Genomic DNA, 57,671 nt, shown 5'->3' on the forward strand with positions numbered 1-57,671 from the left:
GGGCGCATCCGAGATGCGGAAGGAGGTGCCGGGTGCGATCGCCACGCCTTGCAGGCGAGCCTGGGCGACAAAGCTCTCCTCGGCGCGGTCGGCCGGCAGTTGCAGCCAGACATGCAGCCCGTCGCGCTTGGCGCGATAGTCGACCCCCGCCAGCACTTGCGCCGCAATATCCTGCCGGCGCCGCAATGCCGCGCGCTGCCAATGGACAAGCTCCATCGCCGTGCCGTCGGTCACCCATTTGGTGGCGATCTCCGCCACCAGCGGCGTCGCCATCCAGTTCGAGACCAGATGCCGGTTGGCGACGGCGGCGACATAACGGTCAGGCGCGGCGAGATAGCCGATGCGCAGTCCGGGCACGGTGATCTTGGTGAAGGAGGTGACGTAGAGCGTGCGCTCTGGCGCGAAGGCAGCAACCGGCGGCGGCCGGTCTTCGACCAGGGGACCCAGCACATCGTTCTCGATGATGGCGATGTCGTGCTTGCGCGCCACAGCCGCGATTTGCTCGCGCCGCGCCGCATCCATCAGCGTCGCCGTCGGGTTGATCACCGAGGGCTGCACGAACACGGCGCGGATGTCGGAAAGCCGGCACGCCTCGTCCAGCGCCTCCGGGATCAGGCCGTTGTCGTCGATCGGCAGCCCCTCCAGGTTGAAGCCGAGATAGCGGGCCAGCGGCACCAGCGTGTGATGGCCGATCGCCTCGGTGGCGACCGTCGAGCTAGGCGGCGCCACACTCATCAGCGCCACGGTCATGCCGGCGGTGGCGCCGTTGGTCAGGCTGATGTTCTGCGCGGAGGTGTCGAGCCCGCACAGTTTCAGCCATTCGACCGCCACCGCGCGGTGGCGCGGAAACACCATGTTGGGTCGGAACGAAAGGGCTGAACTCGACGGCAGGTTCTCGGCCAGCCAGCCCAGCGCCTGCTTCAGCCGCTCCAGATGCATCGGCTCGCAGACCGGTTTCAGGATCGAGAGATCGATAACTTCGCCCAGCCGCTCCGGCAGGTATGGCGGTTCCGGCTCGCGGCGCTGCGTCTGGACGAAGCTGCCGCGGCCGATCTCGCCCGAAATCAGGCCGCGCCGGATCAGTTCCTCATAGGCGCGGCTGACCGTCTGCACCGAAAGCTTGAGGTCGTCAGCCAGCCGGCGATGGGTCGGCAGTCGTGCGCCATTGGCAAGGCGCCCGTCATGGATGGCGCGCGCGAACTGGTCGGCCAGCGATTGATAGGCTGGCCGCCGGATGAGCGCGGGATCAGGTTGCCACAATGTCATGACTTATTAGAGATCGAAATCAGTGCAATTGACAATCGAAATAATGCGCCGTCATGGTGCGGTGGACGAAAAAGTGGACGCCGATGAACGCTGCGAAACTCGACCCGATCGACCTGAAAATCCTCGACGCCATCCAGCGCGACGGACGCATCACCAAGCTGGCGCTGGCCGAGCAGGTCGGCCTGTCGCCGACGCCGTGCTGGATGCGGCTGCGCAAACTGGAAAAAGCCGGGATCGTGTCTGGCTACCACGCCAGGATCGCCATGCGCGTCGTCGCACCCGTCGCCACCGTGCTGATGGAGGTGACGCTGGCCAACCACCGCCAGGCCGATTTCGATCGCTTCGAGCGCGTCATCCGCGACATTCCCGAGATCGTCGCCTGCTGGTCGGTGGGCGGCGGCGTCGACTATGTGCTGAAGGTGATGGCGCGCGACATCGACGCCTACCAACGGCTGGTCGATGGCTTGCTCGACCGCGAAATCGGCATCGATCGCTACTTCACCTACATCGTCATCAAGACAGTGAAGGACGAGATCGCGCTGCCGATAGCCGACCTGCTGCCGGCGTCGCCGTAGGATTGGAGAGATCCTCTCGCCGGACGGCACAATAGAGAGAGTCTCTCTACTTCAAGGCATCCAAACAGCCTCTCTGTCTGCATCGGGCGGATAGTCTTCCCGCATCAGTCCGAACCGGGAGGCATCGACCATGTCCGCGCATTTCGCCCGCTCGCATCGCCATGAAGCGCTCGACGGCCTCGCCGACCGCCGGCTGTTGCGCGAACTCGCCTATGTCGACGGCCACTGGACGGCGAGCGAGGCTGCCGAAAGTTTCGAGGTCACCGATCCGGCCACCGGCATCACTGTCGCTTTCGTCGCCGCGCTCGATGGCCGGCAGACGACAAACGCGATCGATGCCGCGGCGCGCGCCTTTCCGGCCTGGCGGGCGCTATTGCCGCAGGAGCGCTCGAAAATCCTGCGAAAATGGTTCGAGCTGATCATCGCTGCAAAGCAAGACCTCGCTCTGCTGATGACGCTGGAACAGGGCAAGCCGCTGCAGGAGTCGCTGGGCGAGATCGACTATGCCGCTTCCTTCGTCGAATGGTATGCGGAAGAAGCAAAACGCCTGAATGCCGAGAGCGTCACCAGCCATCTGCCGAACGCGGAAATGATGGTGCGGCGCGAGCCGCTCGGTGTCGTCGGTGTCGTCACGCCGTGGAATTTTCCATTGGCGATGCTGACCCGCAAGGCGGCAGCCGCCCTTGCCGCCGGCTGCACCATTGTTGCGCATCCCTCCTCGGAGACGCCGCTGTCGGCGCTGGCGCTGGCCGAACTCGGCGAACGCGCCGGCCTGCCCGCCGGCGTCTTCAACATCATCACCGGCAAGGCTTCGACCATCGTCGGCCGGATGTGCGAAGATCCGCGCGTCCGCGCCATGAGTTTTACCGGCTCGACCGAGATCGGCCGGCTGATCGCCGCGCAAAGTGCGCCGACGATGAAGCGGCTGGTGATGGAGCTTGGCGGCCATGCGCCGCTGATCGTCTTTGCCGATGCCGATCTCGACAAAGCGGTGAGCATCGCCATCGACGCCAAATTCGCCACCTCGGGCCAGGACTGCCTCGCCGCCAACCGTATCTATGTCCAGCGTCCGATCTACGAGCGCTTCTGCGCCGCCTTCGCCAAGCGCATCGAGGCGCTGCGGACCGGCAACGGCCTTGCTCAGGAAATCGACATCGGGCCGCTGATGCATGAGCGCGCCGTCAAGAAGGTCGAGGAACAGGTAGCCGACGCTATCGCCAATGGCGCGCGTTGCCTCACCGGCGGCAAGCGGCACCAGGCCGGGCCGCTGTTCTACCAGCCGACGCTGCTGGCCGATGTCACCGACGAGGCGCTGATCATGCGCGAGGAGACCTTCGGTCCGGTCGCCGCCGTGACGCCATTCGACAGCGAGGACGAGGTGATCGCCCGCGCCAACGCCACCGAATATGGCCTCGTCGCCTATGTCGTGACCGAGAACGGCGCCCGCCAGCAGCGCATGGGCCGCGCGCTCGACTACGGCATGGTCGCCATCAACCGCGTCAAGATCACCGGTGCGCCGATCCCGTTTGGTGGCGTCAAGCAATCCGGCATTGGCCGCGAAGGCTCGCGCCACGGGCTCGAAGCCTTCACCGATCTAAAATATCTCTGCCTGGACGTAGCCTAAGATGTGTCGATATTCAGGTGATGCCGGCCTGCAAATGCCAGGCTTCTGCGCTTCCGGTGCTACGTACTCAAGTACGCTCCGCTCCGGTTCTCGAAACCCGCCATTTTCGGCTCGGCCTGACCTGAATTTCAACACACCTTAAGTCGCGCCAGTTTTCTCAAGGAGTCAAAAAATGCTCGACCAATCCAACGAACTCGCCGCCTGGGATCGCGACCACTTCTTCCATCCCTCGACCCATATGGGCACGCACGCACGCGGCGAAAGCCCGACGCGCATCATGGCCGGCGGTGAAGGCGTCACCGTCTGGGATAACAATGGCAGGAAGAGCCTGGATGCCTTTGCCGGCCTCTATTGCGTCAATGTCGGCTACGGCCGCCAGAAGATCGCTGACGCCATCGCCGCCCAGGCGAAAAACCTCGCTTACTACCACGCCTATGTCGGCCACGGCACCGAGGCCTCGATAACGCTGGCCAAGATGATCATCGACCGCGCGCCAAAGGGCATGTCGAGGGTCTATTTCGGCCTGTCGGGCTCGGATGCCAACGAAACCAACATCAAGCTGATCTGGTACTACAACAATGTGCTGGGACGGCCGGAAAAGAAGAAGATCATCTCGCGCTGGCGCGGCTATCACGGCTCGGGCGTGATGACCGGTTCACTGACCGGGCTCGACCTGTTCCACAACGCCTTCGACCTGCCGCGCGCGCCGATCCTGCATACCGAGGCGCCCTACTATTTCCGCCGCGCCGACCGCTCGATGAGCGAAGAGCAGTTCTCGCAGTATTGCGCCGACAAGCTTGAGGAGATGATCCTGGCCGAGGGCCCGGAAACGGTCGCTGCCTTCATCGGCGAGCCGATTCTCGGCACTGGCGGTATCGTGCCGCCGCCGGCTGGCTACTGGGAGAAAATCCAGGCGGTGCTGAAGAAGTACGACGTGCTGCTGGTCGCCGACGAGGTGGTGACGGGCTTCGGCCGGCTGGGCACCATGTTCGGCTCCGACCACTATGGTATCAAGCCGGACCTGATCACCATCGCCAAGGGCCTGACCTCGGCCTATGCGCCACTGTCGGGCGTCATCGTCGCCGACAAGATGTGGCAGGTGCTGGTCGAGGGCTCCGACAAGCTCGGCTCGCTCGGCCATGGCTGGACCTATTCGGCGCATCCGATCTGCGTTGCCGCCGGGGTAGCCAATCTCGAACTGATCGACGAGATGGATCTGGTGACGAATGCCCGCGAGACCGGCGCCTATTTCCGCGCAGAGCTGGCCAAAGCGGTCGGCGGCCACAAACATGTCGGCGACGTGCGCGGCGACGGCATGCTGGCGGCGGTCGAGTTCGTCGCCGACAAGGACGACCGGGTGTTCTTCGACGCGTCGCAGAAGATCGGGCCGCAAGTGGCGACGGCGCTTGCCGCAAGCGGCGTCATCGGCCGCGCCATGCCGCAGGGTGACATCCTCGGCTTCGCCCCGCCGCTCTGCCTGACCCGCGAAGAAGCCGACATCGTCGTTTCGAAGACGGCTGATGCGGTGAAGAGCGTGTTTGCCAATCTCTGAGATCGACCGATGAATGCCATGACCAGAACCCTCCCCGCCACTATGGCCGCCGTGCTGCTCACCGGGCACGGCGGACCGGAAAAACTCGTCTACCGCAGCGATGTGAAAGTGCCCGCGCCTGCTCCCGGTGAAGTGCTGGTCAAGGTCAGCGCCTGCGGCATGAACAACACCGATGTCTGGGTGCGCCAGGGCGCCTATGGCACGGAAGAGGATGCTGCCGCCGTGTCGACATGGCGCCGCCAGGGCAACACGCTGACGTTCCCGCGCATCCAGGGCACCGACACGGTCGGCACCGTCGCCGCTGTCGGCGAAGGTGTGTCGCCGGACCATATCGGCGAACGGGTGATGGTCGATTTCTCGATCTACAACCGCGACGACGATTCACTCGCCGACGTCGACTATATGGGCCATGGCCGCGACGGCGGCTACGCCGAATACCAGGCCGTGCCGGCCGAGAATGCCCATGTCGTCGATACCGAGCTGACCGACGTCGAACTCGCCACCTTCTGCTGCGCTTATCTCACCGGCGAACAGATGTTGGAACGGGCCGCGCTCAAGGCCGGTGAACGCGTGCTGGTCACCGGCGCCTCGGGTGGTGTCGGTTCCGGCATCGTGCAACTGGCGCGGGCGCGCGGCGCCATTCCCTATGCCGTCGTCGGCAAGGGCAAGGAACAGGCGGTGCTCGACATCGGCGCCGAGGCTGTCATCACCCGTGGCGTTGCCGACCTTCCTCATGCCGTGAACGAGGCGACCGGCGGCCAGCCGATCGACGTGGTGGCCGACCTCGTCGGCGGCGCCATCTTCAACGACCTGTTACGCATCCTGCGACCCGAAGGCCGCTACACCACGGCCGGGGCAATCGCCGGCCCGGTCGTGCAGCTCGATCTCAGGACCATGTATCTCAAGCAGTTGCAGCTACATGGCTCGAGCCAGGGCACGCGCGCCGATTTTCGCCGCATTGTTGGATACATCGAAGCGAAGAAAATCCGACCGCTGGTCGGCGGCGTCTACAAGCTCTCCGATTTCCACCATGCGCAGGCGGATTTCATCGCCAAGGATTTCGTTGGCAAACTGGTGGTGGTGCCGGATGCCATGTGGGATTCGGCTGACTGACTATGCCTCAACCTGTTGGGCCGCTCTCAGCAGCATGCCGAACAGGTCGCGTGGCTCGTCGGGGTCGGCCAGCATGTCGAGTTCCTGGTAGAGGCCGGTCGAGCGCAGCTGATCCCTGACATAGCGCAGCGCCGAGAAATCCTCGATGGCGAAGCCAACCGAATCGAATAGCGTGATCTGGCCGAGGTCGCGCCGGCCTTGCACCGCGCCTGACATCACCTGCCACAGCTCGGTCACCTCATGATCCGGTGCAAGCTGCTGGATCTCGCCCTCGATGCGCGTCTGCGGCGGATATTCGACGAAGATGTCGGAGCGCAGCAGGATGTCGCGGTGGAGTTCGGTTTTCCCCGGGCAGTCGCCGCCGACCGCGTTGATGTGCACGCCGGAGCCGACCATGTTGTCGGTGAGGATGGTGGCGTACTGCTTGTCGGCGGTGACGGTGGTGATGATGTCGGCTCCCTCGACCGCTTCTTGCGCGGTGCCGCAGGCGACCATGTCGAAGCCGAGACCGGCGAGATTACGGATGCATTTTTCGGTGGCCGTGCGGTCAATGTCGTAAAGCCTCAGCCCGTCGACGCCGAGCAGCGCCTTGAAGGCCACCGCCTGGAATTCGGCCTGTGCGCCATTGCCGATCAGCGCCATGCAGTTCGAGCCGGTCGGCGCCAGGTACTTGGCGGCCAGAGCCGACATCGCCGCTGTGCGCAGCGCGGTCAGGATGGTCATTTCCGACAGCAATACCGGATAGCCATTGTGGACATCGGCGAGCATGCCGAAGGCGGTCACGGTCTGGCGGCCCTCGCGCATGTTCTTGGGGTGACCGTTGACATATTTGAAGCCGTAGACTTCGCCGTCGCTGGTCGGCATCAGTTCGATGACGCCTTCGGCGCTGTGCGAGGCGACGCGCGGCGTCTTGTCGAACAGCTCCCAGCGGCGGAAATCGTCCTCGATGTAGCCAGCGAGTTCGACGAGAAAACGCTCGACGCCGATCTTCAGCACCAGCTTCATCATGTGGTCGACGCTGACGAAGGGTACGATGTTGAGATTGGGAATCATTTTTTTCTTATCCTTGCCGCTTGCCGGCGGTCAGTCCTGGCGATGCGCGTTGTGCGCCTTCATCATCGTTGCCAGCGCCGGATCGTTTTGCTCCAGCGCCTTGATGGCTCCGCCCGTGTCGTAGAGGCGCTCATCCTGTCCCATCTTGAACTTGGCTTCGAGCCGCCCGATCGGCAGGTCAAACCCTATGATACCAGGTATGCGTCGCTCCATGCCGCCGGGTCCCAGTTCGCGCATCCGCCAGCGATCGTCGCGATCTCTCTCCAGCATGTCGACAAGCTGAAGCAGATGTCTTGCGGTGCCGTGATCGTCGAGCGGAATCGGCAGGCCATGGCAATGCACGACGGCGAAATTCCAGGTCGGCGCGCTGTCGCGCACCGGGTTGCGCGGATACCAGGACGGCGAGATGTAGCCATGCGGGCCGTGAAAGATGGCGACCGTCTCCCTGCCCTCGGCAATCAGCGCGCTGTGCGGATTGGCCCTGGCGAGATGCGAGACCAACGTTCCGTTTTCATCGCGCACGCGATCAAGCACGAAGGGCAGATGCGATACGGCGAGGCCCTGCGATCCTGACGTCACCACCGTGGCGAAGGCCGCGGCTTCGATCAAGCCGAACACCTCGTCGCGCGACAGCGGCGCGAATTCAGGCTTGCTATACATCAGGTCAGCTTCGCTGGGCGCGAACCGCCGGGATCAGGCCTTGCGGGCGAACCAGCAGCACGGCGATGACACCCGACAACACGATGGCGTCGCGGTAGGGCGCGATCGCTCCCGGCAATGTCGCCTGCAACAGCACCTCGATGACGCCGAGCAGGAAGCCGCCGGCGACAGCACCGGGAAGGCTGCCCAGCCCGCCGACGACGGCGGCGATGAACGCCTTCAGCACCGGCGTAAAACCCATCAGCGGATCGACCGAGGCGCGCTGCGCCACCCACAGCATGGCCGCCAGCCCGGCCAGCAGGCCGGAGAGCAGGAAGGCTGTAGCGATGATGCGGCTGGCCGGAATGCCCATCAAGCGCACGACGTCGAAATCTTCCGCCGCGGCGCGCATTGCCGTACCGGTCACCGAGCGGCGCAGGAAGACTTCCAGCGCAATCAGCGCCAGCGCCGAGACGACGATCGAGATGCTGGGACCGACGCCGATGGTGAAGTCGCCGAAGGAGAAGGCGCCGGTCATCCAGCCGGGCATGGCGACGGCCTGCGGCCGCGCCGAGATGCCGTTCTGGAAGACGACTTTCAACAGGCTGGAAACGGCGAAGCTGGTCAGCAGCAGGCTGGTGACGCTGGCGCCGCGCATCGGCCTAAACGCGATGCGCTCCATGGCGACGGCGGCAAGCGCGCCGCAGGAGACGGCGACAAGCACCGCCACCGGGAACGGAAAGCCAAGCACCAGCGAGGCCAGCAGCGCATAGCCCGACAGCGTCATCAGCTCGCCATGGGCGAAGTTGATGAGGCCGACGATGGAAAAGACGATCGCCAGCCCGAGCGCCAGCAGCGCATAGACGCCGCCGAGGCTCACTGCATTGATGATCTGCTGCGCGATCATGCTTCTTAAGCTCCCAAATAGGCTTGGCGGACGAGGTCCGAGGAGGCGAGTTCTTTTGCCGTGCCCGACAGCACCACCTCGCCATTGGCGAGCACGACGGCACGGTCGGCGATTTCGAGCGCCAGCGCCACATTCTGTTCGACCAGAAGGATGGTCAGGCCCTTGCGGCGCAGTTCGGCGATCAGGTCGAAGACGGTGTCGATCAGTTGCGGGGCAAGGCCGAGCGAGGGCTCGTCGAGCAGGATCATGCGCGGCTTGCCCATCAGCGCGCGGGCGATGGCCAGCATCTGCTGTTCGCCGCCGGACAGATTGCCGCCCTTGACGCGGTAATAGCGACGCAGGATCGGGAACAGCTCCAGCATCTCCTCCTCGCGCAGCCGCGCCTCAGCCACCGGCTGATGCACTGCGCCGCCGAGCCGCAGATTGTCGGCCACTGTCAGACTGGCGAAGATGCGGCGGCCTTCGGGAACCAGCGCGACGCCCTTGCGGGCAATCGCCTCCGGCGTCAGGCCGGTGATGTCGACACCGTCGAAGATCACCTTGCCGGATGCAACCGGCACCAGCCCGGCGACGGCGCCGAGCGTCGAGCTCTTGCCAGCGCCATTGGCGCCGACCAGCGCGATGATCTCGCCGCTGTCGACGGTAAGGTCGACGCGGCGCACCGCCTCGACTTCGCCGTACCGGATTTTCAGGGCTTCGACGCTCAGCATGACATCACGGCGCGGGAACGTCGGCGGCGTCGGGGATCAGGGTCTGGACATGCTTGCCCTCGCCGCCCTCATAGCGCATCAGCGCCACTGGCCGCAGCGGCATGCGATCTGTGCCGGCATAGGTGATCTTGCCGGTGATGCCTTCGAAATCCTTGAGGCCGGCGATGGCGTCGCGAACCGCCTTCGGGTCGTCGGAGCCGGCCGTCTTGACCGCCTGGTCGAGGATCAGGCCGATCTCGTAGCCATTGACCTCATAGGTCGATTCCGGCGCGTGGCCGGCATATTTGGTGAAGGCGGCGTTGAAGGCCTCGAGCTTGCTGCCCGGCTCGGCATAGCCGGCCGCGGTGTAGACGACGCCGTCGACCAGCTTACCAAGCGCCTTGATGGTCGGCGTGCCGATGGCATCGGCGCCATAGACCGGGATCGTGACGCCGGCGCCGCGCAATTGCTGGATGAAGGCCGGGAAATCGGGCTCGTAGGCCGCCGTCATGATCAGGTCCGGCTTGTCGGCCAGCCCCTTGATGTTGGTGATCTCGGCGGAAAAATCGGGCTGACCCATGCTGAAGGTACCGCGGCCGACAACGGCGCCGCCCTTCTTCTCGAACACCTTGCCGAAATATTCCGGCAAATTGGCGGTGTAGGTGGAGTCCGGCGAGGTCAGCAGGAACACCTTCTTCCTGCCTTCGGAGACGGCGAAGTCGGCAACCGCCGTCGCCTGCACATTGTCGGCCGGATAGGTGCCAAACATGACGTCGCCGACCGCGCCGGTGAGCACCGGGGCAGAGCCACACAGCGTCAGGGTCGGAATGCCCAGCGGTTGGGTGAGCTGGCCGGCGGAAATCGAGGGATCGGCGTCGCACGGCGTGATCATGATCTTGGCGCCGGCGTCGATCAGTTCCTGCGCGACTGTGGCGGTCTGCGCGGTGTCGGAACGTGTGTCCTTGATCAGTAGTTTGACGGTGTATTTGCCGCCGAGCCCACCCTTGGCGTTGAGCTCGTCGAGCGACATGCGCAAGCCGGCAAGTGCCGGCTGGTCGTAGGGGGCAAGGCCACCGGTCTGCGCGGTCGCGGCACCGATGATGATCTCCTCGGCGCTGGCCGTCGAAATGGCGGCGATGCCGAACACGGCAGCGCACAGGGCGGCGCGATGGAGGCGATAGAGGCTTGGCATGTCGGTTCTCCTTCTGGATTTCTTATGGCTGGCTGTCGTTGCGGGTCATGCGGTCTGGTTTTCAGCTGTTGCGGTCTTGGCGCGCGCCGTGCGGCTGCCGAGATAGGCGGCGATGACGGCAGGGTTCTTCTGGATATCGGTGGGCGTGCCGTCGGCGATGACGCGGCCATGATCGATGACGACGATGCGCTCGCACAGGTTCATCACCAGCCGCATGTCGTGTTCGATCAGCACCACGCCGATGCGACGCTCGGCGCGAACCGTCGACAGGATGGAGACCAGTTCAGCGGTCTCGACAGCGTTCATGCCGGCGGCCGGTTCGTCGAGGAGCAGGAAGCGCGGCTTCAACGCCAGAGCGCGCGCCACTTCGAGCCGGCGGCGCTGGCCATAGGCAAGCCTGGCGGCCGGCTGATCGGCAAATCTCTCCAGCCCCATGCGCGCGAGCTCGCCCATTGCCGCCGCCTCGGCATGGCCAAGATCCGGCTCCACCTGGCGTGCGGCGACGACGACATTTTCGAGCACGGTCATGTGCGGGAAGACGCGGATGTTCTGGAAGGTGCGGGCAACGCCGGAGCGGGCAAAGCGGAAGGCCGAAGCCTGCCGCACCGCGCCACCCACCGATACGGTGCCGACACTTGGCTGGACATCGCCGGCCAGCATATTGAGCAGCGTCGTCTTGCCGGCGCCGTTGGGGCCGATGATGCCGGTGATGCTGTCGGTACCGAAGCTCAGACTGACGTCATCGACAGCAACGACGCCGGCATAGCGGCGCGACAGATGATCGGCGGTGAGCCGGTCACTCTCGACATGTTGCGGAGGTGCCGCCGAAGCCATCACGGCCTGACGTCCAGGCCGGCGCAGGAGGTTCAGCTCACGCTCGCCGAACAGGCCGGTCGGGCGTCGCCAGATGACCAGGATCATGGCAATGGCCAGCACACCCTGGGTCAGGCCGAACAGGACAGGCAGATGCAGGCCGAGCACTTCGCCGCCGCCTTCGAAGCGGCGCACCACTTCGATCAAAACGATGGTGACGATGACGCCGGCGAAAGCGCCGAGCGACGAGGTCATTCCGCCGACGATCAGCATGGCGAGCATGGTGAAGCCGAGGTCGAAATAGAAATCGCGCGGCGAAAACGCACCAAGGAATTGCGCCATCAAGGCACCGGCGGCCATGGCGGCAACGACACCCGCCACCCAGGCGGCCAGACGCGCCGTGCGCTGGTCGACGCCGACGGCGGCCGCACCGCGCTCGTCATTGGCGGCGGCGCGTGTGGCAAGGCCGAAGGAGGTTTCGCGAAACAACCTCGCCGCCACCAGCGCCACCGAAGCGACGGCTGCGGCCGTCCACAGCCCGACCTCGCGCGGCACGCCATAGAAGGGCTGGCTGCCGCGGGTGATCTCGCGCCCGGCGACCAGCAGCGTGTAGACGATGATCAGCATGGCCAGCGTGGCGATCGAGGCACTCGACCCGGAAAGCCTGAGCAGCGGCGTGCCAGTCAACAGGCCGATGATGACAGCCAGAACCAGGACCACGGCCAGCGCCGCGAAGAAGGAGAGTTGGTGCCCGGCGAGGAACTGCGGCAGGTCGCGCAGTGCCGTTCGCTGCAGTGCAGTCGGCATGGTGAGAATGCCGGTGGCATAGGCGCCGAGGCCGACAAAGGCTGCCTGGCCGAACGAGACGATGCCGCTGTTGCCGGAGAATATCTGCAGGCCAAGCACCGCTGTCAGCATGATCGCGGCATAGGTGACGACGCGTTGCATGGCGGCGCCGCCGAAGATGAAGGCGGCAAGCGCCACCAGCAGCAGCACCGCCACCATGCACAAGGCGTCGGCCGTGGCGTTGCGGAACGCGGCCGGCATGAAGCCGCTGGGATTGCTCTCGCTTATCGTCACCGACGCCATCACGCGGCCTTGAAACGGTTGGGTGAGAACGGCGCCAGGATCGGCTGCACGCCCTCGGTGACCAGCCTGGCGACCGCCTCGCCGACGGCCGGACCGGTCTTGAAGCCGTGGCCGGAGGACCCCGCAGAAACAATCAGCCCTTCAACCCCAGGCATGGGTCCGATAACAGGCAGATCGTCGGGGCTCATGTCGTAGAGCCCGGCGTAGCCGGGCCGGATGCCAAGTTCGGCCATGGCCGGCACACGGGTGGCGAAGGTCTCCAGGATCTCGACCGATTCCTGCTCCTCGACACCTTCCATGTAGTCATCGGGATTTTCGACAAAGCGCGGGCGGCCCGCATGTTCGTGGCGCAGGCCGGTGCCGCCGCCGGCCCAGGTGCCGGCCAGGATGACGCCGTCATTGTCGGGCCGCGCATAGTTGCAGGAAATGTCGTCGCACCAGGCGAAAGGCATGACCTGCCTTGCCTTGCCGGCGGCGTCGAGCACGGCCATCGGATGGCGCTCGACATGCAGCGGCAAATCGAGGCCGACCGTCGCCAGCAGGCGGCGCGTCCATGGCCCGGCGGCCAGGATGACCTTATCGGCTTCCAGCACCGTTCCATCGGCCAAGGTGACGCCGGTGATGCGGTCGCCCTGCCGCTGGAGGCTCTCGACCAAAGTGTTCTGCATGATCTTCGCACCGTTGGCGCGGGCGGCTCGGGCGATGGCGTTGGTGGCGCCGAAGGCATCGGCATAACCAAATTCCGGCTCCCACAATGCCAGCGCGACATTGTCCAGCGCAAAGCCGGGTGCCGCATCGGCAAAGGCCTGCGGCGACAATGTCTCGATGCGCGCACCCTCACCGCGGATGCGTTCTGCTGCCGCCGTCCAGCTTGCCTTGTTGTCGTTGCCACAGACCCACATCATGCCGACTTCGGTGACGAAAGAGCCTTCGCCTGATATCTCCGGCAGCGACACGAGGATCTCGCGGCCACGGATGGAAAGCTGCGACAGTTCCGGCATCAGGTAGAAGGCGTGCAGCAGCGCCGACGATTTACCCGACGGGCCGCCTGCGGGATGGGTCTGCTCGACCAGCGTGACCTTCGCACCAGCCTTGGCCAGATGATAGGCGGTGCACGATCCGACAATACCCGCACCGACGACGATGACGTCGCTTCCGTTTCGCATGGCTGTTCCCCACAGTCTCTTGGCTGCTTTCCGACAAGGTAGGGCCAGCGATCGCGCGATGTCAACATCTCTTCATTGTTGACCGATATTTAAATCTCTGTAATAAACTCGACAAAACAAGAGAACACGGATTTCGGGGAGGTCCATGGCGATACGCGATGTTCTGATGCGCGGGGATCTCACGCTGACGCCGTCGGAGGAGAAGATAGTCCGGCTGCTGTTGACGGACTATCCGACCTCCGGCCTCGGCACCGCTTCGTCGCTGGCGCGGCGCGCCGGCGTCAGCGATCCGACCGTGGTGCGACTGGTGATGAAGCTCGGCTACGAAGGGTTTCCGGATTTCCAGGCAAAGCTTCTGGCCGAAGTCGAGGCAAGGCTGCATTCGCCGCTGCTGATGATGGAGGCCAAGCGGCAGAGCGGCTCGAACGACAGCGCCGTGCTGGCCTATCTCGATAGCGTCACCACGGCCCTGCAGAAAGCCACCGCCGCGACACCCGTCCAGACATACGAGCGAGCGGCCCGCTTGCTGATGGAGGCCAAGGGCGAGGTCGTGCTGGTCGGCGGCCGGTTCAGCCGCCACATCGCCGGCATGCTTGCCGGATATCTCGTGCAGTTTCGCCCCAAGGTTCGCGATCTTGGTGTGCTCTCGCCACAGACCTTCGACACGCTGGCCGACCTCGACCGGCGCGACGTGCTCGTCGTCTTCGACTACCGCCGCTACCAGCTCGATGTGATGGCCTATGCAAAACAGGCGGCGGCGCTCGACGTGCGCATTGTCCTGTTCACCGACCAGTGGCTGTCGCCGATATCAGATCTCGCCGAAGTCACGATCGTCAGCCCGCTCGAAGTGGCTTCGCCCTACGATACGCTGGCGCCGGCGATCGCCCAGATGGAAGCCCTCACCGCTCATATTGTTTCGACGCTGGACGACGACGCTCGTGCTCGCATCGAGCGGCTTGAGAAGGTGCGGCATGCCAATGCCGTAACGCTCGACAGCGACCCGCAAGAGAACGGCGCGGGCCATACACACGGACCACGCAAGATACCCGGACCCAAATCAGCAAAGCAGGACGACAAAGCATGACCCAGGCCCTACCCAAGCGAAACGAAGCCTTCCGTGCCGGCGAAACGGCGCTGCTGCTTGTCGACATGCAGCGCATCTGGCTGGAGCCGGGCGCCGATCCCTCGCATCCGGAGCGTGGCCCGGATCACTATTTCTACCGGCAGACATCGTCGCAGACGATCCCCAACCAGGAGCGTCTGCTGGCGGCGGCGCGGGCCAACGGCGTCGAGGTTCTGCACACCATCATCCAGAGCCTGACCGAAGACGGCCGCGACCGCTCGCTCGACCACAAGCTGACACCGATCCATGTTGCGCCCAGCCTCCCCGAGGGCCTGCCGGTGGCGTCACTGGCGCCGGTCGGCGACGAGATCATGCTGCCGAAGACGTCGTCGGGCATCTTCAACTCGACCAATGTCGACTATCTCCTGAAGAACCTTGGCATTCGCTATCTCGTCGTGGTCGGCGTGCTGACCGATCAATGCGTCGACATGACGGTGCGCGACGGCGCCGACCGTGGCTACCTCGTCACCTGCGTAGCGGACGCCTGCGCCACCATCACCCAGGAACGCCACGACATCGCGCTCAAGGCCTTCGGCGGCTACTGCTGGGTCACCGACACCGACACGGTCGTCGCCCGCTTCAACGCTTTGGAAAAAACGGCATGACATCGACCGTCGAGCCTTTGGTTGCCGTCGTCACCACGGATCTCTCCGCCGTTACGCGGGGCCGCTTCGTTGCCGAAAGCAAGTTGCAGAAAACCGCCACGACCGGCGTCGGCTGGCTGCAGGCCAATCTGTCGCTGACGCCGTTCAACTCGATCGTCGATCCCAACCCCTGGGGCTCGTCGGGCGACCTGCGGCTGATCCCCGATCTCAAGGCGCGTTTTCGCACGACACGCACCGGATCGGCGACGCCGTTCGATATGGTCGCCGGCGACATCGTCGAACTCGACGGCAGCCCGTGGCTCGGCTGCACGCGCACGATGCTGAAAAACGCGCTGGCCGAGCTGAAGGCCGCGACCGGCCTCTCGGTCATCGCCGCCTTCGAGCATGAATTCCATGTCGCCGATGGCGGCTTCGCGCCGGCGCATTCGATGTCTTTCGCCGCACTGCGCCGCGCCGACCCGTTTGCGCCCAATCTGATGGCGGCGCTGGAGGAGGCAGGTGTCGCGCCCGAAGTGGTCATCGCCGAATTTGGCGACGAGCAGTTCGAAGTGACGCACGAGCCGGCGGACGCGCTGACGGCGGCCGACCGCGCCGTCGCCATCCGCGAAATCACGCGCGAATTGGCGCGCAATGCCGGCTGGCGTGCAAGCTTCGCGCCCAAGACAGCGCCGAACGCCGTCGGCAACGGCGTCCACATCCATTTCAGCTTCGTCGACGAGGCCGGCAAGCCGGTGACCTACGATGCGGCGCTGCCCGGCGGCCTTTCCGCCAAAGCCGGCGCCTTCTGCGCCGGTGTGCTGCGTCATCTGCCTGGCATCACCGCCATGACGGCGTCGAGCGTGTCGTCCTACTACCGGCTGAAGCCGCACAGCTGGAGCTCGTCCTACACCTGGCTTGCCGACCGCGACCGCGAGGCATCCTTGCGCATCTGTCCGACGGTGACGATCGGCGGGCGCGATCCGGCGCGGCAGTACAACATCGAGTACCGGGCCGCCGACGCCACCGGCAATCCCTATCTGTCGCTGGCGGCGATCATCCGCGCCGGGCTGGAGGGGCTGAAGGCGAACCTGCCATCGCCGCCGCTGGTCACCGGCGACCCGACATTGATGAGCGAGGCGGAGCGGGCAAAGCTCGGTCTCGTGCGCCTGCCCGAAACCCTGCCGGCGGCGCTGGACGCGCTTGTGGCTGACAGCACCGTGACGGGATGGTTCGCGCCTGTCTTCATCGAAACCTTCGTCGGCCTCAAGCAACACGAGGCAGAGCGCCTTGCCGGTCTCGATCCGGCTTCCATCTGCGATCTTTACCGGACGCTCTATTGATGACTGCACAGACTGAAAAAGGCCTGCTCCCTCAAAAAGATTGGCCCGAGGCCGTCGAGGTCCTCAACGAGCACGGCCATTCCGATATCGTGCTGTTGTGCGAGCATGCGTCCAACCACATGCCGGCCGAGTATCGGCAGCTCGGCCTCGATGCCAGCCATCTGCAGCGCCACATCGCCTGGGATATCGGCGCCGCCGAGGTGACCCGTCTGCTGTCGTCGAAGCTCGATGCTCCGGCCTTCCTCAGCGGTTATTCACGGCTGCTGATCGACCTCAACCGGCCGCTTCGTAGCCAAGGCAGCATTCCGGTTCTGTCGGAAGACACCGATATTCCCGGCAATGTCGGCATCGATGCGACGGAGCGGACCCGGCGTGCCGAAATCATCTTTTCGCCGTTTCATGACCGGGTGGCCGCGTATCTCGACCGCCGGGCACAAGCAGGCCGGCAGACGCGGATCGTGACGATCCATTCGTTCACGCCGGTCTTCCTCGGTGTCAGCAGGCCTTGGCATGCCGGCGTGCTGCATGACCATGCAAGCGGTCTCGCCGAAGCGATCCTTTCGGGCCTGCGCACTGATGCGGCGCTCAATGTCGCGGCCAACGTGCCCTATGTGATCAGCCGCGACGCCGACTACGCCGTGCCCATCCATGGCGACGATCGCGGTATCCCCGCCGTCCTCGTCGAGATCCGGCAGGATTTGTTGTCGACACGGTCCGGCGTCGAGGAATGGGCGAACCGCCTGGCGGCGGCACTGCCCGCTCAGCAGGCGGAGTCAATCCCGTGAGCAATCTCAGCCTGCGCGAGCGTGACGCGGCGACGATCGCCCAGATCGGCAAGCTGCGGTTCTCGCCGCTCAGCGTCATCGGCGGCCAGGGCAACAGGCTGATCGAGGAAGGTGGCCGTTCGCTGCTTGACCTGTCGGGATCGGCCGGTCCGGCGGTGCTCGGCTACGGCCATCCGGCTGTCGTCGAGGCGGTCGAGACGTCGATCCGCAACATGGCCGGCGCCAGCTTGCTGCTCTATCCGAACGAGCCGGCTGTATCGCTGGCTGAGCGGCTGCTGGCGATCACGCCCGGAGAAGGCGAACGACGCGTCTGGTTCGGCCATTCCGGGTCCGACGCCAATGACTGCGCGGTGCGCGTGCTGCAGGCGGCGACCGGCCGCTCGCGCTTCATCTCGTTTATCGGTTCCTATCACGGCAATCTCTCGGGCTCGATGGGCATCAGCGGCCATACCGCCATGACCCACACGCTGCCGCGGCCGGGTGTGCTTCTGCTGCCCTACCCCGATCCGTACCGGCCGAACTTCAGCGCCGAGGATGTGCTGGCCCTGCTCGACTACCAGTTCGAGACCACCTGCCCGCCGCATCAGGTCGCTGCTGTCTTCATCGAGCCGCTGATGTCGGATGGCGGATTGATCGTGCCGCCACCCGGCTTCCTCAAGGCGTTGCAGGAGCGTTGCCGCAGGCACGGCATCAAGATTGTCGTCGATGAGGTCAAGGTCGGGCTCGCCCGCAGCGGCCTGATGCACTGCTTCCAGCACGAAGGATTGACGCCGGACCTCGTCGTCTTCGGCAAGGGCATCGGCGGCGGCTTGCCGCTGTCGGCCGTGATCGGCCCGAAGGAAATCATGGACCATGCGCCGGCCTTCGTTCTGCAGACGACCGCCGGCAACCCGGTGGCGACATCGGCCGGCAATGCGGTGCTGAAGACCATCGAGACGGAAGGCCTGGTCGAGCGCTCGGCGCGGATCGGCACGCTGTTTTCCGATGCGCTGCGGGCACTCGGCGCCAAGCACGAGATCATCGGTGACGTGCGTGGGCGCGGCCTTGCCATCGGCGTCGACCTGGTCAAGGACCGCACGACACGTGAACCCGTTGCGGCGACGACGACGGCCAAGATCATCTATCGCGGCTACGAACTGGGTGCGGCCTTCACCTATGTCGGGCTGAAGGCGAATGTGCTGGAGTTCATACCACCGCTGACGCTGACGCAAGACGAGGTGGCGGAGGGCGTGGCGATCGTCGACCAGGCAATCGCCGACGTGAATGCCGGCAAGGTCTCGGATGCGGACGTCGCCTCCTTCATGATGTGGTGAACAAAAGGCGCGTCCATGGCTGTGGCAGAAATTGTCTCGGCAGCCTCCGCCTCATCGTTGTGCAACAACTATTCCGCGATGCGCACGATCAGCTTGCCGAAATTCCTTCCTTCGAGAAGGCCGAGAAAGGCCTGTGGCGCCTTCTCGATGCCATCCACGACATCTTCCCTGTAGCGGACGCGGCCGGACGCTATCCAGTCGACCATCTCACGATAGAAGGCCGGGCGCTGATCGACAAATTCGCGCTGGATGAAACCCCTGATCGTCAGGCTGCGGTGCAATACTTGCTGCATCAATGTCGGCAGCCGGTCGACGCCGGCATCCGCGATGGCATTGTATTGCGCGATCAACCCGCAGACCGGCACACGCGCAAACTCGTTGAGCAGCGGAAACACAACATCCCAGACATGACCGCCGACATTCTCGAAATAGATATCGATGCCGTCAGGGCAGGCTGTCTTCAACTGCTCGGCAAAATCATCGGGACGGTGATCGACGACGGCGTCAAAGCCGAGTTCGTTTCGCACGAAGGCGCATTTGTTGGTGCCGCCGGCGATGCCGACGGCACGCGCGCCCTTGATGCGTGCGATCTGGCCAACGGCCGACCCGACCGCACCCCTGGCAGCCGCCACGACAACCGTCTCGCCAGGCTTCGGCTGTCCGATGGTGAGCAGGCCGGCATAGGCCGTGAAGCCCGGCATGCCGAGCACGCCAAGCGCCGTTGTGACGGATGCGGCCGCGGGGTCCAGCTTGCGCAACCCGACACCGTCGGAAAGAGCAAAACTCTGCCATCCCGAGTGGGACAGGACGATGTCACCCTCGACGAAGCCAGCGTGGCGGGACCTGACGACGCGCGCAACGGTGCCGCCTTCCATCACGCCGTCGACATCGACCGGCTTGGCATAGGATTTCGTGGCGTTCATGCGCCCGCGCATATAGGGATCGAGCGACAGATAAAGAATCTGCAGCAGCAATTCACCCTCCCCCGGCTGGACGACATCAACCGTCTCGATGCGGAAGTCGCCTGGCTTCGGCCGGCCTTGCGGTCGCGCCGCGAGCACGATGCGGGTGTTGGTCTGGGTCGACATTGGAGACCTCTCTGCGAAGGAAGTGCTACTCGAAAAACCGGTTGGGCGGACGCTTCAGGCCGAGATTCTCGCGTAGCGTCGATCCCTCATATTGCCGCCTGAAGATCCCTCGCCGCTGCAGTTCAGGCACGACCTTCTCGGCAAAATCATCGAGCCCGGCAGGGAGGTAGGGAAACATGATGTTGAACCCGTCGGAACCCTCGCCCACCAGCCATTCCTCCATCTCGTCGGCGATTGTTTCAGGTGTGCCGACAAAGGCAAGGCCGGAATAGCCGCCCAGCCTTTGCGCGAGCTGCCTGACGGTCAGGTTTTCCTGGCGCGCCAGTTCGATGACGCGCTCGCGGCCACTCTTCGAGGCATTGGTCTCGGGGATTTCCGGCAAGGGCGCGTCCGGGTCAAAACCGGACGCATCGTGTCCGATGGCGATCGACAGCGAGGCAATGCCGCTCTCGTAATAGACGAGGCTGTCAAGCTTCGCCCGTTTGGCCTGCGCGTCCTCGATGCTGTCGCCGACAACGACAAAGGCGCCGGGCAGGATCTTGATGTCGTCGCGCGACCGGCCGAGCTTCTCCGCACGGCCTTTGACGTCGGCAAAGAAACGCTGCCCCGCTGCGAGATCGGCATGCGCAGCGAAAATGACCTCCGCCGTCTCTGCCGCCAATTGCCGCCCTGCCTCCGACGCACCGGCCTGGACGATGACCGGCCAGCCCTGCACCGGCCGTGCGATGTTGAGCGGACCGCGTACCGAGAGATGCTCGCCCTTGTGGTCGAGCACATGCAGCCTGGCGGGGTCGAAATAGAGCCCGCTTTCGGCGTCGCGGATGAAGGCATCGTCGGCAAAGCTGTCCCACAAGCCGGTGACGACATCGTAGAATTCTCGCGCCCTTTGGTAACGCTCGTCATGCTCGACATGCTCGTCGAGGCCGAAGTTGAGCGCCGCATCCGGATTGGACGTGGTGACGATGTTCCAGCCGGCGCGGCCGCCGCTGATATGGTCGAGCGAGGCGAAGCGGCGGGCAACATGATAGGGCGCATCGAACGTCGTCGATGCGGTTGCGATCAGACCGATGTGGTCGGTGACTGCGGCCAGCGCCGACAGCAGCGTGAACGGCTCGAACGACGTGACCGTATGGCTGCGCCGCAGCGCCTCGATCGGCATGTTGAGAACGGCCAGATGGTCGGCCATGAAGAAGGCGTCGAACTTCGCCGCCTCCAGGGTCTGGGCGAAGCGCTTCAGATGCGCGAAGTTGAAATTGGCATCGGGATAAGCACCCGGGTAGCGCCAGGCGCCGGTGTGCAGGCTGACGGGACGCATGAAGGCGCCGAGGCGCAATTGTTTCCGTGTCATGAAAGTCGTTCCGACCGATCGATACAGTCGAGCACCAGCGCTCGAATCCTTACCTCAGAATCGGACGGTCCGCCCAACTCGGGAAGGTATTCTGTTCCGCCGCGCCGGGCTTCTGCGGAATTTCAGTTTTTCGCCCGAGACCCCGGGACAAAAAATGGCCGGGCTCGAATGCGGCCCGGCCAAAAGAAGGTCAAAACCTTCAGAGGGGAACACCGTCCCGCGGAATGGGAGGAAACCGCCGAACGATTTTACCTGTTTGAGCTTATTTCGAAGCCTTGGCGACGAATGACATTCCAAAAAACAGGCAAAATGGCAAAAATTCGTGCGCAGTACTGTGGAACCCTCACGAGCCCGCTGCTCCGGTCTCGAGAAGATCGGCATAGTGGCGGCGTGCCACGTCGGGATGTGAACGTAGCCGGCTTTTGAGCACATTGATGCCGACATCGCGGAACAACGGGTTGTCGGGATCGCTTGCCGGCCCACGTGCCTGCGCCGCCAACTCCTCGGAAAGGCCGAGAAGCGGGATGGTCGCATCGAGTCGCGCGCTGAAGAAGAAGGGAACGGAAATCCGCTCGACGCCGGTAGGCGGCGTCACGACGCGGTGGACAGTCGCGCGCAGATATCCATTCGATGCCAGTTCGAGCAGTTCGCCGATGTTGACGACCAGTGTTCCGGGGAGCGGGTCCACATTCACCCAGCTTCCATCATATTCGACCTGCAGCCCCTTGTTGTCGTCCTGCAGCAGCAGGGTCAGGAAGCCGCCATCCTTGTGCGCGCCGACGCCCTGGTTGCCTGCGGTCGCGTCACGGCCGGGATAACGAACGATCTTCATGCGATGGTTGGGCGAGTCCCGGTAGATCGCGTCGAAGGCATCCTCCGGCTGGTCAAGCGACAGCGCGAAGGCTTTCAGCAGCCGGATCGCCACCGCCGTCGCCGTGGCCTGCCAAGCAAGCAGCGCCGGCTTGAGCTCAGGCAGTGCCGACGGCCACTGGTTCGGCCCTTGCAGCCGTGTCCACGGTGCAATTCCAGGCCCCTGCGCTATGGGCTGGCGCTCGACGCCAATGTCGAGTTGCTCACGCCAGTCGGCCGCGCCCTTGGTCAGTTCGCCGCCGGCGCGGGTGTAGCCGCGAAACTGCTGGGATTTGACCATTTCGATCGCCAGCTTGTCGGCCTGCGGCAGCGCGAAGAACCGGCGCGAGGCATCGAGCACGTCGTCGATCTCCGAGGCCGAAATTCCGTGGCCGCTGAGGTAGAAGAAGCCGACGTCCCGGGCCGCAGTGCGCAGGTCCAGGAGAAAGGTACGATATTCGGATGCACCTTGTTCGAGACGGCTCAGATCGAGCACCGGCACAATTCTGGGCATGGTCAGGTTCCTTCTTTTCCTGCCTTGCCCAAGAGAAAGTAGAAGCGATCACCGGCAAGAGCTTCGAGCATGAATGGCGTCTCCAAAGTGACACGCAAGACGTGCCGATCAAAGCAACAGACAGTCCAATCTGGGTCGAATGGAAGAACGTCAGCGCTGCACATTATGGCCTGTCGGCAAATAATGTTCCCAACGGGCAACTTACCGGCAATGCATCTCGTGGGCCGCCTTTCGAGCGCGGGGGGCGCTAGCGGAACAGATATTTCGATACTTCCGGGTTGCCGCGGCGCCACATCACGTTGTCCAGGAAGTAGTGGTGCACGTTGATGAATATCCACGCTATGAAGAGGAAAAGCGACGAGCCGAGCACCTGTTTGTCGTAAGGAACCAAAGCCGTCAGCGCCATCGGCACGAGCCAGAAGCCAAGAGCGCCGAGAATTGTGCCGGCGATGATGAATGTCAGCACCCGCAGCCTGTATCGCGGTCCGAGAATGGACAGAACCTTGAATTCCGGATCCTTGACGGCGTCCGCACGGTCGCGTTCGACATTGGTCTGATAACGCCAGACCACCGCCAGATACTGCAGCGAATGAAGCGCCGGCACCACGAGCAGCCAGAGCGGATTTATCGTCACGAACAGGATCCAGGCATAAAGGGTGACGACGTAGGCGACGACGCCGTTATAAGGCAACGTGCCGCCATGCTTGCGCCAGCGATTGACAAACATCACGACGGTGGCCGCCGAGGAGGCAGCTGCGATCGCGAGCGCGATGTTGAGCACCCATGGCGGGACAGCGAATGTGTAGTAGTCCAGGCCCCAGAACTGCCTTTCGGTGATCACTGCGTTTGTCTGGAGCCATGCGAACAGCCACACGGCATAGCCGTTGATCAGCAACACTTTCTTGTCTTGATCCTTGAAGAACTTGCGCTTTAACACGGCGTCCACCATCAGCATGCCGTAGCCTTGCTTGACGTAGTGCCAGCCCACGAAAAAGCCCATCGCATTGGTTGCATATCCCAGCAGGCGAGCGTTGCCGGTTAGGGAGCCATAGGCAAAGAAAGCGCCCATGATCAGCGGAACCACAATGCCCGCGAAAATGTAGCGGATCTGGAGATTCCTGTCGTATCCGTCTCCCCGCACCTTGCGCGCGAAATTGCGATAGAAAATCTGATAGGAATGGGCAAAATGTGGATGGTTTATCAGATTGGCGAGCAAGAGCGTTACCCCCGCCACAAGACCTTCGTGTTTAAGAGGCACGAGGAAAAGGATTGGCAGCAGCAGGAACGCGCTCCCACCAAGCATGAAAAAATCGATGAACGGACCGAAGAGATATTTCTGCGGGGCGACTGAAACCGGGGCATCCGCCGAAAGGTGAAGTGTCATATTGTCTTCCCCTGTGGTTGTTTATCTCTGGACAAGATCTTTACACTTCTACTGAGATAGAATGAAACATCGATTGGCATCGAGCGCCGTGACCAAGGTTTCGCTATGCGTCCGGCAACGGCCCATATAATCGGGTAGCCAGTATCGAAGCATATCCGTCAATCCCGCAATGCCAAGCCAGGTTGACGGCAGTCAATCTTCTGATGGGGATCATGCCGACGCAGGAATTTGCGCAGAGGCAACTCGAACCGAATGTACATCCGCCAAGCGAAAAGAACTGACGTAGCTGTGCCGATCACGATGATAAGGTCTGGAGAAATCGGAAAAACCGTCCACACCATCAGAAGCAGCGTTATCGGCAGAGTGTGGATCAGATACAGCATATAGGAGGCATCACCGAGAACCGTCCAGACGCTCCGCTGCGCGTCGATCTGCATCGTGCCGAAGACGATCATCGCCGCCGGCAGACCATAGACCAGCACACGCTGGAAGCCGTTATCGCCCGCGAGGAACTCCATCGTGCCCCCTTGCGGCGCTAAACCAATGAACCCGACAGCGATCATCGCCGCAGCGCCGACCGGCAGGCACCACACCGCCGATTTCCACCTAGGTGCATAGGCGAGAACGACGCCAAAGCCGAACTCGATGATCAGCGGGTTGCCAAGGAACTGCAGCACTGGACCCGCCGAGCGAAATATCATTGCGAGGCCGAAGATGCCAACGAGTCCCGGCAGCAGTCGCCGGTCGATGAGAACGATGGTCGCGGCGGCGTAAAACAGCATTTCGAAGCACAGCGTCCAGGCGGCTGGCAGTGCGGGCGCGGTCATTTGATCGGTAGCTGGCCACAGCAGGAGCGTCGCCAGCGCGTCCCGCCAGCCGAAGCCGGTTTTGTAGGCGACGATCGCATACGGGATGCTGGTCAGTAGATAGAGCGGAACAATGCGCCGGAACCGTCTCCAAGCAAAAGATCGCCAAGTCAGACCAGGTGCCGTCTTAGCAATAATCACCCCCGATATGACAAAGAAGATGTCTACGCCTGCGTAGCCGACCACCTGGAAATCATGGGGCAACAGACCATTGGATCCAGTGGCCTTAACGGCAGTCTGGGCCGCATGGACGTATACAACCATCAGCGCGGCAACGAAACGAAGTATTTGCAAAGACCAGATCAACAGGGCGGGCCCCGATGCTGACTATTAACCGCTTGGATTGATACCTGTCCTACCAAGAAACCGAGGCAAGAGCATGGGAACACGCCGCGCATAGTCGTTATACTCGGGGAAAGTTTGCCGCAGGATGGCTTCTTCATTTTTAGCGCGTCGATACTGTAAAAGAAACTGGAGCGAAGCTATGACCATCATCAACATCGAAAAATGCGAGACGACCGTTCCAATAATGAATATTGCCTCGCAGATGTACAAAGGATGGCGGACAATCGAGTATGGGCCTGTGGTAACCAGACGCCGAGCCGTAGCCATGAGAGAGAATGATCGGCCTAGCCAATAAAGGCAAACGAACGAACTGGTCGTCCCAATGAAAATGAGGCCAAGAGCCGTCACTTGTGCTGCCTCGCTATCCAACGCTGGCGTCAGAAGCATTGCTACCAACATCAGAAACGTCCCCGCTACTGAGGTTATCCTGGGTTCAATCCCTCGAGCTGTTCCCTTCGGTGGAAGGCGACTGACCGTCATGAGAACCTGCAATAGCAAAAACACCGTCGCCGCCGCCTGGGTAGCGACGGCCAGCGAACTTGCCGATGTGTCCTGGCGGAAATAGACGAGTAGTGGAATCGCGCTGAATACAGCTAGGATCGTCATAACAAAGACGATGGCGATACGCCCTAGAAAATCCTCGGTTAACATTCCTCCCCCCTGCCAAGCCGCATTTAAGCACTACTTCCATGTTGCAGCAAGAAGATGATTTCCGAAGGGTAAACGCATGCGCCTCTTTCATTTTTAATTAATCTTGCCTGCCTATCATCACCGGATGCCGAAACTTCTTTCCCTGCTTCGCGTCCTGGCACCTACCTCACTTGCCCTTTCGGCCATCCTGATCATCGCGCTCAGCCCTCACAGCGCGACGTTCGCTTTCTGGTCGATGTTGCCCATGAGTCCCGCCTGGGGGCCAATGCTCCCGTTCGGCGCGCGGGCTGCCGCCGTTCAGTTAAGCTGATCCAGTATCCCAGAACTGCTCGCCAGCACCACACTTTTGTAGATCACGAACGTTACCGTACAGATCGCCGCGACCGAGATTGGCACGCCGAACGGCACAACGCCTTTCCGGTCGAGATGCTGAACATAGACGCGGAAGGCGCCTGCGGGCAGCAGGAACGGATTTTTCATGGCCATTGCAGTGACAAGGGCGAAAACGAGCAGCAGCATGGAAAACACGACGAGATCGGTTCCGCCGGTCAGGAAAGGGACGACCGCCATCAGCTTGACGTCGCCGGCGCCGATCTTGCGTAATATCCAGAACGGGAACAAGGCAAGAAACAGCACGAGGCCAGCAACCGCGCTCAAGCCCATGTCCCACCAGGACCCGGATCTGAGCAGCAGCAACAACAGCGATCCCATGCCCAGGCACAGCAGCAGCAGCACATCGCGATTGGCAATCTTCTGCGTCGTGAAGTCGAGCCATGCGATCCTGGCAAGCAGAGGGATGGCGAGAGCCTTCAGCAGCAGCGCTTCGACAATCAGCATGCTAGCGCTCGATGTTCTGCACGCTCGACGACAGAAGCTTCAGATTGTTGGCTACTGTCGGATCGTTGGGCGCCAGTTCATAAGCCTTGAGGAAATTCGAGCGTGCATCCTGCAGCTTGCCACGCAGCAAATAGGAATAGCCGACATTGTTGTAATATTCGGGCGATGCGCCAACCAGCTTGAAGGCCCTGGCATAGGCGCGGTCGGAAAGGTCGAAGCGGTGAATCCGGTCGGTGCAAGCGGCCAATCCCATCCAGGCGCCACCATCATTGGGCGCCAGTTGCGTGGCCTTGAAGAACAGCGCGCCGGCATTGCCGTAATTCTCGGCACGGAACTGGTTCTTGGCTTCGGCAACGGCCTGGTCCGAGGCATAATATTCAACATCGCTGACCGTCTTCAGCCCGTCGAAAGCATCGCCAAAAGACGTCACATCGCCTTTTGACGGCTCGTTGGTGCGAACGACACCATCGGTGGGGTCCGCCGTCTGGCAGCCGGCAAGCACTGCCAACAACAGACAGGCCGCCGCCGCGATAGCCCTCTTCATACAGATTCCCCCAAGGGTCTCGGACCTCATATTAGAATCAGATCATACACGCAACTAAAAGAAAATGCCCTTCATTCGGATAATGACAGGCAGCATGATCACCATCATCACCACCGGGAAGATGCATAAGCCCAACGGAATCATCATCTTCACCGGCAGAGAGTTAGCGCGCTCCTCGGCGTGAAGTATTCTCTGTCCGCGCATCTCTTCGCTGTAAACACGCAAAGCGTCGGTCAGGCTGGTACCGAGCTCTTCCGACTGCCGAAACAGCACGGCCAAAGCCCGCGCTTCGTCAAGCCCGATTCGGTCGGCGAGGTCGCGCAACGCCTCGCGCAACGGCTTGCCGGCACGCAACTGCAGATTCATGATCGCGAGTTGGATGCCGAGCCATTTATGAGTGCCTGCCAGTTCGCTGCTGACACGCTCCACCGCTGCCTCCAGGCTCATGCCCGCGTCCGCACAGGTGATCATCATATCCATGAAATCGGGAAAGGCGCGGCGATAGATCTCCTTCTGCGCATTCTCGAAGCGATCGAGCAGGATGGCGGGAACCACGATGCACGCGAGCCCGAACAGAGCGGAGCCGGCAAAACCCACGAAACCGGGCAATTGAGGTGGGAGCACTCGCGACAAGAGCGCATAGGCAGCCAGAAAGCCTACACAGACGCCACCAAGCCGCGACAAGGTGTAAATGAGCGGAGCGCTGGCCTGATAGAAGCCGGCTCGAAACAGCTTCGCCTCAAGCGCATTTGGTTCGTCCCGCTCCTTCTCCATCGACCGGAAATAGGCGTCGACCGGCCGCTGCGCGGCAATTTTTGCAAGCAATTCCTGTCCGGCGAGCGAACGGCGATCGGCAATCCCTTCCGCCATCAGGCTCTGCGCGACCAGCGTCCGCGTCTGCAACGCCGGCAAGAAGACAAGCGCGCCGAACAAGAACAACGCAACCGCCGCCACAAAGACGGCAACAGAGATCAAAACGCTCAGATCCTGGATGTTCGAAAACAAGTTTTTGCTTCGCTCCCGTCAGAAATCGAAATTGACCATGCGGTACATGATAAAGTCGCCCAATAGCGCCCACAGCCCGAAAATCGTGAACACTGGCAAGATAATCGGACTGCCCCAGACGGAGCCGTAGTAGGACGGGGCGAGCAGCAGAAGGATCAGGAACATAACCACCGGAAACAGTGAGATGATCCATGCCGACACACGACCCTCCCCCGAAAGCGCGCGAATCTTCATCCTGAGTTTCTGCCTATCGCGCAGCACCACGGAGAGATTGGCCAGGATCCCGGTAAGATTGCCGCCCGTCTTGGACTGGATCGACAGCGCCACCGACAACAGATGAAGGCCCTCGAAGCCGACACGCTGCGAAAGCTTTCGCACGGCCTGCTCTATGCTCAGACCAAAGGTGATTTCATCGGAGACAATGCCGAACTCGGTGCCGAGCGGATCCGGCATTTCCCGCGCTACGAGCCCGACCGCCACCGAAGCCGGATGGCCGGCTCGCAACGAACGGACGATCATGTCCAGCGCATCCGGGAGCTGTCTTGCAAATTTCAGAATTCGTTTGTTGCGGGCGCGGCGGAGAACCAAAAGCGGCAGGCCGAATCCGACTACCAGAAAAACGATGAGCGACGCCAAGGCAGAGAAGTGCAACAAGATCGACATCAGCAACGCAAGTGCCAGTCCAGCGCTGAGAAACGTCGCAGCGAAAAATATCGGGTTTCCAGTAATACCGGACTGAGTATAGAGCCTGTTCAGCCAGATCATGCCAAATAGAAAATCACCCGACTCCGTCAGCCCACGTTCGCGCAGCAACCCTTGCAGGGTCTGTTCAGCTGGCGCTTCGTCAGCCAGCCGCCTCAGCCGATGGTTGATCACGCCCATCCGCGACCGGCGACCGGCAAACGAAAGATATAGTGCCTCTCCGGCGAGAATGACCGAGGCCGCCGCGAGCATGTAGATGAAGTACAGCAGAGCTTGACCCGTCGGCATCAGAGGGCAACCTGCGGGTTGAAGGCATCCTTGGCAAAATGATGCCCGAGCGTCGCCGCCTCCTGAGCGAAGCGCGGACGGACACCGGTTGCGCGAAAATCTCCGACGACTTTGCCTTCGGCTGTGACCTCTCGGCGGACGAAATGATAGATTTCCTGAAGCTGGACGACATTGCCCTCCATCCCGGTGATTTCCGATATGGAGGTGACACGCCGGCCTCCGTCCGAAAGACGCTGTGTCTGGACGATGATGTCGATGGCGGATGCGATCTGCGCCCGGATTGAATCATGCGTCATCGGCATGCCCGCCATGCCGACCATCTGTTCCAGCCGCGAGATCGCATCGCGCGGCGTGTTGGCGTGGATGGTGGTCATCGAGCCTTCGTGGCCCGTGTTCATCGCTTGCAGCATGTCGAAGGCTTCCTCGCCGCGCACCTCGCCGACGATGATGCGGTCCGGCCGCATGCGCAAGGCGTTTTTCAGCAATTCGCGCTGGCGCACCTCGCCCTTGCCCTCGACATTGGGCGGACGCGTTTCCAGCCGCCCGACATGTGGCTGCTGCAATTGCAGCTCCGCCGCATCCTCGATGGTAATCAGGCGCTCCTTGGAGGGTATGTAGCTCGACAGCGCATTGAGCAAGGTGGTCTTGCCGCTGCCGGTGCCGCCCGAAACAAGGATCGACTTGCGAGCCTGCACGGCGATCCGCAGCAATTCGATCATGGGCGGACGGATCGAATTGAATGCCATCAAACGCTCGAGCGAATAGGGATTTTTCGAGAATTTGCGGATCGACACCAGCGGGCCGTCGACCGAGACCGGCCGCACCGCGATGTTGACGCGCGAACCGTCTTCCAACCGCGCGTCGACCATCGGCGACGATTCATCGACACGCCTGCCAATAGCCGAAACGATCTTGTTGATGACACGCAGCAGATGCGCCTCATCCCGAAACCGGATCGGCGTTTCTTCGACGATGCCACGCCGCTCTATGAAAACGCGCTTGTGGGTGTTGATCAGGATATCCGTAATGGATTCGTCCTTGAGCAGCGGCTCGATCGGCCCGAGACCCAGCATCTCGTCAGCCGTGTCGCTGGTCAGCAGATCGAGTTCGCGGGCATTCAGCGGCACCGCACGAGCGCGAACGAACTCGCGCACGATCGGCCGGATCTCAACCAGGATCTCATCCTTGGAGGCTATTTCAAGAGCAGTCAGATTGAAGCGATCGATAAGGTGGCGATGAAGCTCGACCTTGAGCGTCAGGAAATCGTCACCATAGGATTCGATTTCGGCTACGGGAGATGGTGCTGGGACAACAGCCAGCGCCGCGGTCGGCTCGGCTCTTGCCTCGACCTTCGGATCGCCTGGCCCCTTGATGAACCGCCCCAGCATAATCGCTTATACTCCCCTTGGATGCGTATTAGCGGAAACTAAACGTTAACCAACGGGGGCACAAGCGCCTGAACGCCCTACGCACAGCCAATACTTTCGACATAGTTAAGAGCAAGAGCCCGAAATCCATTGTTTATTTAATGCAGGCTGGCGTCCGAAATTTCCCAATTGCCCGTGGTTTTCGGGCTCATCCGTTTTTTGGCGCGAAAACCGGGGGAATGCCCGCTTAAGCCCTTAGATATAAAGGAATATGCGTTATAGCTAATGCTTCCCTAATTCCGCCACATCAGCGGCTGAATTGTGAACGAATGGTTAAGGGCGATTGAAAAATCAAAAGAATCAATCCCTTGGGAACAATCGAATTTGTAATCTTCTTGCCGAATCAGGTACATGAAAGTTAAGGAACTCTTAATCTCGTTTGACTCTGCGTTTTCTCGGGACCTAGGATCGAGATGACGGGGGATGCTTGGGTATGGATTTCATCCTTTGCTCTGTCTCGTCGGGTTCAAACCTCCAAAGGGAGAAATTGACATGAAGAAGCTCATGACGATGACCCGGCAGTTCCGCGACGATGAAAACGGCGCTGCCATGGTCGAATACTCAATCCTGATCGGCATCATTGCCGCAGCATCGATCGTGGCGGTTATCGCTATCGGCGGATGGGTCGGCAGCCAGTTCACCGGCCTTTGCGCGAAGATCTCCGGCAAGGGTCTCGACGCTGCTGGCACTGGCACCGGCACTTGCGCCACGCCTAGTTGATCAAGAAAGGCCGGAATGGCCAGGGAGTGATGGGCATGAAGTGGCTTATCGACGTAGCCGGGCAGTTCCACGACGATGAGAACGGCGCTGCCATGGTGGAATACTCGATCCTGATCGGCATCATTGCCGCGGCATCGATCGTCGCGGTTATTGCCATCGGCGGATGGGTCGGCAGTCAGTTCACCGGCCTTTGCGCGAACTTGAACACCAAGGGTTTATCCAGCACTGGCGGTGCCGGCGGCACTTGCTAAGAATTTTCTGGGCCGGAATCGCTCGATTTCGGCCCAGGATTATGCGCTTTGAAGGGGCTGACATTCGCCCGGCGGGCGATGGTGGGGTGGGAAGATGCGTGTCAATACACTTATCATGATCGTTCTCGCCGGCGTGTTCGGCGTGCTGGCGGTGGTGCTCGCCAATATCTGGCTGGCCAGCCAGCGCAATGCCATGGCGCGAACGGACGACGTGCCACGCGATACGGTCGTGGTGGCAGCGGTGGCGTTAAAGTTCGGCGACACGCTGTCCGCCGACAAACTGCGTGAGGTCGCATGGCCGGCGGGCGCGATTCCGGACGGCGCTTTCAAGACGACGGAAGAACTCTTGACGAAAGACCTTCCGGCGGGCGGAGGCAGCAAGCAGGCGCTGCAGGCGATCGGCGTCAACGAACCTGTCCTCGCCACCAAGATCACCGGCCCCGGCCAGCGCGCCACGCTTTCGGCGGTGCTTGGCGAAGGCATGAAGGCCGTTTCCATCCGCGTCAATGACGTGCTCGGCGTCGCCGGCTTTGTTTTCCCGGGCGACCGGGTCGATGTCTTGCTGACGCGAACCGAGCGCGGCGGCGATGGCGCCGACAAGAGTTTCGTCGACGTGCTGCTGCAGAGCATGAAGGTGCTTGCCGTCGACCAGGTTGCCGATGTGAGCAAGGACAGCCCGACCGTCGTCAAATCGGTGACGCTCGAGGCCAGCACCAAGGATGCGCAGAAGCTGACCCTGGCAGCCGGCGCCGGCCAATTGTCACTGGCGCTTCGCCAGGCCGCAGCCAGCAAGGGCGAGACAACCGAACGGGTGACGCTTTCCGACCTGACCGGCGAAACGCCGGCCGATGTCGCCGCCAGGCAGGCGGAACTCGACAAGAAGGCAGCGGCGGAAGCCGAAGCTGCAGCCGAGCGCAAACGCGCGGACGACAAGATCGCCGGCCTCGCCCAGGCCGTGGAGCGAGTGGGAAGCAAGCTCGACGATCTAAGCAAGGTTAAGCCGGCCCCGGCCGTGGTGTCTGCACCCGAAGTCCGGGAAGTCGTCAAGGAAGTGGTCAAATACGTGACCCCCGAGCCGCCGGCACGGGCGACCGTCGGCGTTTTTCGGGGTGTAAAACTCGAGACATATGACGTGCCGCGACAACCATGATAAGGTGCGGCTAATAAAACGGGGCTGCCACCGGCAGCGATTGGGGAGACGGGGATGCAGGGGTCTTGGTTGAGGATGGCGGTGGCGGCCGCGTTGCCTTGTCTGGCAGCGCTGTTGCTGTCGAGCCTGGCGGCCGATGCGGCCGACCGCTTCATCGATGTATCGACCCCCAGCGTTCATCGTATCTTCCTGCCGATGTCGCAATCGGTTACCGTCCAGGTGAGTGCCAATCTGGGTGACATCGTCGTCGGCGACGAGAAGATCGCCGATGCCCAGCCAATGACCGACCGCACGCTTTATGTCATCGGCAAGGGCGCTGGCACCACCACGGTCAATCTGTTCTCGCCTGAGAAGCGCTCGCTCGGCGCCCTCCAGATCGAGGTCGGGGTCGACGTCAGCGACATGGCGGCGGCCATCCGCCAGGTGTCGCCGAGATCGCGCATCGAAATCGGCTCGGTCAACGGCAGGGTCAGGCTTGGCGGCCATGTCAAGGACGGCGCCACGCTGGAGGCCATCATGCAGGTGGCGCAGCAATATGGTCCCGACGCCATCATCAATTCAGTCACCGTGGATGACAGCCAGCAGGTCAATCTGGAAGTGCGCGTGCTGGAAGCCAAGCGCAATGCCGGCCGCGACCTCGGCGTGTCGTTCCGTGGTAGAGGCAGCAATGCAACCTCTTTTGGAACGGGCATCGCAGCTACCACTCCACCCGGAGCAGATCCAGGAACCCTGGTGACGGGTCTGCTGTCGAAATCCAATCCCTTTGCAGCACTGATCACCCAGGTGATCGACAGCAACATCAAGGTCGACCTAATCATCGAAGCCCTCGAGGCCAAGGGGGTAGTGCGCACATTGGCCGAGCCTAACCTGACCACGCTTTCAGGCGAGCCGGCCAGCTTCAACGCCGGCGGCCAGGTGCCGGTCCGCAGTGTCACCAAGGATGGCGAGGTCCAGGTCGAGTACAAGCAATTCGGCGTCAATCTGAATTTTACGCCTATCGTGCTCGCCGACGACAAGATCCACATCCAGCTGGCGCCGGAGGTCAGCGACCTGACCGGCTTCACCACGGCCGGCGATCCGATCTTCACCAACCGCAAGCTGGAAACCGTGGTCGAACTGCGCGACGGCCAGAGCTTCGCGGTCGGCGGGCTGCTGTCCAGCAAGACCACCAAGCTGCAGAACCAGGTGCCGTGGCTCGGCCAGGTACCAATTATCGGGACGCTGTTCCGCAATTCGAGCAACCAGAAGGAAGAGACCGAGCTGGTGGTCATCGTCACGCCGCACATCGTGCGGCCGGTGAAGCCCGGCGAACAACTGGCGACGCCGTTCGACAAGACACGGCCCGCCAACGATCCGGAATTCTTCGTGCTCGGTCAGCTCGAAGTGAACAAGGACATGATCCGAAAATATGAAACGGGCGACGGCGTCACCGGTCCCTATGGCCACATGCTCGACTTCAAATCGAAGGACAAGATGCTCTATGTCAAGAAATAGCGCCTTGATCCTCATTCTGGGCACTGGCCTGCTGACAGGCTGCGCCGCGGATTATCTGAACCATTACGATACGGTGACCTTGGCGGCCGGCGACACGCAGAAATTCAATTCGATGCTGCAGACGGTCGACCCGCTCAACCCGGCGTCCCGGAACACACATATCGAAGGCGACGGCGCGCGTGCTGCCGCTGTTGCCCACAGCTACAAATTTCCGCCGCCACCGCCGCCGCCGCCGGCGATCACGGTCAATGTCGGCGGGTCGGGTGTGACACAGTGAACTGAATGGAAGGATGCGGAGGGCGCCGGGCATGCGAGGGGCCCTGGCGCAGGAAAGCAGAGAGCAGGGTCATGTTGGGGACCATTCGAGCCTTCTGGAACGATCAACGCGGCGTAGCGATGATCCTGGTGGCCATCATGCTGCCCGTGCTTATCGGCTTTTCGCTGCTGGCCATCGATATGAGCCGAGTCAACGGGCTCCATAACGATCTGCAGAAGGGTGTTGACGCGATGGCGCTTGCTGCCGCGGCGGAACTCGACGGCAATTCGGATGCGATCACCCGGGCCAACCGGGCCGTCACCAGCCTCGTGGCAAACAATACGCTGTTTTCGACATCAGGTGATCACCCAATCGTCTTGGCTGACGTAACGGTCACGTATCTGACCGGGATACCGGCGAGCGATGACATCACGCTGACTGCCGCAGGTGTCGACTCCAACGCCAAGAACTGGGCCAGCACCGATCCCAAGGTTGTCAGGTTTGCCGAAGTGACCGTGAACGCGTCAGGCGCGACGGACGGCGCGGGCGCCTTCGCGACGATTTTTCCAGCCAGCCTCGTCGGCAGCACGGAAAAGATGGACATTCGGCCACAAGCGGTTGCGGGATTCACCAACGCGTTGTGTCAGTTCACACCGATGTTCATCTGCAATCCTTTCACCAATAGCGCGACGTCCCTGAGCGATCTGCAGGCGGCCGTAGCAGGAACAAAGAAGCCGATGATCTGGCTGAAAGAGCAGACAGGCGGCAACAGCGCCCAATACGGTCCGGGCAATTACGGGTTCCTGTCGTCACCCGAGGGCGACAAGAATACGGCTGCGATTACCGAAATGTTCGCTGTCACCAATCCGCCCGCCTGCTACGACCAGAGTGGGGTGACCACCCGTCCGGGCAACATTCCTCCGGTCGATAAAGGCATCAATACGCGCTTCGACATTTACGACAATGGTGGCCCCTACAAGACCGATCCGGCCATCAACCCGCCTGCGCCGAATGTCAGAAAAGGCATGGACGTCCAAAACGCAGGCAAGAACAATTGCAGTTACACAGCCCCCAGTACCGGGCAGGTCAAGAATTTTATGGCGGTGCCCCGAGACAATTGTTTCGCGACCACATGTTCAAACGCTGGAAGTCTTGGCGACGGCAACTGGAATTTCATGGGCACGAAAACAAGTCCGGGCTATTGGGACACGAACTGGCCCAAGGACGATGGCACCGGTGTGAAAACTGCATGTGGCGCAAGCCCCAGCCGATATTGTGTCTACAACTACGAAATTCAGCACAAAGCGGATCTTAAGAGCACATTCGAACAGACCGCGCCGGCGTGCAATGCGACGACGCAGACCGCTGACAGGCGTCTACTTTATGTAGCGATCGTCGACTGTACGGCCAACAATGTTCATGGCGGCGGACAGACCTTACCCGTGCAGGCTTTCGCGAGTGTGTTCCTGACAGAGCCGGCGGGTGGGGCGTCCACCGCCGATATCTATGGCGAGATCGAGGATATCAGCACTGTCGCCGGCCAAAACACGCTGAAGAAGCTGCAGCGCAACGAAGCGCAATTGTACCGGTAGCGCCATGTTCATCAAACTGAGGCAGTTCCTCCAGCGGTTCCATCATGACGAACAAGGCGCTGCCTTGGTCGAGATAGCGATCGTCACGCCATTCGTGTTGCTGCTGGCAGCGGGTGTCTTCGAGTTCTCGAACATCTTCAACACGCGCCTGCTTCTCGAAGCTGGCGTCGAGGATGCCGCTCGCTATATGGCGCGCTGCAGCAGTGATTGGGACACCTGTTCAGCTTTGGCAACAAACCTCGCAGTGAACGGGGCCGTCACAAACGGTAGCCAGAGGGTTACCGGGTGGACCGCGGCTCAAGTCTCCATCACCAAGGCACAATCGCTCCAGGCGACCGATGCCACGACCGGTACCCAGCTCTATCTCAGCAGCACCGGCACCGTCATTGTCGTGCAGGTCAAAACGTCATATCCATATCCTACTCTGGGTCTCTGGTCTTATCTTGGCTTTGCTGATCTTACGCTCACTGTGTTCCATCAGGAGCGTGTCTTCGGATGGTGATCTCGCACGGCACGTTCTGGAGAAACCAATCCGGCGCGACAATGGTGGAGGCGGCCATTGCAATGCCCGTGCTGCTGACTCTGCTGCTCGGTTTCGTCGACTTTGGCTACGCCTTCTACCAATGGAATGCCGGCAACAAAGCGGTGCAGGCCGGCGCCAGGCTGGCGCAGATTTCCGCTCCGATCGCCAGCGGACTTCTGCTCGAAGCAAAAACCCCCAGCGACTCACTGGATGTGGGAAAGGCGGTTCCAGCCAACATTTACAGCTATATCTGTACGGCCGATGCCGCCGGAGCTGTATCTTGCACCTGTGGAACAGGCGCCACATGCCAAAACCTCACTGTGAACCAGGCCGCTTTCGACTTCATCTTTAGCGGCAGCAGCAACCGGCCGGGAATGCTGACATTCCTGCCGACCCTTCTGAAATCCGAGGTCCAGATTCAGTATCAGGCGTCCGGCCTCGGCTACTGGACGCGCCCCAATGGGCCGGTACCAACGATCACCGTCAGCATTGAAAAACATCCGTTCCAGTTCTTCTTTCTGGCCGGTTTTCTCGGGTTCGGAACCATCACAATGCCCTCCATGCTGAGCACGGTCACGGGCGAAGACATGAAGAGCACCTTTCCATGAACGCCATCAACACCAAGGTTACGCCGACCAAGCGCAAGCAGGTGGCGCTGTTCTCGTCGGATCCGCAGTTCAAGCGCGATGTGGCGACACGGCTCGATGCGCTAGCGATCTATGATGTCAGGATTTCCGAGACGGGTGACTTCCTCAAAGGGCCGCCTGCGGATACGCGCCCGGGCATCGTCATCCTCGATCTCGGCAATGGCGAATTGCTCGGCAGGCCGGGCATCGTCGAGGCGCGTGCGCTGTGGGCGAGCGTGCCGCTGATTGCGGTTTCCGACGAGCTGACCTCAGAACAGACGCGCGTGCTGGTGCGCATGAACGCTTCGGACTGGCTGCACAAGCCGCTCGACGGCAAGGAGCTGCTCAACGCGGTGACCTTCCATGACACCGGCAACCAGGGCACGAAAAGCCGGATCATCACCTTCATCGGTGCCAGCGGCGGCGCCGGTGCCACGACGCTGGCGCTGTCGGCGGCCGAATTCCTGGCTTCGAAATCGGCGGAGCGCGCGGCGTCCACCTGCCTGGTCGATCTCGATTTCCAGAGCGCCAATTGCGGCGCTTATCTCAATTTGTTCAACCAGTTCGATCTTGCCGGCATCATCGGCCAGCCGGAACGGCTCGATGTCGAGCTGATGGATGTGATCAAGCTGTCGCGTCCGTCCGGCCTCACCCTCTACGCGTTCGAGCGGCCGCAACTGCCGTTCGAGCCGCATGGCAGCGATTTCGTCTTCCGGCTTCTGGACCTCGTCGCCTACCGCTTCGACGACATCGTCATCGACCTGCCCAATCTGGAAACGCCCTGGCACAATTCCGTGCTGTCGACGAGCGACGAGATCTTCATCGTCTTCGAACTCAATGTCGCTTCGCTGCGGCAAGGCAAGCGGCTCTACAAGAAGATCCGCGAGCTGCGCGGCAACGCGGTCAACATCACGCTGGTCGCCAACAAGCACAAGCGCAAATGGTTCGGGAACCATTTTTCGCGCAGCGAGCTCGAGAAGATATTCAAGGCGCCGCACATCAAGTCGGTCGCGCTGGACAACGCGCTTCTGAGCGATGCGCTGAACAGGGCCATCCCGCCTTCCGAAGTGGATGGGCGGGCGCGCTTCAACAAGGATTTGAAGCGGATGTTCAAAGAGCGGCTCGATGACGCTGCCCGATAGATATCGGATCGCGAGATACCGGATCGCTGGGCGGCTGGCCGGCGCCTGCGTGCTCGGCGTGGCGCTGGCGCTGTCCGTCCAGGACTTCGCCGAAGCGCGATCGGCGCTTTCGGAACGGCCGCCGCTGCCGGCGATGGGGCCTAGCCTGCGCAAGGCTGTTGCCTTCGCAACCGCCGAGCAGCCGGGAACGATCATCATCCGCAAGGACGAGAAGGCGCTTTACCTGGTGACCCGCCAGGGCCAGGCGCTGCGCTACCAGATCAGCGTCGGGCGCGACGGGTTTGGCTGGACGGGCGTCGTCAAGGTGGGGGCGAAGACCGAATGGCCGGAGTGGCGCCCGCCACAGGAAATGCGGGCCCGCCAGCCGGAGCTGCCAAAAATGGTGCCCGCCGGCCCCTACAATCCGCTCGGCGCAAGGGCGCTCTATCTGTCTCGGGACGGGCGCGACACGCTCTACCGGATACATGGCACCAACGATCCGTCGGGTGTCGGCTTCGACGGAACGTCGGGCTGTTTTCGTCTTACCAACACGGATGTGATCGATCTTTTCAAGCGCGTCGCGGTCGGCGCAAAGGTGGTGGTCCAATGACGACGATCAGCGAACCGGACATGCCGGCGATCGACATCGGAAACCAGGAACAGCGCGAACAGCGCGCCACCGAGAAACCCGGCAACCCAAGGACAATCGGCATCGTCCTCGCCAGCGGCGCCCTGCTGATCACCGCGATCAACATGGCGGCTGCGGTCTATCTCTATCGGGGCATAAGCGACCTGCGTTTCGTCGAAGCGCGGCTGGAGCAGCTCGGAGCTTTCGAACAGCGGATCGCGGCTAGGCTCGACACGGTCAACAACGGCTTCCAGAGCCGGTTCGAGAAACTGGACAGCCAACTGCAAGGCAGCTTCAACGAGATCAATGGCAACATTGCCCGTTTGGGGCAGAATGTGCCGGTTGCCGGCGGCGAGGCCGTGTCGAGTGCGGCCGAACCGTCCGAGATCACCACCAGCACGCTGGCGCAAGCGCCCGAAGCTCTCGACGGCGAGAGCGCGAGCGAACCCGGCGTCATCGAAGCACCGCGTGCGCCGAGGAAGAGCACTGCACCGGCATCGCCCCCTGCCCCAAGCTCCAACTACCAGCGCATCCAGCAGCCTGACGGCAAGGTCTATTACCGCAGGATCAACAACTAAAGCGCGTCGCGTTTGAACGGATTCAGGCGACGCGCTTTAGGTCTTTGTTTTTATGCATGTCGTTTTCCCAAAACCGAGGTCACTTTTGGGCGACATGCATTAGACCTGACGTGCTGGATCCGGGCAGGATGCGAGCGGTTCAGAGATCGCGCTGAAGGGCCAGGATGCGGATGGCCCGCACGGACCGATCGCGCGCTTCAGCCAGGAAAGCGATGTGGCAGTAGGCACAGGCCACGGTGCCCAGAAGCAGCACCAGGCTGTTCTTCAAGGTGAAATCGATAGCCAGCGAGTACGGAAGACCCCTGGGCGACGTGAACGCCGCGATCGTGCTCGCCGTTTCAGAGTGGGTGCCGACGGCGATCATCAGCCCGGCGAGAATCAAGGCGACGTGGTTGGCGAGGAACGGGAATGCCGACCTTTTGGTGTGGCACGCCATCCAGCAGACGATCGATACCGCGGCAAGGATGGCGGCGTCGACAGCCATGGAGCCGCCCAGCCAGAGATTGACCTGCTGCCAGAGCATCGTCGACAGAGGGCGCAGTTCAAGCCATATCCACCATGCGGTGGGGCTGGCTGGATAGGTTCCCAGCAAGAAGGTCGCCACGCGCTCCCCTGCCAGGATCGAAAGAATGAGAAATGGGAAGGCAAAAAGCAGAAGCGGCTTGCGTTTCATGTTCCCTCGACAATCTGCAAGCAAGGATAGACCGCATAGATTGCGCGAAGCTTAACGGCTCTATGGAGATATCCTGGTGGCACGAAGTCGGATCCTGCCTGAGGGGCTACGTCCGGCCCTCCCCGATTGCGATGGCATCTAGTCGATTCACATCGATCCGGTAAGAATCCCCTTGCGCCTCGGCCTCGTGGACCGCAAACGACACCACACCCCAGGATTAGACGCTTGATGAACGACACCCCCAAAACGCTGGCACCGGACTCGCTCGGGCCAACCGTGACGATTGGAGAAATCCTGGTAGAGATCGTCGCAAGGGAGACCGGCACCGGCTTTCGGGAACCTATCGACCTCATTGGTCCCTTTCCGAGCGGCGCGCCCGCCATCTTCATCGATCAATGCGCGCGTATGGGCGGAGCGGCCGCGATGGTGGGCGTGGTCGGCGACGATGATTTCGGCTTCGTCAACATCGAGCGCCTGAAGCGAGACGGCGTAGACATTTCCGCCATCGCTGTTTCCCCGGATCATCCGACGGGCAGCGCCTTTGTTCGCTACCGCGAGGATGGAAGCCGCGATTTCGTCTACAACATCGCCAAATCCGCCGCCGCCCGGCTGGAATGGACGCCGCAGGTCGAGGCGCTGATCGCGCATTGCGGGCATATCCACGTCATGGGAACGGTGTTCGCAAGCCCCGCCGCCTGGGCGATCACCGAGCGCGCGATCCCCTTGATCAAGGCACGCGGCGGCACCATGTCGCTCGATCCGAACCTGCGCAAGGAATTGCTGGCGCACGGCCAGACCGAGGAGAAATTCGCAAGCCTGGTGGACAAGGCGGACCTGCTGCTACCCTCGGGCAACGAATTGTTCCTGGCCGCAGGCATGGACGGCGAGGAACGCGCGATCGAGGCGCTGTTCAGACGAGGGGTCCAGGAGATCGCCGTCAAGCGCGGCGAACATGGCGCGTCGGCCCGTCAACGCACAGGCGCCCGCGCCGATTGCCCCGGCCTCATCGTCGAGGAAACGGACCCCACGGGCGCCGGCGACTGTTTCGGGGGAGCCTATGTCGCATGCCGGCGGCTGGGCATGCCGCTGCAGACGGCGCTCGAATTCGCCAACGCGGCAGGAGCGCGCAACGTCACACGCCTCGGCCCCATGGAGGGAGCCGGCACGCGTGCCGAACTGGAAGATTTCATGGCAAGAACGGCGAGAAGAAGCTGATGCGTGTGGCGATCGAAGATTTGCCGGCCCTGTACAGGGAACGAAAGAAGATCGGGGTGACCTCGGTGTGTTCGGCACACCCGTTGGTGCTGAAAGCTGCACTGCGCCATGGCCGGGAAACCGGCACCACCGTCCTGATCGAGGCGACGTGCAACCAGGTCAATCATCTGGGCGGTTATACGGGCATGACGCCGGCCGATTTCGCGGCGATGGTGGACGCACTCGCGGCAGCCGAGCAATGCCCGAAAGAGCTGATCGTGCTTGGCGGGGATCATCTCGGCCCTAGTCCCTGGAAGGACCGGCCCGCCGAAGAGGCGATGGCACAGGCCGGGACCATGGTCGATGCTTATGTCCGCGCCGGCTTCCGCAAGATCCACCTCGATGCCTCGATGGGTTGCGCGGGTGAACCGGCGGCGCTCGACGACCACACGGTGGCCGAGCGCGCCGCCAAGCTGGCGGGCGTCGCGGAACAGGCGGCAGCGCAGAGCAGCAAGGCAAGCCCGGTCTACATCATCGGCACGGAAGTGCCACCGCCCGGCGGCGCCGATCACGCATTGGATGCGATCACCCCGACCAGTCCGGAGGCGGCTCGCCAAACATATGCCATTCACGCCAAAGCATTCCAGGCCGCCGGGCTTGAAAGCGCGTTTTCCCGCGTCATCGGGCTTGTGGTGCAGCCGGGCGTGGAGTTCGGCAACCAGAATGTGATTTTCTACGATCGGGCGAAGGCCCGTGATCTGGCGGCAACGCTGAACAGATTGCCATCGCTCGTTTTCGAAGCCCATTCGACCGATTATCAGGGCGAGAGGCCGTTGCGTGAACTCGTCGAGGACGGCTTCGCCATCCTCAAGGTCGGCCCCGAGCTGACCTTCAAACTGCGCGAGGCGCTGTACGCGCTCGACCTGATCGCTTCCGATCTGGTGCCCTTCTATGGCGAGCGGCCGCTTTACCACGCCCTGGAAGAGCTGATGCTCGGCGCCCCCAAGAACTGGGCAAGCCACTATCACGGCAGCGATGCCGACAAGCGGACACTGCGCCACTACTCCTATTCCGATCGCATCCGATACTATTGGGCGACCCCGCAAGCCCGTGCCGCATGCGACCGACTCTTCGATACGTTAAAGGGCCGGAAGGTGCCGGTGACGCTGTTTCTCCAGCACCTGCCTTCGGCGCTCGCTTGGGCCGACCGCGCCTGCGACGGCGAGGACATCGCGATCGATCACGTCCAGCAAAGCATCGAGGTGTACGCTCGGGCATGCGGCACCTGAACCCTGCGTCCGGCCCCCTTCAAGGTTAGAGCCGACGAGCCGGCGGGCGGCTGAACGCTTACAGCGACGGTCCCAATCGGATCGGGCTGCCGTCGCTGAAACGGGATTGACGGAACCTGTGGAGATTGTGCCCGGTCTCGTTGCCCTGGATCAAATCGGACAGGATGCGGCCCATTCCGGGTCCTATGCCGAAGCCGTGGCCACTCATCCCGGTCGCGACAACGAGGCCCGGGATCGCAGCGGCGCGATCGACGATAGGCACGACATCCGGCATCGCATCGATCATGCCGGCCCAGCTCGCCCTGATCGGCACTGTCTTGAACTGCGGGAAAAGCTCCCTGAACCCGCTGTCGATGGCGCGGAGCGCCGAGGCCTCCGGAGCGGGATTGAGGACGCGCATCCATTCGAACGGGGTTTCCTTGTCAGCGTCCCATCTTCGCGGGGTTGACCAGGCGTCCGGATATCCGCGCGGCGCGGCCGGCAGGTAGCGTGTGCCAAAGGGATTGGCCATCAGGGCGCTGACATATTTGCCCGCATGGCGAAATGCGTCCGGCCCTATGTAGAGTTGGTTGCTGCCTCCCGATGCGAGCGTGTACCCGCCATCCTGCCTGCGCCGGAAAGCGATGCGTTCGTCCGCGGCGGCACCGGCGTGGATTTCCGCCATCGGCGCTGTCGCGGCGACGGTCGCCCTGACGCTGAGCTGCGGGATCGAGATGCCGTGCGCGCGCAGGAAGAGCGATGTCCAGGCGCCGCTGGCGACGAGGACGCTCGAGGTGGCGATGTGGCCGCGCTCGGTCCAGACGCCGCTGATCCGGCCGGCCGAGATGTCGAGCATACGTGCCGCGCAATTCTCGATGATCGTGACGCCTTGCCGGGCGGCCAGGCGAGCGATCGCGGGCACGGCAACCCAAGGCTCGGCGCGCATGTCCGATGGGGTGGTCATGGCGCCTTTGAACGGTAGCGACATGGCCGGGATCAGGCTTGCCACCTCACCCTGGTCGAGGAGACGCGTGTCGACGCCATGAGCCTGGGCGATCTTCAGGAATTTCGCGAAACCGGCCATCTCCTTGTCCGTCCGCGCAAGATAGGTAACGCCCGTCTGCTTCAGTCCTATGTCCTCGCCGCAATCCTGCGCCAGTTGCCGCCAGAGGCGCTGCGCTTCGATCACGATCGGCAGTTCGTCGGCATCGCGGCCCTGCTGCCGGATCCAGCCCCAATTGCGCGAGGATTGCTCGGCGGCGATGCGTCCCTTTTCCAGCAGCGTCACCGAGATGTTGCGTCGCGCAAGGAACAGTGCCGTGGTCACGCCAATGACGCCGCCGCCGATGATCACGACTTCCGAGGTCTTCGGCAGCGGGTCTTGAAACTGGATTGGAATGGCTTCGGTGAAGGGGAAGATTGTCAAGGAGCACTTCCTTATTGGTATGCTACGGCGGTATATCGTGCTGTGTCGACGATCAAATCCGATGGTAGCGTTGGCTGGAATCGATACTAGAATCAAGCCTTTGACTATCCGATCTTCTCGATTCCCGCCTAGGCATGTCTCGGCAGCACCTGGAGCACCCTGGTGATGAGCATGCTGAACTCGGCCCGCCGGCGTCATAGTCTATGAAGGCAAATGGGTCGCGGCTCCGGTCAACGTCCACTCGGTCAACTGGCGGCTTCGACGGCTTACCTAGGGTGTGTTGTCGTATGGCCGACGCCCAGCAGCCCGCACAGCAGTTTCAGTCTTGCCTTGCCGCACGCAAAAGCATTCCAAAGAGGTCGCGCGGCTCATCAGGATCGGCAAGGAGATCCAGCTCCTCGTAAAGGCCGGTGTCGGCGAGTTGATCGCGCACGTAGCGGAGAGCAGAGAAATCCTCGGTGGCGAAGCCGACGGAATCGAACAGCGTCACCGCCTGGTTGTTGCTGCGCCCCTCGGCCGTTCCAGCCATCACCTCCCACAATTCGGCGACGGGATGATCCGGATCGAGTTGCTGGATTTCACCCTCGATGCGCGTCTGCGGCGTGTACTCGACGATAATCCGCGACCGCAGCAGGATGTCACGATGGAGTTCCGTCTTGCCCGGGCAGTCGCCGCCGACCGCGTTGATGTGGACGCCGCTGCCGACCATGTTGTCGGTGAGGATGGTCGCATACTGCTTGTCGGCGGTGACCGTGGTGATGATCTGCGCGCCCTCCACGGCGGCATGTGCCGAAGCGCAGGACGTGATGTCGAACCCCAGTCCCGCCAGATTATCCGCGCATTTGCGCGTGGCTGCCGGGTCGATGTCGTAGAGGCGCAGCTTGTTGACGCCGAGCAGCGCCTTGAAGGCGAGCGCCTGGAATTCCGACTGGGCGCCGTTGCCGATGATGGCCATGCAGTCCGCGCCCTTCGGCGCCAGGTATTTTGCGGCGACCGCCGACGTTGCCGCCGTGCGCAAGGCGGTCAGGATGGTCATCTCGGAGAGCAGCATCGGATAGCCGTTGCCGACATCGGCTAGGACGCCGAAAGCGGTGACCGTCTGGCGGCCCTCACGCATGTTCTTGGGGTGGCCGTTGACGTATTTGAAGCCGTAGAGGCGGCCGTCGCTCGTCGGCATCAGTTCGATCACCCCGTCAATGCTGTGCGAGGCGACGCGCGGCGTCTTGTCGAACAGCGCCCAGCGACGAAAGTCCTCCTCGATGTAAGCTGCGAGATCGATGAGGAAGCGCTCGACGCCGATGGCAAGCACCAGCTTCATCATGTGGTCGACGCTGACGAAGGGAACGATATTCAGCTTGGCGTTCATCGATCAAAAGCTCCTGGTCGGCCGGTCCATGATACGGCGGCCCATCAGGCTTGCCGTCAGGTCGACCATGAGTGTGGCGGTGCGGCCGCGCTCGTCGAGAAAGGGGTTGAGTTCGACCAGATCGAGGCTGCTGACCAGGCCGCTGTCCGAAAGCATCTCCATGACCAGATGCGCTTCGCGAAACGTTGCTCCACCCGGAACGGTCGTGCCAACCGCGGGAGCGATCGACGGATCGAGGAAGTCGACATCGAGACTGACATGCAGCAGGCCATTCTCGAGCGTCACCCGGTCCAGAAAGGCACCCAGAAGCGGCGCGATGCCATGTTCGTCGATGGCGCGCATATCGTGCACGGTGACGCCCGCGGCGCGCAGCGCCTGCCGCTCGGCCGGATCAACGCTGCGAATACCCAATGTGCAGATGCGGGCCGGGTCTATCCGCTCCGGCAGATCCGGAAAATAGCCGTGGAAGCCCGGCTGGCCGCTGGCGTAGGCAAGCGGCACGCCATGCAAATTGCCGCTGGCGGTGGTGTCGAGCGTGTGAAAATCGGGATGCGCGTCGAGCCACAGCACAAATAGCGGCCTGCCGGTTTGCGCCGCGCGACGGGCCAGTCCCGACAGGGTTCCAGCGGAGATGGAGTGATCTCCGCCGAGAAAGATCGGCATGGCGTCCGCGCTGGCGGCATAGGCTGCATCCGCGATGCCCGCCGTCCACGCTGAAATCTCCGGCAGCGCCTTCAGCGCCAGGTTGCCATGGGCGATCGGGCGCACCGGCGTCGGCGCGACGGTGCCAAGATCAGCAACCGCATGGCCAAGGTCCCTGAGGGCGCCGACCAGCCCCGCCGTCCGCAAGGCGCTCGGTCCCATTTCGCAGCCCATTCGGCCAGCGCCGTCCTGCACCGGCGCACCCAATATGTTGCAGTTCATGCAAGCACTCTCCCTCTATGAGGCCCAGGAGGTGTTGAACCGTATGCTGCCGGCAGAATGAATAGAGCTGATTGGCAAAACCAGCAGTAAGAGTTATCGTTTTGAGACATCAGGCTGCCATATTGGACAATTGTGGATTCTCTCGACCAGAAACTCATCACGCTCCTGCGCCACAGCGCGCGGCGGAGCATCTCCGACCTGGCGGCGGATCTTGGCGTGTCGCGCGCCACGGCACGCTCGCGAATGGAGCGGCTTGAACAGTCCGGCGAGATCATCGGCTATACGGTCATCTTGCGCGCCGAAGCGATCAGCTCGGCTGTCAGGGGCATCATGATGATCGAGATCGAAGGCCATGCGGCCGATCGGGTGATCCGCGCTCTTGGTGGCTTTGCGGAAGTCGCTACGATTCATACGACCAATGGCCGCTGGGATCTGGTGGTCGAGCTCAACACGGCAACCCTCACCGAGTTCGATGCGGTGTTGCGCCGGATTCGCCTGGTGCCCGGTATCACCGGCAGCGAGACGAGCCTGCTGCTGGCCACGCCGCGCAGCACAAAAGCCCGTCTTTAGGCACAGCTGCGTGGATTGAGGTCGACGGGGCTCTGCACGCTTGATAGCGCACTGGTAGCGAATGCGCGCGGCGTCTGGGTTTTCGCCCAACATGAGAGAAGACCATAGCGCGGTGTCGGCAGCTTCATGGAGGTCCCGGGCAGTACGCGCCTTCAACCGGTCAGCCGTATCCAAAGCACGGCGTACGAATGCCACCGCGACCATCGAGATCCCTTAGCTCCTTTGGGACCGTCGGTAGTAGTAGTGAAAGCGATCGCCCCTCCGTTGCAGAAAGCGATCCGGATCATGCTCTTCGCATCGCCTTCCCATGTCTTTAAGATACCGTTTGTATCACAATAGGTATCACAAAGGGCCAAAATAGCGCGAGCGCACGAGTAAATCGTGCGCAATCAATCAGCAAAATCAACAACTTAGCGGATAAACCGATGGTACCGTTGGCTGGGATCGATACCGACACTAAGATATTGTTTTTATTAGTGTATTCCGCCTTCTAAGCTCGATTTGTAGCACAATAGGTAGCACAAAGGGTAGCACACTCATGGCGCCTGTCTGATTCCGGTGACCGCCGAAGCCGCCCCCACAGAGGAACACCCTCTTGGAATGTTGTCGCATCTATCCTGCGTCCCTCCTCCGCAAAGCGCGCGTTCTTTATCAAAAGAAAAATGGCGGACCCGGAGGGTCAGGGTTTTCTACAGGAAATCAATACGTTAGCGGATGGTTCGCCAAGCCGTTTCCTTCCTATTCTGTCGTATGGTCTGGCGAACCTAAGGACGATGAACGCGACTAATTACAGGCTTCGAGATATCGCCGATGTAGCCGAAGGTCGTCAGGAACTCCCTGGTATTGAATGACCGAAATGGGCCGACTGCGGACCGTCAGGTATCGGCTTGGTTTCGCAAAAAGCTGCCGTTCAGCGTCCGACCCCAAGTGAGACGTTCGCGGTTGAAATACGAAAGCCCAAAAGCAGTCATTCACCTTCGAAGCTTCGACCCTGCGACAGCAGCTCAGCGCCCCATAGCGGTCATTAGGCTAGCAGTGCCGCCCCTTGAAAGCGGGCGGTCGATCAAGCAGTCGAGTTTCGGTAATGCGGTAGAAGGCGGCTGCGGCGCCGTTCATCGACAGAAGGAGACATTCAGCGTCGAGGTCTAGCAACGCAGTCTGAGCCAAAATGCCAGCCGAGATAGTGTTCAGATACGGCTGGCTCACCGCCGTTTCCCGCACGACCTTAGTTAGAAGGCGATTTCTGCTAAGTGCCCCTGTGCTAGGATGGCAATAGGTGCGATTTGACTGGTGCTCGCTTGGACCGCTTGGAAGCTATGTCGATGCTGGTGTCCTCCGTCGAGGAGGGAAGCCTCTCGGCCGCTGCTCGGAAACTGCGCATCCCAGTCGCTACCCTTACGCGCAACGTCAACGATCTTGAAGCCAAGGTCGGCACAAAGCTCCTCATCAGGACGACCCGCCGACTTGAGCTCACCGAAGCTGGAAGCGACTATGTCGCCTCGGCAAAACAGATCCTCGAACATGTGGATGAGCAGGAACGCCGCGCCGCTGGTGAATTCCTAGCCCCCCGGGGCGAGCTCGTCGTGACGACGCCGGTTCAGGTCGCGCGGTTGCGGGTGTTGCCGGTCATCAGCCAGTTTCTTGCTGCCTATCCCGATATAAAAATTCGGCTGCTGCAGTCCGATAGCAACGTCGACTTCGTCGATGCACACGTTGACGTTGCAATTCGCCTCGGGCGCCTGCGCGATAGCAGTCTGGTTGCCACGCGTGTGGGCAGCTTGCGTATGGTCGTGGTCGCAAGCCCTGATCTCTTGGATAAGTGTGGAGAACCAGAGGCTCCGGAAAATCTTCGTGATTATCCCTGCGTCGTGTTTGAGAGCCCCAATCTCTCGCCGTGGCGCTTCCGCAACCCCGACACCGAGCAGGTTTTCACCATCGCCAATGAGCCGCGCCTGATTGTTTCGTCGCCCGACGCTGCTGTGGATGCCGCGATCGATGGGATCGGCGCTACGCTTGTCCTTGAGCACGATGTTGCCGCTGCGGTGAGCGCGGGAAAGCTGCGCCATATTCTGCAGGAGTTTGAGGTCGAACCAATCCCGGTTCATCTCTTACACCTCTCCCGAAACGTAATGCCGATGAAGCTCCGCGCTTTCATCGACTTCGCCGTACCAAGGCTCCGGGAGAAGCTGGCCGAGTTTGGGCGTGTCCCATCTGTCTAGCAGGGCACCTGCGGCGCTTTCGGATCGCAGCGCCCGGACCTTTGCAAGGCGTCGGTGTCAAAAGGAACGACCCGCCGCCTGCGATCAAGATCGAAGCGGCAGGCCGGGTTGAACGTTAGTTCTTATCGTCATCCGGCGTTTTGCGCCGAAGTTGGTTAGAACTGGGTCAGACCGCCATCCACGACCAGTTCTGTGCCAGTGGTGTATGAGGAGTCATCGCTGGCCAGAAAGAGCGCGGTCTTTGCGAGTTCGACCGCTTCGCCGAAACGCTTGAGGCCAATCTTCTGCGTGATGCCGGCGGCAACCTCCGACAGGGCGGCGTCAGGCAGTCCGATCTTTCCGTAGAATGGGGTTGCGATGGCTCCAGGGCTAAGCGCGTTCACGCGGATGCCGCGCGGCGCCAACTCCGCACCCAGGGTACGGACAAGGGAACGGGTCGCCGCCTTGGTCGCGGCCAGGATCGACAGGCCCGGATAGCCGATCGTGTTGAGGAACGAGGTCGTGACGATGATGCTTCCCCCCTTAGGGATGATCGCCGCCGTCTTCTGCATCGTGAAGAATGTGCCGGTGAAATTGAGCGCGAGGTTGTCGGCAAGATACGCCTCGGTCACCGCTTCGAGCGGCGCGACGGTGGTGGCGCCGGCATTGGCAAAGACGACATCGATATGACCGAACCTGGCCCGAGTGTCCTCGACCGCCCGTTCGATCTCGGCCACCTTGCGAACGTCGGCCCGCACCAGTAATGCCTTTCCGTCCAATGCCTTGCCAGCCTCGGCCAAGTGTTCCTCGTTCGAGCCAACCAAGACTACATTGGCGCCTTCAGCTTGGAATAGCTTTGCGGTCTCAAGGCCGATACCGGAAGAACCGCCGGTGATAAAGGCCACTTTGTTCTTCAGCTTCATTATAGTCTCTCCATTCGAATTGAACTGCGGAACATCAAATCAAGCCGAGGCCGATCACTTGCCAGGAGTGATCCACCTCGCTTGAAATGACAGTGCAGTTCGCCATCTTGAAATGGAATGCGTAGAAATCGAGCAACATCTAACCGAAATATGGAGAGATGAGGTGTTCTTGCGAGTCAAATGGACCAGCGACCTTTCGTTGACTTCTCCAGCCAGATCGACCCCGAATGGAGCCCGGGTCAGCAGGTATTCAAGCTGTTACGAACGTAGCTGCAAGCATAGCGCAAAGTCAGCAGAAAACTTCGCATTTGGGCCAAGTCGGCGCCGTCTGCTTCAAGAAGTGCGACCCAAAAAGCCGGCTGTCCGCTACCCACCCCCATAATGGACGGGACGGTCCGGTTTTCCGCGCACCAAAGCGGCCATCCGTGCTGCGTCGGATGGCCGTTCAACGTCAGATTTCGGTTCGCTCCGCCAGGAGCAACGCGTCCTCCACGTCGACTCCAAGATATCGAACCGTGTTCTCGATCTTGGAATGACCAAGCAAAATCTGGATGGCGCGGATGTTGCCGGTCGCCTTATAGATCATTGAAGCTTTCGTGCGCCGAAGCGAATGCGTGCCATACTCATCTGAACGCAGCCCGATCGCGTTAACCCACTCGTCAACTAGGCGGGCGTACTGCCTTGTGCTCATGTGACGTGCATGATCGATCCGGCTCGGGAATGCATAGTCGTCGACCGTGCCGCCACGCAGTTCGAGCCAAGATAGGAGGCTCGCTCTGACATCGCTGGTAATCTCGAACTGGACAGGGCGCCCTGACTTTTGCTGAACGACGATTGCGCGAGTTCTGATCTCGGGTCCCGCGACCACGTCGCGGATCCTGATCTTGACTAGGTCGCAGCCGCGAAGCTTGCTGTCGATTGCTAGGTCGAACAGTGCACGGTCTCGAATTCGTCTCTCGCGATCGAGGAAGAAGCGAACGGCCCAGATTTGCTTCTGTGTGAGCGGACGCTTTGTTCCCACCTGTCTGCCAGCGTTCCAAGCTGCGCGCTCGCGGCTAGCATCGTCATATTTTGAGTGACCCATGTATACTCTCCTTGGCCTTGATTGGCCGAAGGAGAAACGGCGGGGGCACTACGGCTCGGGGGCCGGGAGCGGAATGGCAGCTTCCGGTATGCAAGAAGCAATTGCGGACATTCAAATTGGGGGCATCGGCAATATAGAGCTACCGATGACTCTTCATGGTCACTTACCCTTCAGGGCCACGAATCTTCTCCAGCACCGAACTGACTTGGTCCCACTGCCGGGCATTTCGGTGCTTCCGGCTTGTGCGTTCTTGTTCGCTTGTCGCTGTTACCGCTCCACGAACGCCCGATGGAACGAGTCCAATACCGGCCTGACCAGATATTCGAAGAAGGTCCGATCGCCGGTGCTGATAAAGGCTTCGACCGGCATACCGGGGTAGAGTTGTTCCGCGGTGACAGGGGCGGGAAGGTCGTCGGTGATCCGCAGCTTGGCCCGATAGTAGGGCTCGTGAGTATTTTCATCCATCAAACGGTCAGCCGATACGTTGATGACCGTTGCGGCCACGTCCGGGGTGAGGCGCGTGTTGAGGGCCGTCAGTTTGAGTCTCGCGGATTGTCCAGCATGGACCGAGTCGATGTCTCGCGGGCTGAGTTTCGCCTCAACGATCAGACTGGAGCCGGTGGGCAGGATCTCGATAACCTTCTCGCCGGGTGCAACGACAGCCCCTGGCGAGCTGTAGACGGCCGAAACGATGATCCCGTCGGTTGGGGAACGCACCGTGGTCCTAGACAGGATCGCTTGCGCGGCGGCGAGCTGCTCTTCGATGTCCGCCAGCGACGTGCGTGTCTCTGCGAGTTCGCTGACAGCTTGCTCGACCCGTTGGGTTTTGCTGCGCTCGATTTGTTCCTTGGCCTCGACGACCTGGCTGCGCGTTGACGCGAGCTCGGACTCGATTGATCCCGCCTGGCCGATGAGATCTGCCTGGTTGCGCTGGATCTGGGTGTATTCGAAGTGGTTTGTCAGGCCCTGGTCGACCAGTGCCTTCTTGCGCTTGAGCTCGTCGGCAACGATCGTCAACTGGCTCTCGATCGCCTGTCGCTGCGCTGATAGGCCCACCAGGGATTCCCGCAGCGTCGAGACGCGCTGGTTGAGGATGTCCTGCTCCGAGTTGAAGCGACTCAGTCGCGCGACAAACTCCTTGCGCTGCTCCTCAATAAGATTGGAAAGCTCGATGTCGTCAGCGCTTTGGCGCAGGCTTTCGGGGAGTTCAAGAGCTGTGGCGCTATCGCGTTCAGAGATTAAGCGCTGGGCCTTGGCCGATAGGGAAACAAACTGCTTGGACAGCCGGTTGACCTGGGTTTTGGCCGTGGTGTCATCAAGCAGAATCAATTCCTGGCCCGCTTTCACGCGGTCGCCTTCCTCGATCAACGTCTGATGGATGATCCCGCCCTCCAGATGTTGGATCCTCACGTTACGGCCGGACGCGGAAATTGCACCATGGGCTACGGCCGCTCCAGATAGCGGAGCTGTGGCGGCCCAATAGCCGAAGCACCCCACGAGTAAGGCTATGGCGCCATACCCGGTCAGCGCAACTGTGCCAATTTGCGACCGAATTTTTTTCTCCCATTCAAAGACAGCTGTCGTCATCTCCTAACCCTGTTTCGTGCTGAGCGGTCCGTTCCAGCGTCCGCTGCCTTGACTGGCCGTGCTGAAGGAAGCCACATGCGGTTTTCCGTTGAGCTCCACTTGCGGCGCGGGTCGCGTCGGCGTTGCACCTGTGGCGAGTTGCTTGAGGACTTCGGCGCTTGGACCGAACATCTCGATGATGCCATTGCGAAGCAGCAACGCCCGGTCGCAGGTCGCAGCCAATGAAGGCCGGTGGGTAACAACCACGATCGTCGTTCCAGCTTGGCGCGCTTCCGTCAGTGCTCGTCCAAGCGCATGCTCGCCCTCCTGGTCGAGGTTGGCGTTGGGTTCGTCAAGGATAAGAATCCGCGGGTTGCCGTAGAATGCGCGTGCGAGACCGACGCGCTGTCGTTCGCCACCGGACAGGGCGCCGTTTGAGGCCCCGAGCGGTGTTTGGTAACCCTCGCGTTGCGCAAGGATCAACTCGTGCGCCTGCGCTCGTTTGGCAGCTTCGACGACTGCCTCGTCGGCAGATTTGGGATCGAAGCGGGCGAGGTTCTGGGCGATTGTGCCTGGCAGGAACTGGATGTCTTGGGCGAGATAGCCGATGGAGCGTCCAAGCTGGGCCTCGTCCCATGTTCGTAGGTCGGCCCCATCCATCTCTATCGTACCGGAGCCGGGAAAAATCGCTCCTACGAGGAGCCGCGCCAAGGTCGATTTGCCAGCCCGGCTCGGACCGATGATCGCAATCGCCTCACCCGCGCGGATCTCAAAATTCAGCCTTTTGATAACCGGCTCGGCTCCAGGCGCCGATCCGGGTGGTAGATACACAAGGTCGCGCACAGTCAGCCGGCCCGATGGAGCGGGAAGCTGGATTCGTGCCGGGGCCTTTTCAGCGCTCTCGGGTAATATCTTCTTGAGGCGAAGCCAGGCTTGCCGTGCATCGATGATCTGACGCCAGCCACCAATCAATTGGTCAAGGGGTTGCAGAGCGCGGCCCGAAATGATGGATGATGCGAAGATCATGCCGGCGGTCATTTTGCCCTGCAGGACTAGCCAGGCTCCGAGTCCGAGGATGGCAAGCTGCAGCAACATGCGCGTGGATCGTGAGATGCCGCTGAACACTGCGCTGGTGGCGGCTGCGCGGTCCTGGGTCTCCAGCGCATCGCCAAAGCTCTTGCCCCAGACTTCGGTGATATTTCCATTCATGCCCATGGCGCGCACTGTCTCTGCATTTCGAACGAATGCCTGGGCTGTGAGGTTGGCCCTGGCTGACTGCTCGGAGGCCTTGGCTGAGTTCTTTCGATTGGCGATCTGCGTCAGAACAACCAAGATCAGCATGATTGCGGCGCCAAGAATGGTCAGAAGGCTCAGATACGGATTAATCAACGCCAAAAGCACGATGAACAGCGGCACGAATGGCAGGTCGAAAAGCGTGCTGAGCCCGCGGGAGGCGACGAAAGCGCGGACGGTCCCGAGCTCCCGCAAAGCCTGGATATCGCCGGCGTCCGCACGAGGGGAGCGCAATGATACCGCAAAAGCGCTCGATGCGAACTTCCGGTCGAGGTTCGCGGCGACCCTCTGCGAATAGACGGAGCGGACCACCTCGAACAGCCCGAGAAAGGCCAAGGCAAGGACCGCCATAATGGATAGATAGACGAGGGTGTCGACATTGGCCGCCGGGAGCACCCGGTCATAGACCTGTATCATGAACAACGGCATCACCAGCAACAACACGTTGATGATCACTGAGAAGAGCCCGATGTCGAAAACGCTCCTGGCGAATGAAGCCGTGGTGCCCTGTTTGTCCAATGTGTCCCAGCCCTGGCGAAAGTTTGCCGCGAGGCGCCCAGCCGACGCCGCGAGGTCGAGGCAGCGCCGGTAGCGGCGCCGTTCTTGTTGATCAGACCAGTCCACCGATGGGTTCGGAATCGAACCAGAAGTCACCGGGGCTGTGGTTGGCAGCAGCGATGATGTCGCTTAGCGAGAGGGCAGCCGTGCCGTTGAATTGGATGTATTCGACATTGGTGAATTCGATCGTCGCGGACTGGCTCGGGTTGCTGTCGTTGTAGATCCAGAAGGAATTGCCGTTGCCTTGGATGCGATAGTCCTGGATGTCACCGTTGAAGACGATGATGTCGTCGCCAGCCTTGCCGTCGATAAAAGGTCCGTCGCCGGCACTATAATTGACGGTGTCGTTGAAGCGCGAGCCGCCGAAAGAGCCGCCGGCGCCGACGGACGCGGAAACGCCCTGGTTGTTGCCGGGATCGTAAGCCTGCCCGACATGGATGACACCGAAGCCGGGAACCTCTGTCTTGGCCTCATCATTATTGTCGGGGTCGGTCAGGGCGTAGGTGAACCAGTCGGCCCCGGTGAAGCCGGTGTCGGGCGTGTAGACGTAGTCGGTCCCGTTGAAGGCGATGGTTCCGTGCTGCGGCTGATCCCAGACGGCGGCATTGTAGTGCGCCCCGGTGGGGATCGTGTCATTGCCGGTCATATTGAGGACGACAGCGGTTCCGGCCGTTGTCCAGTAGCGATCGTCATTGGCCACCCAGGCACTGCCGTTGGCGTGCGGGACGTTGATCGGTCTCGAATCCGGCCAGATGTCCCCCGGCTCGTGGCCGGCGGCGGTGATGATATCCGATATCGCAAGCTTGCCGGTGTCGGCGAACTTCAGGTGCTCGAAATTGGTGATTTCGATCACGTCCGCGGCTGCGTTGGCCGAGTTGTAGACCCAGAAATGGTCGTCATTGCCCTGGATGCGGTAGTCGGCGACATCGCCCGAGAAGACCATGGTGTCGTCGCCGCCCTTGCCGTCGGCGAAGGACGTGTTGCCACCGGTAAACAGGGCCGTGTCGTCGAAGCTCGAGCCGCCGAAATAGGTCGAGTTGCCGGTGCCGACCGATCCGGTGACACCGGTGTAGTCATTGGGATCGACGGTCTGGCCGACATGCACGATCGCGACCCCCGGGTTGTCGGGCGTCATGTTCTCGTCATTGTTGTCGGCGTCGAACAGCCCGTAGTAGAACCAGTCGACACCGGTGAAGCCGGCATCAGGCGTGTAGGTGTAGCCGGTACCGTTCCACACGACGGAACCGTGGCTGGGCTGCTCGTAGAGATAGGCGTTATAGTTGGCGCCACCGGGGATCGTGTCGTTGGCCGTGAGGTCGACCACGGTCGACGTCTCGAAACCTGCCCAGAACCGGTCATCGTGAGCAGCCCAAGGCTGTTCCATAGGTTCAGCTAGCCCCTCGAAATATGCTCGCGCCCATGTCGGGCCGCCGTCGAAGCTGATCGATTCGATGCCGTCGCCTGAGAACTGCCCTTCAATTGTAATCTGCCCGATGCCCGCAACGGTCAGAATCAGATCGTTGTCGCTTCTCAAAAGCTCGATGTCACTTTCGGCAACTCCAGCCAGGAACTGCAAGATGTCTGTATCACCGGCGTCTCCGGTATCGACGACTGTGTCATTGCCGTCACCTACACTCCAGGAATAGGCGTCGCCGCCGCCCTGACCTTCGACGCGGTCTGCCCCAATTCCTCCTGACAGTTGGTCCGCGCCGTCTCCCCCAAAAAGCATGTCAGCGCCGGCGCCACCAGCGAGAGCGTCATTGCCTGCTTGACCAAAAATGAAGTCGGCGCCGTTGTTGCCATTCACAATGTCCGCGCCGTCGCCCGCGAGCACGACGTCATCACCAGCAAGGGCATCTATCGTGTCCGCGACCGCTGTTCCATTGATAGCGTCATCGTGAATGGTCGGACCGATCGGGTGTGGCGGAAGCTCGGGAGGAGCCTGCACATTCCCGCTTGGCTCCGTTTGAAAGGCGTTCAAGTCAATTGTAATGTGAGCTGCGCTGTCGAATTCCGGAGCCTTCAGCGCATCCCCAACTCCGCTACTGACGATTTCGTCAAGCAGCCCACCGAGTGTCGGTGGATATTCGATTGAACCATAGTAGTAAGTATTAGAGCCATCACCCTCGAACAGGATATAATGCGATATGACATAGTCGACTATTGCATAAGTCTTCATGTCGTCGCTCCACTCGATGGAAGCGCCGTTCCCGGCAAGGTCGAATCCGATGTCGCCGTTGGTGTACCCGAAAAAGCTCAGTGGGTAATTTTCAAAATGGTTAATGCCAATGCTGACATAATTATAATATGAATCACTCGAAATTATAGTGTGCGGGTCTGTTCCATTCCAATAAAGATCTGAACCGAGAAATGTTCCGGTCGTTGCGGTCCAATCTCCGCTTACTAGCTCTTTAAGGGTTTCAGTATACTCGCTTTCTATCCATTTACCTGGAGAATGTACAGCTACGCCATTGTAGAAATCACCCCAAAATTTGTCGCCGATCGCATGTGCATCAGTCCGGGTGCTGGTATCACTACGAACGGTGTAGTCGACGACCTGTTCATCATAGTAGTAATATTTATCAGATGCCTCTGGGTTAATGACGATATAGTCGAAGGCGCTTCCCGTGTCATAGTAAAGCTGAGCAAAAAGTTTACCGACATCGATGTTCTGGACAAGTTCTGTTGTTGCGTTGTCCGTATAGATGAAGGCGATATCTCCGCGCTCGAAATGGAACTCGTCCGAACCTTCTCCTCCCCACAAGATCTGCCTGGTCGGAATATCCTCTTCCCCATCGTAATTCGGGGAAGATAGGTAAAATACGTCATTTCCTGTATTTCCAATTAGGATATCTTCGCCTTCGGTTGCCACGACTTTATCGTCGCCGGCTCCCCCGACAACAATGTCTGAGCCGATATCGAGGGCATCGTATTGCCCGCCGGTTTCAGGGCTGCCGATAAGCCCGGCATAGAGGGTATCGTTCCCGGTGCCACCTCGGATGATGTCGTCCCCGGCGC

The 57,671-nt window shown here is 61.6% G+C and carries 52 protein-coding genes (2 of these 52 running past the window's edge); 24 read left to right on the plus strand and 28 right to left on the minus strand.

What is annotated here, in order from left to right; all coding sequences use genetic code 11:
- Positions 1–1,266, minus strand: the 5' portion of a protein-coding gene (gene ehuR / locus C8D77_RS27395) for a MocR-like ectoine utilization transcription factor EhuR (RefSeq protein ID WP_109670046.1). The gene continues 120 nt to the left of window position 1, outside the view; 1,266 of the gene's 1,386 nt are visible here — the first part of the coding sequence; its start codon is at positions 1,264–1,266; its stop codon lies off the left edge, out of view.
- An 83-nt stretch (positions 1,267–1,349) separates the two neighbouring features.
- Between ehuR and C8D77_RS27400 the strand changes: the two genes are divergently transcribed.
- The 4 genes from C8D77_RS27400 to C8D77_RS27415 all read left to right on the plus strand — a co-directional run bounded on the left by C8D77_RS27400 (position 1,350) and on the right by C8D77_RS27415 (position 6,130).
- Complete coding sequence (locus C8D77_RS27400) at positions 1,350–1,841, plus strand: Lrp/AsnC family transcriptional regulator (RefSeq protein WP_109670199.1); 492 nt, start codon at positions 1,350–1,352, stop codon at positions 1,839–1,841.
- 130 nt (positions 1,842–1,971) lie between these two features.
- Complete coding sequence (locus C8D77_RS27405) at positions 1,972–3,465, plus strand: NAD-dependent succinate-semialdehyde dehydrogenase (RefSeq protein ID WP_109670048.1); 1,494 nt, start codon at positions 1,972–1,974, stop codon at positions 3,463–3,465.
- Positions 3,466–3,637: 172 nt separating this feature from the next.
- A complete protein-coding gene (locus tag C8D77_RS27410) occupies positions 3,638–5,017 on the plus strand; it encodes an aspartate aminotransferase family protein (RefSeq protein WP_109670050.1) in 1,380 nt (459 codons plus the stop codon).
- A gap of 9 nt (positions 5,018–5,026) precedes the next feature.
- Positions 5,027–6,130 (plus strand): alcohol dehydrogenase family protein, encoded by a 1,104-nt coding sequence (locus C8D77_RS27415; RefSeq protein ID WP_109670052.1) that lies wholly within the window; start codon positions 5,027–5,029, stop codon positions 6,128–6,130.
- On the opposite strand, the gene C8D77_RS27420 is transcribed toward C8D77_RS27415, so the two are convergent.
- Genes C8D77_RS27420 through C8D77_RS27450 form a run of 7 tightly spaced genes read right to left on the minus strand, consistent with a single transcriptional unit; the run spans position 6,131 to position 13,678 of the window.
- On the minus strand, positions 6,131–7,183 hold the full coding sequence (locus tag C8D77_RS27420; RefSeq protein WP_109670054.1) for an ornithine cyclodeaminase: 1,053 nt from the start codon (positions 7,181–7,183) through the stop codon (positions 6,131–6,133).
- A 30-nt stretch (positions 7,184–7,213) separates the two neighbouring features.
- Positions 7,214–7,843 (minus strand): FMN-binding negative transcriptional regulator, encoded by a 630-nt coding sequence (locus C8D77_RS27425; protein ID WP_109670056.1) that lies wholly within the window; start codon positions 7,841–7,843, stop codon positions 7,214–7,216.
- 4 nt (positions 7,844–7,847) lie between these two features.
- Complete coding sequence (locus C8D77_RS27430) at positions 7,848–8,729, minus strand: branched-chain amino acid ABC transporter permease (RefSeq protein WP_109670059.1); 882 nt, start codon at positions 8,727–8,729, stop codon at positions 7,848–7,850.
- A gap of 5 nt (positions 8,730–8,734) precedes the next feature.
- Positions 8,735–9,439 carry an ABC transporter ATP-binding protein gene (locus C8D77_RS27435; RefSeq protein ID WP_109670061.1) on the minus strand — a complete coding sequence of 235 codons (705 nt, stop codon included), beginning with the start codon at positions 9,437–9,439 and terminating at the stop codon, positions 8,735–8,737.
- Between the two features lie 4 nt (positions 9,440–9,443).
- On the minus strand, positions 9,444–10,610 hold the full coding sequence (locus tag C8D77_RS27440) for an ABC transporter substrate-binding protein (RefSeq protein ID WP_109670063.1): 1,167 nt from the start codon (positions 10,608–10,610) through the stop codon (positions 9,444–9,446).
- Positions 10,611–10,655: 45 nt separating this feature from the next.
- The gene (locus tag C8D77_RS27445; RefSeq protein WP_109670065.1) at positions 10,656–12,512 is read right to left on the minus strand and encodes a branched-chain amino acid ABC transporter ATP-binding protein/permease; all 1,857 of its coding nucleotides are present in this window, start codon (positions 12,510–12,512) and stop codon (positions 10,656–10,658) included.
- Positions 12,512–13,678, minus strand: a complete 1,167-nt coding sequence (locus C8D77_RS27450; protein WP_109670067.1) for an NAD(P)/FAD-dependent oxidoreductase — start codon at positions 13,676–13,678, stop codon at positions 12,512–12,514. Before C8D77_RS27450 ends, C8D77_RS27445 begins: the two co-directional genes overlap by 1 nt.
- 145 nt (positions 13,679–13,823) lie before the next feature.
- Here C8D77_RS27450 and C8D77_RS27455 point away from each other — a divergent pair, with 145 nt between their 5' ends.
- Genes C8D77_RS27455 through C8D77_RS27475 form a run of 5 tightly spaced genes read left to right on the plus strand, consistent with a single transcriptional unit; the run spans position 13,824 to position 18,823 of the window.
- A complete protein-coding gene (locus C8D77_RS27455; RefSeq protein WP_109670069.1) occupies positions 13,824–14,762 on the plus strand; it encodes a MurR/RpiR family transcriptional regulator in 939 nt (312 codons plus the stop codon).
- A complete protein-coding gene (locus C8D77_RS27460; protein WP_109670071.1) occupies positions 14,759–15,406 on the plus strand; it encodes a cysteine hydrolase family protein in 648 nt (215 codons plus the stop codon). Before C8D77_RS27455 ends, C8D77_RS27460 begins: the two co-directional genes overlap by 4 nt.
- The gene (locus C8D77_RS27465; RefSeq protein ID WP_109670073.1) at positions 15,403–16,725 is read left to right on the plus strand and encodes a glutamine synthetase family protein; all 1,323 of its coding nucleotides are present in this window, start codon (positions 15,403–15,405) and stop codon (positions 16,723–16,725) included. Before C8D77_RS27460 ends, C8D77_RS27465 begins: the two co-directional genes overlap by 4 nt.
- A complete protein-coding gene (locus C8D77_RS27470) occupies positions 16,725–17,510 on the plus strand; it encodes an N-formylglutamate amidohydrolase (RefSeq protein WP_109670076.1) in 786 nt (261 codons plus the stop codon). The genes C8D77_RS27465 and C8D77_RS27470 overlap by 1 nt, the downstream gene beginning before the upstream one ends.
- Positions 17,507–18,823 carry an aspartate aminotransferase family protein gene (locus tag C8D77_RS27475; RefSeq protein WP_109670201.1) on the plus strand — a complete coding sequence of 439 codons (1,317 nt, stop codon included), beginning with the start codon at positions 17,507–17,509 and terminating at the stop codon, positions 18,821–18,823. The genes C8D77_RS27470 and C8D77_RS27475 overlap by 4 nt, the downstream gene beginning before the upstream one ends.
- Positions 18,824–18,891: 68 nt before the next feature.
- Here the strand turns inward: C8D77_RS27475 and C8D77_RS27480 are convergent, their stop codons facing one another.
- From C8D77_RS27480 to C8D77_RS27535, 11 genes are all read right to left on the minus strand, one after another.
- Complete coding sequence (locus C8D77_RS27480; protein WP_109670078.1) at positions 18,892–19,911, minus strand: NADP-dependent oxidoreductase; 1,020 nt, start codon at positions 19,909–19,911, stop codon at positions 18,892–18,894.
- 25 nt (positions 19,912–19,936) lie between these two features.
- Positions 19,937–21,259 carry an LLM class flavin-dependent oxidoreductase gene (locus C8D77_RS27485; RefSeq protein ID WP_109670080.1) on the minus strand — a complete coding sequence of 441 codons (1,323 nt, stop codon included), beginning with the start codon at positions 21,257–21,259 and terminating at the stop codon, positions 19,937–19,939.
- A 343-nt stretch (positions 21,260–21,602) separates the two neighbouring features.
- Positions 21,603–22,622 carry an isopenicillin N synthase family dioxygenase gene (locus tag C8D77_RS27490; RefSeq protein WP_109670082.1) on the minus strand — a complete coding sequence of 340 codons (1,020 nt, stop codon included), beginning with the start codon at positions 22,620–22,622 and terminating at the stop codon, positions 21,603–21,605.
- 247 nt (positions 22,623–22,869) lie between these two features.
- Positions 22,870–24,006: a hypothetical protein gene (locus C8D77_RS27495; protein WP_109670085.1), complete on the minus strand. Its 1,137-nt coding sequence runs from the start codon at positions 24,004–24,006 to the stop codon at positions 22,870–22,872.
- A 158-nt stretch (positions 24,007–24,164) separates the two neighbouring features.
- Entirely contained in the window at positions 24,165–25,178 is a 1,014-nt protein-coding gene (locus tag C8D77_RS27500; RefSeq protein ID WP_109670087.1) for an acyltransferase family protein, read from the minus strand.
- Between the two features lie 24 nt (positions 25,179–25,202).
- Positions 25,203–25,868 carry a methyltransferase family protein gene (locus C8D77_RS27505; protein WP_109670089.1) on the minus strand — a complete coding sequence of 222 codons (666 nt, stop codon included), beginning with the start codon at positions 25,866–25,868 and terminating at the stop codon, positions 25,203–25,205.
- Positions 25,869–26,165: 297 nt separating this feature from the next.
- Positions 26,166–26,705, minus strand: a complete 540-nt coding sequence (locus C8D77_RS27515; RefSeq protein ID WP_109670094.1) for a prepilin peptidase — start codon at positions 26,703–26,705, stop codon at positions 26,166–26,168.
- Position 26,706: 1 nt separating this feature from the next.
- Positions 26,707–27,249, minus strand: coding sequence for a tetratricopeptide repeat protein (locus C8D77_RS27520; protein ID WP_109670096.1), 543 nt, complete (start codon positions 27,247–27,249; stop codon positions 26,707–26,709).
- A gap of 54 nt (positions 27,250–27,303) precedes the next feature.
- A complete protein-coding gene (locus C8D77_RS27525; protein ID WP_109670098.1) occupies positions 27,304–28,254 on the minus strand; it encodes a type II secretion system F family protein in 951 nt (316 codons plus the stop codon).
- Between the two features lie 18 nt (positions 28,255–28,272).
- Positions 28,273–29,244: a type II secretion system F family protein gene (locus C8D77_RS27530; RefSeq protein ID WP_109670100.1), complete on the minus strand. Its 972-nt coding sequence runs from the start codon at positions 29,242–29,244 to the stop codon at positions 28,273–28,275.
- A complete protein-coding gene (locus tag C8D77_RS27535) occupies positions 29,244–30,632 on the minus strand; it encodes a TadA family conjugal transfer-associated ATPase (protein ID WP_109670102.1) in 1,389 nt (462 codons plus the stop codon). Before C8D77_RS27535 ends, C8D77_RS27530 begins: the two co-directional genes overlap by 1 nt.
- A 531-nt stretch (positions 30,633–31,163) precedes the next feature.
- Between C8D77_RS27535 and C8D77_RS27540 the strand changes: the two genes are divergently transcribed.
- From C8D77_RS27540 to C8D77_RS27590, 11 genes are all read left to right on the plus strand, one after another.
- Positions 31,164–31,391: a Flp family type IVb pilin gene (locus C8D77_RS27540; RefSeq protein ID WP_109670104.1), complete on the plus strand. Its 228-nt coding sequence runs from the start codon at positions 31,164–31,166 to the stop codon at positions 31,389–31,391.
- A gap of 35 nt (positions 31,392–31,426) precedes the next feature.
- Entirely contained in the window at positions 31,427–31,642 is a 216-nt protein-coding gene (locus C8D77_RS27545) for a Flp family type IVb pilin (protein ID WP_109670203.1), read from the plus strand.
- A 94-nt stretch (positions 31,643–31,736) separates the two neighbouring features.
- Positions 31,737–32,792, plus strand: coding sequence for a Flp pilus assembly protein CpaB (gene cpaB, locus C8D77_RS27550; protein ID WP_109670106.1), 1,056 nt, complete (start codon positions 31,737–31,739; stop codon positions 32,790–32,792).
- 54 nt (positions 32,793–32,846) lie between these two features.
- Positions 32,847–34,286, plus strand: coding sequence for a type II and III secretion system protein family protein (locus tag C8D77_RS27555; RefSeq protein ID WP_109670108.1), 1,440 nt, complete (start codon positions 32,847–32,849; stop codon positions 34,284–34,286).
- A gap of 4 nt (positions 34,287–34,290) precedes the next feature.
- A complete protein-coding gene (locus C8D77_RS27560; protein WP_245951887.1) occupies positions 34,291–34,563 on the plus strand; it encodes a hypothetical protein in 273 nt (90 codons plus the stop codon).
- 71 nt (positions 34,564–34,634) lie between these two features.
- Entirely contained in the window at positions 34,635–36,134 is a 1,500-nt protein-coding gene (locus tag C8D77_RS27565) for a TadE/TadG family type IV pilus assembly protein (protein WP_170136824.1), read from the plus strand.
- 4 nt (positions 36,135–36,138) lie between these two features.
- Positions 36,139–36,636 carry a TadE/TadG family type IV pilus assembly protein gene (locus tag C8D77_RS27570; RefSeq protein WP_109670115.1) on the plus strand — a complete coding sequence of 166 codons (498 nt, stop codon included), beginning with the start codon at positions 36,139–36,141 and terminating at the stop codon, positions 36,634–36,636.
- Positions 36,630–37,265 (plus strand): TadE/TadG family type IV pilus assembly protein, encoded by a 636-nt coding sequence (locus tag C8D77_RS27575; RefSeq protein ID WP_109670117.1) that lies wholly within the window; start codon positions 36,630–36,632, stop codon positions 37,263–37,265. The genes C8D77_RS27570 and C8D77_RS27575 overlap by 7 nt, the downstream gene beginning before the upstream one ends.
- The gene (locus tag C8D77_RS27580) at positions 37,262–38,425 is read left to right on the plus strand and encodes a CpaE/TadZ family protein (RefSeq protein ID WP_109670119.1); all 1,164 of its coding nucleotides are present in this window, start codon (positions 37,262–37,264) and stop codon (positions 38,423–38,425) included. The genes C8D77_RS27575 and C8D77_RS27580 overlap by 4 nt, the downstream gene beginning before the upstream one ends.
- Positions 38,409–39,014 carry a L,D-transpeptidase gene (locus C8D77_RS27585; RefSeq protein WP_109670121.1) on the plus strand — a complete coding sequence of 202 codons (606 nt, stop codon included), beginning with the start codon at positions 38,409–38,411 and terminating at the stop codon, positions 39,012–39,014. The genes C8D77_RS27580 and C8D77_RS27585 overlap by 17 nt, the downstream gene beginning before the upstream one ends.
- A complete protein-coding gene (locus tag C8D77_RS27590) occupies positions 39,011–39,610 on the plus strand; it encodes a hypothetical protein (protein WP_109670123.1) in 600 nt (199 codons plus the stop codon). Before C8D77_RS27585 ends, C8D77_RS27590 begins: the two co-directional genes overlap by 4 nt.
- Positions 39,611–39,749: 139 nt before the next feature.
- Here C8D77_RS27590 and C8D77_RS27600 read toward each other — a convergent pair whose 3' ends face one another.
- Positions 39,750–40,283: a hypothetical protein gene (locus C8D77_RS27600; RefSeq protein WP_109670125.1), complete on the minus strand. Its 534-nt coding sequence runs from the start codon at positions 40,281–40,283 to the stop codon at positions 39,750–39,752.
- A gap of 228 nt (positions 40,284–40,511) precedes the next feature.
- On the opposite strand from C8D77_RS27600, the gene C8D77_RS27605 reads away from it, so the two are divergent.
- Together C8D77_RS27605 and C8D77_RS27610 are read left to right on the plus strand one after the other, a co-directional pair.
- Positions 40,512–41,498 carry a tagatose kinase gene (locus C8D77_RS27605; protein ID WP_109670127.1) on the plus strand — a complete coding sequence of 329 codons (987 nt, stop codon included), beginning with the start codon at positions 40,512–40,514 and terminating at the stop codon, positions 41,496–41,498.
- The gene (locus C8D77_RS27610) at positions 41,498–42,766 is read left to right on the plus strand and encodes a D-tagatose-bisphosphate aldolase, class II, non-catalytic subunit (RefSeq protein WP_109670130.1); all 1,269 of its coding nucleotides are present in this window, start codon (positions 41,498–41,500) and stop codon (positions 42,764–42,766) included. The genes C8D77_RS27605 and C8D77_RS27610 overlap by 1 nt, the downstream gene beginning before the upstream one ends.
- A gap of 58 nt (positions 42,767–42,824) precedes the next feature.
- On the opposite strand, the gene C8D77_RS27615 is transcribed toward C8D77_RS27610, so the two are convergent.
- From C8D77_RS27615 to rocF, 3 genes are all read right to left on the minus strand, one after another.
- Complete coding sequence (locus C8D77_RS27615; RefSeq protein ID WP_109670132.1) at positions 42,825–44,171, minus strand: NAD(P)/FAD-dependent oxidoreductase; 1,347 nt, start codon at positions 44,169–44,171, stop codon at positions 42,825–42,827.
- Between the two features lie 319 nt (positions 44,172–44,490).
- Positions 44,491–45,537, minus strand: a complete 1,047-nt coding sequence (locus C8D77_RS27620; RefSeq protein ID WP_109670135.1) for an ornithine cyclodeaminase — start codon at positions 45,535–45,537, stop codon at positions 44,491–44,493.
- A gap of 3 nt (positions 45,538–45,540) precedes the next feature.
- The gene (rocF, locus tag C8D77_RS27625; RefSeq protein WP_109670137.1) at positions 45,541–46,461 is read right to left on the minus strand and encodes an arginase; all 921 of its coding nucleotides are present in this window, start codon (positions 46,459–46,461) and stop codon (positions 45,541–45,543) included.
- Positions 46,462–46,593: 132 nt separating this feature from the next.
- On the opposite strand from rocF, the gene C8D77_RS27630 reads away from it, so the two are divergent.
- Positions 46,594–47,031 (plus strand): Lrp/AsnC family transcriptional regulator, encoded by a 438-nt coding sequence (locus tag C8D77_RS27630; RefSeq protein WP_109670139.1) that lies wholly within the window; start codon positions 46,594–46,596, stop codon positions 47,029–47,031.
- Between the two features lie 1,316 nt (positions 47,032–48,347).
- Positions 48,348–49,250 carry a LysR family transcriptional regulator gene (locus tag C8D77_RS27640; protein WP_109670143.1) on the plus strand — a complete coding sequence of 301 codons (903 nt, stop codon included), beginning with the start codon at positions 48,348–48,350 and terminating at the stop codon, positions 49,248–49,250.
- A 155-nt stretch (positions 49,251–49,405) separates the two neighbouring features.
- Here the strand turns inward: C8D77_RS27640 and C8D77_RS27645 are convergent, their stop codons facing one another.
- The 5 genes from C8D77_RS27645 to C8D77_RS27665 form a co-directional block, all read right to left on the minus strand.
- A complete protein-coding gene (locus C8D77_RS27645) occupies positions 49,406–50,152 on the minus strand; it encodes an SDR family oxidoreductase (protein ID WP_109670146.1) in 747 nt (248 codons plus the stop codon).
- A 451-nt stretch (positions 50,153–50,603) separates the two neighbouring features.
- Positions 50,604–51,236: a tyrosine-type recombinase/integrase gene (locus C8D77_RS27650; RefSeq protein WP_109670148.1), complete on the minus strand. Its 633-nt coding sequence runs from the start codon at positions 51,234–51,236 to the stop codon at positions 50,604–50,606.
- A gap of 267 nt (positions 51,237–51,503) precedes the next feature.
- Positions 51,504–52,823, minus strand: a complete 1,320-nt coding sequence (locus tag C8D77_RS27655; RefSeq protein ID WP_109670150.1) for an HlyD family type I secretion periplasmic adaptor subunit — start codon at positions 52,821–52,823, stop codon at positions 51,504–51,506.
- A gap of 3 nt (positions 52,824–52,826) precedes the next feature.
- Positions 52,827–54,719 carry a type I secretion system permease/ATPase gene (locus C8D77_RS27660; RefSeq protein ID WP_245462831.1) on the minus strand — a complete coding sequence of 631 codons (1,893 nt, stop codon included), beginning with the start codon at positions 54,717–54,719 and terminating at the stop codon, positions 52,827–52,829.
- A protein-coding gene (locus C8D77_RS27665) for an Ig-like domain-containing protein (protein WP_170136825.1) crosses the window boundary here: on the minus strand, positions 54,706–57,671 show its 3' portion. 1,213 nt of this gene lie beyond the right edge of the window; the window shows 2,966 of its 4,179 coding nt (coding positions 1,214–4,179); its start codon lies off the right edge, out of view; the stop codon is at positions 54,706–54,708. Before C8D77_RS27665 ends, C8D77_RS27660 begins: the two co-directional genes overlap by 14 nt.

Origin of the sequence: Mesorhizobium loti, from assembly GCF_003148495.1 — a bacterium.
Taxonomy (GTDB): Bacteria; Pseudomonadota; Alphaproteobacteria; order Rhizobiales; family Rhizobiaceae; genus Mesorhizobium; species Mesorhizobium loti.

Bases quoted from the DNA above. Each gene is read 5' to 3' on its own strand.
- C8D77_RS27445 (WP_109670065.1), bottom strand. From the start codon at position 12,512: ATGGCGTCGGTGACGATAAGCGAGAGCAATCCCAGCGGCTTCATGCCG.
- C8D77_RS27580 (WP_109670119.1), top strand. From the start codon at position 37,262: ATGAACGCCATCAACACCAAGGTTACGCCGACCAAGCGCAAGCAGGTG.
- C8D77_RS27515 (WP_109670094.1), bottom strand. From the start codon at position 26,705: ATGCTGATTGTCGAAGCGCTGCTGCTGAAGGCTCTCGCCATCCCTCTG.
- C8D77_RS27565 (WP_170136824.1), top strand. From the start codon at position 34,635: ATGTTGGGGACCATTCGAGCCTTCTGGAACGATCAACGCGGCGTAGCG.
- C8D77_RS27545 (WP_109670203.1), top strand. From the start codon at position 31,427: ATGAAGTGGCTTATCGACGTAGCCGGGCAGTTCCACGACGATGAGAAC.
- C8D77_RS27605 (WP_109670127.1), top strand. From the start codon at position 40,512: ATGAACGACACCCCCAAAACGCTGGCACCGGACTCGCTCGGGCCAACC.
- C8D77_RS27540 (WP_109670104.1), top strand. From the start codon at position 31,164: ATGAAGAAGCTCATGACGATGACCCGGCAGTTCCGCGACGATGAAAAC.
- C8D77_RS27425 (WP_109670056.1), bottom strand. From the start codon at position 7,843: ATGTATAGCAAGCCTGAATTCGCGCCGCTGTCGCGCGACGAGGTGTTC.
- C8D77_RS27415 (WP_109670052.1), top strand. From the start codon at position 5,027: ATGAATGCCATGACCAGAACCCTCCCCGCCACTATGGCCGCCGTGCTG.
- C8D77_RS27450 (WP_109670067.1), bottom strand. From the start codon at position 13,678: ATGCGAAACGGAAGCGACGTCATCGTCGTCGGTGCGGGTATTGTCGGA.
- C8D77_RS27520 (WP_109670096.1), bottom strand. From the start codon at position 27,249: ATGAAGAGGGCTATCGCGGCGGCGGCCTGTCTGTTGTTGGCAGTGCTT.
- rocF (WP_109670137.1), bottom strand. From the start codon at position 46,461: ATGAACTGCAACATATTGGGTGCGCCGGTGCAGGACGGCGCTGGCCGA.
- C8D77_RS27530 (WP_109670100.1), bottom strand. From the start codon at position 29,244: ATGCCGACGGGTCAAGCTCTGCTGTACTTCATCTACATGCTCGCGGCG.
- C8D77_RS27465 (WP_109670073.1), top strand. From the start codon at position 15,403: ATGACATCGACCGTCGAGCCTTTGGTTGCCGTCGTCACCACGGATCTC.
- C8D77_RS27505 (WP_109670089.1), bottom strand. From the start codon at position 25,868: ATGTTAACCGAGGATTTTCTAGGGCGTATCGCCATCGTCTTTGTTATG.
- C8D77_RS27650 (WP_109670148.1), bottom strand. From the start codon at position 51,236: ATGGGTCACTCAAAATATGACGATGCTAGCCGCGAGCGCGCAGCTTGG.
- C8D77_RS27490 (WP_109670082.1), bottom strand. From the start codon at position 22,622: ATGCCCAGAATTGTGCCGGTGCTCGATCTGAGCCGTCTCGAACAAGGT.
- C8D77_RS27480 (WP_109670078.1), bottom strand. From the start codon at position 19,911: ATGTCGACCCAGACCAACACCCGCATCGTGCTCGCGGCGCGACCGCAA.
- C8D77_RS27640 (WP_109670143.1), top strand. From the start codon at position 48,348: ATGTCGATGCTGGTGTCCTCCGTCGAGGAGGGAAGCCTCTCGGCCGCT.
- C8D77_RS27410 (WP_109670050.1), top strand. From the start codon at position 3,638: ATGCTCGACCAATCCAACGAACTCGCCGCCTGGGATCGCGACCACTTC.
- C8D77_RS27405 (WP_109670048.1), top strand. From the start codon at position 1,972: ATGTCCGCGCATTTCGCCCGCTCGCATCGCCATGAAGCGCTCGACGGC.
- C8D77_RS27655 (WP_109670150.1), bottom strand. From the start codon at position 52,823: ATGACGACAGCTGTCTTTGAATGGGAGAAAAAAATTCGGTCGCAAATT.
- C8D77_RS27460 (WP_109670071.1), top strand. From the start codon at position 14,759: ATGACCCAGGCCCTACCCAAGCGAAACGAAGCCTTCCGTGCCGGCGAA.
- C8D77_RS27535 (WP_109670102.1), bottom strand. From the start codon at position 30,632: ATGCTGGGGCGGTTCATCAAGGGGCCAGGCGATCCGAAGGTCGAGGCA.
- C8D77_RS27575 (WP_109670117.1), top strand. From the start codon at position 36,630: ATGGTGATCTCGCACGGCACGTTCTGGAGAAACCAATCCGGCGCGACA.
- C8D77_RS27645 (WP_109670146.1), bottom strand. From the start codon at position 50,152: ATGAAGCTGAAGAACAAAGTGGCCTTTATCACCGGCGGTTCTTCCGGT.
- C8D77_RS27435 (WP_109670061.1), bottom strand. From the start codon at position 9,439: ATGCTGAGCGTCGAAGCCCTGAAAATCCGGTACGGCGAAGTCGAGGCG.
- C8D77_RS27430 (WP_109670059.1), bottom strand. From the start codon at position 8,729: ATGATCGCGCAGCAGATCATCAATGCAGTGAGCCTCGGCGGCGTCTAT.
- C8D77_RS27420 (WP_109670054.1), bottom strand. From the start codon at position 7,183: ATGATTCCCAATCTCAACATCGTACCCTTCGTCAGCGTCGACCACATG.
- C8D77_RS27585 (WP_109670121.1), top strand. From the start codon at position 38,409: ATGACGCTGCCCGATAGATATCGGATCGCGAGATACCGGATCGCTGGG.
- C8D77_RS27495 (WP_109670085.1), bottom strand. From the start codon at position 24,006: ATGACACTTCACCTTTCGGCGGATGCCCCGGTTTCAGTCGCCCCGCAG.
- C8D77_RS27570 (WP_109670115.1), top strand. From the start codon at position 36,139: ATGTTCATCAAACTGAGGCAGTTCCTCCAGCGGTTCCATCATGACGAA.
- C8D77_RS27610 (WP_109670130.1), top strand. From the start codon at position 41,498: ATGCGTGTGGCGATCGAAGATTTGCCGGCCCTGTACAGGGAACGAAAG.
- C8D77_RS27485 (WP_109670080.1), bottom strand. From the start codon at position 21,259: ATGACACGGAAACAATTGCGCCTCGGCGCCTTCATGCGTCCCGTCAGC.
- C8D77_RS27470 (WP_109670076.1), top strand. From the start codon at position 16,725: ATGACTGCACAGACTGAAAAAGGCCTGCTCCCTCAAAAAGATTGGCCC.
- C8D77_RS27555 (WP_109670108.1), top strand. From the start codon at position 32,847: ATGCAGGGGTCTTGGTTGAGGATGGCGGTGGCGGCCGCGTTGCCTTGT.
- C8D77_RS27620 (WP_109670135.1), bottom strand. From the start codon at position 45,537: ATGAACGCCAAGCTGAATATCGTTCCCTTCGTCAGCGTCGACCACATG.
- C8D77_RS27600 (WP_109670125.1), bottom strand. From the start codon at position 40,283: ATGAAACGCAAGCCGCTTCTGCTTTTTGCCTTCCCATTTCTCATTCTT.
- C8D77_RS27590 (WP_109670123.1), top strand. From the start codon at position 39,011: ATGACGACGATCAGCGAACCGGACATGCCGGCGATCGACATCGGAAAC.
- C8D77_RS27400 (WP_109670199.1), top strand. From the start codon at position 1,350: ATGAACGCTGCGAAACTCGACCCGATCGACCTGAAAATCCTCGACGCC.
- cpaB (WP_109670106.1), top strand. From the start codon at position 31,737: ATGCGTGTCAATACACTTATCATGATCGTTCTCGCCGGCGTGTTCGGC.
- C8D77_RS27455 (WP_109670069.1), top strand. From the start codon at position 13,824: ATGGCGATACGCGATGTTCTGATGCGCGGGGATCTCACGCTGACGCCG.
- C8D77_RS27440 (WP_109670063.1), bottom strand. From the start codon at position 10,610: ATGCCAAGCCTCTATCGCCTCCATCGCGCCGCCCTGTGCGCTGCCGTG.